Below are 57,226 nucleotides of genomic sequence, written 5' to 3'. Positions count from 1 at the left end.
CGGCCGTGGGGCGACGAGTGGGGCAACGGCCGACCGCAGGAGCCCTGGCAGCACGGCCGGCAGCAGGGACCCGGCCGCCCCTGGCACGACGGGCCATGGCAGGAGCCCTGGCACGACGGGCGGCAGCAGGCGCCCGGCCGACCCTGGGCCGACGGCCCCGTGCCGGCCGGGACGTACCCGGGCGGGGAGCCGGCGTACCTGGGCGACGGACCGGACCGGTATGCCCCGCAGCCGGCGGATCGGCCCCGGCGTTCCGGCGGGCGGGGCCGGACGGTCGCGGTGCTGGCCGTGCTGGTGCTGCTGGTGCTCGGCGGCGGCGCGGCCCTGTTCCAGCTCACGCGCGCCGACGAGGCCGACCCACCGCCGGTCACCGCGCCGTCCCCGGTCACGGCCACGCCGTCCGGGCCACCCGCCGGTCAGCCGGACGGAGCGGCGGACGTCTCGCCGAGCGCCCTGGCCCCCGAGTCGTCGGCCGACCCCCGCTTCGCGAAGGCGGGCCAGTGCGTCCGCAACGACGGTCCGGCGGGCGGCCGGCCGAAACTGCTGATCAGCACGTGCGCGCCGAAGACCTACGAGGTGCTGCGCCGGTTCGACGGGGCGACCAGCGGCGAGAAGGACGCCGAGGCGAAGTGCGCCGACGTGACCGGGTACACCGACTGGTACTTCTACAACAGCGAGCTGGACACCCTCGACTTCGTACTCTGCCTGAAGCTGCGCTGACCGTGCGGCTGGCCGGGTCACCGCCCGGACCCCGCTAACCGAAACTAGGGCTGTCTAGCGTGGACGCTAGACGGCCCTAGTTTCCACTCGACACCGTCCTCGGCGAGACACGCCGATGCCGTCCTCTACGTATCTCTAGCTGCGGCGCTAGACGGCCCGATACGGTGCGAGACGTGGATCCGGTCCGCAACCCGTACGCCCCGGGCGCCGGGCAGCGTCCCCCCGAGCTGGCCGGCCGGGGGCGGGAACTGGACGTCTTCGACATCGTGCTGGAGCGGATCGCCCGGGGCCGTCCGGAGCGGAGCCTGATGCTCACCGGCCTGCGCGGGGTGGGCAAGACCGTCCTGCTCAACACCCTGCGTTCGGCGGCCATCGGCCGGCTCTGGGGCACCGGCAAGATCGAGGCACGGCCGGACCAGTCGGTGCGCCGTCCGGTGGCGGCCGCCCTGCACATGGCGGTCCGGGAACTCGCGCCCCGGCACCGCGCCCCCGAACGGATCGACGCCTTCCTCGGCGTACTCAGGGCGTTCGCCCAGCGTGCTGCGGCCTCGACGGGCGGCAGGGCCGGCGCGCCGCGACTGCGGGACCGCTGGCAGCCGGGGATCGACGTGCCGGCCAGCAGCGGACGGGCCGACTCCGGGGACATCGAGATCGACCTGGTGGAGCTGCTCACCGACGCCGCGAGTGTGGCCGCCGACGTCGGCACCGGCATCGCGGTCTTCATCGACGAGATGCAGGACGTCGGCGCGGAGGACGTCAGCGCGCTCTGCGCCGCCTGCCACGAGCTGTCCCAGCTCGGCGCACCGCTGATCGTGGTCGGCGCCGGACTGCCGCACCTGCCGGCGGTGCTCAGCGCCGCGAAGTCCTACTCCGAACGGCTCTACCGCTACCAGCGCATCGACCGGCTCGACCGGATCGCCGCCGACCAGGCGCTCTGCGCCCCGGCCGCGCGGGAGGAGGTGGAGTACGAGCCGAAGGCGCTGGACCTGCTCTACGAGTCCTCCGGCGGCTACCCCTACTTCGTCCAGGCGTACGGGAAGGCCACCTGGGACCACGCGCCCCGATCGCCGATCACCGCCGCCGACGTCCGGGTGGCCGCGCCCGAGGCCGAGGCGGAGCTGGCGGTGGGCTTCTTCGGTTCCCGGTTCGAGCGGGCCACCCCGGCCGAGCGGGAGTACATGCGGGCGATGGCGACCCTGTCCCGGGTCGACGGCGACCCGGGCGAGGCCCGGGACGACATGGACGCGGCGGTGCCGACCGCCGAGATCGCCCGCGCCCTGGACCGGAAGCCGGCCAGCCTCTCCCCGGCCCGGGACGCGCTGATCAAGAAGGGGCTGATCTACTCCGGAGAGCGGGGCACGGTGGCGTTCACCGTCCCGCACTTCGGCCGTTACCTGCGGACCCAGCCGGGCTGACCGGCCACCACGGAGCGAGGCGGCACGGGCCACCGGCCGACGCGGCGCACGGGCCACCGGCCGACACGGCGCGGGAGACAGCCCGCCCCGGGCACGCGGTGGCTCAGACGCGGGACCAGGGGGGCGGGAAGACCACCTCGCCCCGGGGCACCCCGGCCGCGCCGCTGACGGTCGGCGGCAGCACCAGGGCCTGCCACGGTTCGCCCAGGCCGGACCAGGGGCTCGACAGCCCCAGCCGCTCCGCCCGGTCGAACCCGAACCGGCGGTAGTAGGCCGGGTCGCCGAGCACCACGACCAGCTGCTCGCCGAGTTCCGTGGCCGCCTCCAGGGCGGCCTGCACGACCGAGGCGCCGAGGCCGATCCGCTGCCGGTGCGGTGCCACCGCGACCGGCCCGAGCACCAGCGCCGGGAACTGGCCGGGATCGACGCGTACCCGGGTCAGCAGGGCGTAGCCGACCACCTCGCCGCCGTACTCGGCGACCATGGCCAGTTGGGGGAGCCAGGCATCGCTGTCGCGCAGCTCGTCGACCAGCCCCACCTCGGGCGGGACCGGTACGTCGGGGCGGGCGAAGGCGCCGGCGAGCACCCGGCGGACCGGGTCGACGTCGGCGGGGCCCTCGGGTCGCAGCCGCAGCGTGGTCACTCGGGGGACGTTACCCCTCCCGACCGGTCCATCCGGGACGGGCGCGTCGATCGGCGTGCCGGCGTCCGCCCCGGTGGCGGACGCGCCTCCGGGACGGGACATCGCGGCCAGATCGACCGTTGCAGCCATGATCCTGGCCGCCACGGGGTATGACTGAGCCATGAAACCCGTACGCTCCCTCGCCCGTGTCCTGCTGAGCGGCATCTTCCTGGCCAGCGGGGTCCAGCAGTTGCGCAACCCGGCCCAGTTCACCGCGCAGGCCAAGCCGGTCACCGACCGGCTCACCCCCCTGCTCGAGCAGACCGGCGGAAGCCTGCCCAGCGACGCCGAGACGCTGGTCCGGGCGAACGGCGCGGCGCAGATGGCCGGCGGGCTGATGCTCGCCACCGGGCACCTCACCCGGCCCGCCGCGCTGCTGTTGGCCGGCTCGCTGGTGCCGACCACGGTCGCCGGTCATCCCTTCTGGACCCACGACGACCCGGCCACGCGCACCAACCACCAGGTGCACTTCCTGAAGAACCTCGGGCTGCTCGGCGGGCTACTGCTCGCCGCGGCGGACACCCAGGGCCGGCCGAGTCTGCGCTGGCGTGCCGGGCACCGGATCGGCCACTCCCGACGCTCGGTGCAGCGCGCGGTGCGGACCGCCCGCCGGGAGACCCGGCTGGCCGTACGGACGGCGGCGGCGGCCCGTCGGCTCCCCGGCTGACAGACGCCACCCCGACCCACCCCGCGCGCGACGGGTCCACAGCCCGGCTGACCTGGCCGGGCACTCCCTCGTCCAAGGCCTCACCCCCCGCTAAGGCCGCTAATCACCTGAACCCCCCGCGAGGCGTTAACGCGGTGGAAATGTCAAAAACTGGTGTGGGATCGGACACGGTCGCATAACGCGGGAGGCATCAACGTGAGGCACCGTTCTAGGCTCCGTGCGGGACCTGGACGGACAGGACGAGGTTGGTACGGGGGTGGCCACACCATGCCGGCGACCGTCGGGAGACGGGCGGACCGACTCGCCCCCGTGCGCCGTGCAGCCCGTGGGTTCGACCGCCGCACGGCCGTCCGGCTGGGCATCGTGGCCGCCGCGGTCTACACGGCCTGGCTCGCCGTCGGCGCGTTCGGTCGGCCGTACAACTTCTTCGACATGAAGATCTACCACGGCGCGATGGTCTGGTGGGCCAACGGCAACGAGCTGTACGACTTCATCGCCCCCGACACCACCCTCGGCTTCACCTACCCGCCCTTCGGCGGACTGGTCATGCTGCCCATGGCGCACCTGCCGGTCGGGGCTGCGGGCTGGCTCAACGCGCTCGGCAGCACCGCGGCGCTGGCGGTCGTCCTGGCCGGTCTGCTCCGACCGGTCGTGGACCGGATCGGGCAGCCGCTCTGGTTCGTGGTCGCGGTCGCGGTGCCGCTCGCGGTCGCCATCGAGCCGGTCCGTGAGACGCTCGGCTACGGCCAGGTCAACCTGCTGCTCTTCGCGCTGGTCATGGCCGACCTGATCGGCCTGCGCTGGCGCGCCCGGCGGGGCACCCGGTACCGCCGGGACGACGGACCGCTGCGCCGGTTCGTGTTCAGCGGTGTCTGGGCCGGTGCGGGGATCGGGCTGGCCACCTCGATCAAGCTCACCCCGGCGCTGTTCATCGTGTACCTGCTGATCACCCGGCAGTGGCGGGCCGCGGCGACCGCGATCGCCACCGCGACCGGCGTCACGCTGGGCATGTTCACGCTGGCCGGTACGGAGTCGCGCGCGTACTTCGCCCGGGTGCTCTGGCAGACCGAGCGGGTCGGCGCGGCCGACATGACCCCCAATCAGTCCCTGGCCGGGCTGTTGGCCCGGCTCTACGACTCGATCGAGACGCCGGGACTGCTCTGGCTGGCCTTCGCGGTGCTGATGCTCGCGCTCGGTCTCTCCCGGGCGATGAACGCGCGCGCCGACGGCGACGAGCTGACCGCGTTCACCCTGGTCGGGCTCACCACCAACGTGATCAGCCCGATCTCCTGGACGCACCACCTGGTCTGGGTCATCCCGGCGATCGTCGTGCTGGCCGACGCCGCCCTGCGCCGGCGTGAGGCGATCCGGGGCCCGATGCAGCGGTCCGGGGCGGCGTCGTCGTACGGCGGCCCACCCGGGGTCAACGGCCTGCGCCCGCCGATCTGGTACCCGACCATGACCGGGTTCCGCCACGGGGCCGCCGCGGTCCTGCTCTACCTGATCTTCCTGGTCTCACCGATCTGGCCGTACGAGCACCAGCTCCCCGAGGTGTCGCACTACGCCGACGGCCTGTTCGGCGCGCTGATGGAGAACTCGCTGGCCCTGGCGCTGATCGTGCTGGTGGCAGCCCTGCCCTGGCGGCCCGGCGCCGAGCCGGCCTTCTACGCCGACCGGCTGGGTCGCCCCGACCTGGCCGTCCGCCGCTGACCGGCGGCGCCCCCACCGACCGACGCTCCGGCGCCTGATCCGCCGGCCCGCACCGGCCGCGCCTCCCCGTTCCCGACGGGTCGCCGGGGCCGCCCGGTCACGGGCAGTCGACCCACTCCTCGGTGCCGTCGGCGAAGACCTGCCGCTTCCAGATCGGCAACCGCGCCTTCACCTCGTCGACCAGGCGCGCGCAGGCGGCGAAGGCAGCGGCCCGGTGGGCCGTGCTGACCGCCGCGACCAGAGCGGCCTCCCCGATCTCCAGCGGTCCGATCCGGTGCGACACGGCGACCGCGTACACGTCCGGGTCGGCGGCCACCTCGGCGGCCACCGACCGGAGCACCTCGCCGGCGCTGGGATGTCCCTCGTACTCCAGCGCGCGCACCGACCGGCCGTGGTCGTGGTCGCGGACCACGCCCTGAAAGGCGACCACGGCACCGGCCCGCCGGTCGGCGACCGCCGCCTCGTGGGCGGCGACGTCCAGCGGCGCCGTGGTGACCTCGGCGATCACCGTACGGTCGGCGGTCGGCGGGACGGTCACGACGTACGCTCCCCGGGCAGCAGGGGCAGTGGCACGACCGGTACGCGTGCCCCGGCCTCACCGGTGGTGTCCGGCCGGATCACCGCGAAGCCGTCGGCGCCGGCCAGCCCGCGCAGCATCGCCGAGCCGACGTGGCGGACCGGATGGGCGGTGCCGGTCGCGGCGTCCAGCCGGACCAGGGCCAGATGGGTGTAGGAGCCCCGGCCCCGGACCGGCTCGGCCAGGGTGGCGTACGGCAGCGTCGGCATCGGCCGGCCCCGGAGCCCGGCGAGCAGCGGAGCCACCAACGAAACCAGCGCGACGATCGCCGACTGCGGGTTGCCGGGCAACCCGGCGACGAAGCGGGCCCGACCGTCGTCGCCGACCAGCCGGGCCAGCAACATCGGGAATCCGGGCCGGACCGCAACGGTGTTGACCACGTAGTCGGCGCCGAGGGCCCGGAGGGCGGGGTGCAGGTGGTCGACCGGCCCGTGCATCGTCCCGCCGGTGGTGCAGACCAGATCGGCCCTGGCCAGGGCCGTACGCAGGGCGGCCACGTGCGCCGGGAGCGTGTCGGCGACCGGGCCGACGACGTCGGAGGCGGGCACCTGGCAGCCGTACCGCCGCAGCCAGGCCGGCACGGCCGGGCCGAGCGCGTCGCGGACCCGGCCGGCACCGGGCGGGCCGGTGGTGAGCAGTTCGTCCCCGAACACGATCAGCGCGGCCCGGGGTGGCCGGCGGACCGTCAGCGAGTCGTGGCCGCAGGAGGCGGCCAGCCCGATCAGTCCCGGGTCGACCGGGGTGCCGGCGGGCAGGAGTTCCTCGCCGGCCCGCGCCTCCTCGCCCGTCGGTCGCCACTCGGGTGCCGACCGGGGCGTGCCGTCCACCCGATCGTCGGCGGTGCGCGTGGACTCCTCGATCCGGAGGATGGCGGAGGTGCCCTCGGGCACCATCGCGCCGGTCGCGATCTCGACCGTCGTACCGTCCTCGGTCAGGGCCTCCGGGGTGTTGCCGGCCAGCACCCGGCCGACGACGCGCCACGGTCCGGTGCCGCGCACCGCCCAGCCGTCCACGCTGGAGGTGGGGAAGGCGGGCAGGTCGGCCCGGGGGGTCAGCGGCTCGGCGAGGGTGTGCCCGTCGGCCTCGGCGAGCGGCCGGGTGACCACGGGGAGCACGGCGGCCAGGCCGACCGCGTAGACCCGGGCGCGGGCCTCCTCCCAGCCGGCCGGCGGGGGCGCGCCGCCCGGATCCCCGACGGTGGTGTCTCCGGTCAGCTCACTGCGCGCGCTCACGCGGACCACCCTATCGGGGCCCGGGGTTCCCGGCGGGCCTCCGCTGGGCCGCAGGCCCGCCGACGGGGCCGGCACGAGTCAGTGGTCGCCACCGCGCAGCTGGTCGACGGTGTGGGCGAGGATCGGGCCGAGCACGGCCAGTCCGTCCCGGGCCCCGCCGGTGGAGCCGGGAAGGTTCACCACCAGGGTCCGTCCGGCCACCCCGGCGAGGCCCCGGGAGAGCACCGAGGTGGGAACGGCGGCCCGGCTGTACGCGCGGACCGCCTCGGCGATGCCGGGAATCTCGTGGTCGAGGACCTCCCGGGTGACCTCCGGGGTCCGGTCGGTGGGGGTGACGCCGGTGCCGCCACTGGTCAGCACGACGTCCACGCCGTCGGCGACCGCGGCGCGCAGGGCCCGGCCGACCGGATCGCCGTCGGGCACCACCACCGGGTCGTCGACCGTGCATCCGAGGTCCCGGAGGCCGGCGACGAGGACAGGACCACTGGTGTCGGCGTACACCCCGGCGGCGGCGCGGTTGGACGCCACGATCACGCGGGCCCGGATCACGGCCGGTCCGCCGGCCGCTGCCAGTCGCCGCTCTTGCCGCCCTCCTTGCGCAGTACGCGTACCGCGTCGACGGAGGCCGCCGGGTCGACGGCCTTGACCATGTCGACCAGGGCGAGCCCGGCGGTGGCGACCGCGGTGAGCGCCTCCATCTCCACCCCGGTCCGGTCCGCGGTCCGCGCGGTCGCGGTGATCTCCACCGTCTCCTCGGTCAGCGCGAAGTCCACGGTCACCCCGTGCAGGGCGATCGGGTGGCAGAGCGGGATCAGGTCCGGTGTGCGCTTGGCGCCCATGATGCCGGCGAGACGACCCACGGCGAACGCGTCGCCCTTGGGCAGGCCGTCCCGCCGGAGCAGGCCGATCACCTCGGCCGTGGTGCGCAGCCGACCGGCGGCGACGGCCCGGCGGCCGGAGACCGGCTTGGCGGAGACATCGACCATGCGGGCCGCGCCCGCCGGGTCGAGATGCGTCAGCTGCGGGGGTTCGGTCACGCCCGTGAGCCTAACGCCGCCGGCCCGCCCGGTGCGTCACCGCGCCCGGCTGCGGGACGAGGGTGGAGTTGTTCACTCCGGGCGGGGTCCGCACCCACCAGGAACTGCCCGAAGATGCACACTAAAGGTGTCCACGCACCGCCGTCACCCACCGGACCCGACCACTCCACGATGACCGTGCCCCGATTACTCTCCGCTTGCCGGGCAATTCCGGAGGATCAGAGGTACCCCACAATGACCGTCATCGGCGAGTCGTGTCGGCCCTCTTCTCCACCCGTGGGTGACCGTCCGGTCACCCGGGTGCGCCGGACGAGGCCGGTCATCCCTCCGACTCGGCGGTGCGCATTCGGCAGCGTCACGCGACAGTTTGAATGCGGAGCGAAAGCGGGTCGCGCCGCTCCGCGTAGGCCGGATGAACGGAAAGTAACAAAAGGTCAGACTCTTAACTAATGTTGCATATAGCGACATTTATCGTACCTAACCTCCCTTATCCCTGCCTAAGCTACCGGTAGAGCAGGCAGGAACCGGCACCCCAGGCGGGCCGGAGGGCAGAAAGGGTCGGGCCATGCGCGGCAGCGAGTGGGAGTGAATTAGACCCGGGAAGCAAACATTCCCTGCGGTACGCTGCAGAGGCCAGCGAACCCCGGGGACGAACTGTGGCTGTTCTCAGGCGACACATGAATGAGACCGATCGGCAGCTTCGACTGCTTGTCGGTCTCGTCGTCGTGGTGGCCCTGGGCGTCGAACTGGCGGCGGTCTGCGTCGCCGTGCTCACCAGACTCCCGACCACCGCCAGTGACGTCGCGTTACTGGTGATGCTCACCCTCATGATCTTCGTCAGCGCGTCGACGAAGGCCCGAATTCGTATCCGGTCGACCACGCATTCGATCAGTTGGAACGAAACGGCAATCATCATCGGTATCGCTGTCGCCCCGACACCGTGGGTGATTCTCTGCACCGGCCTCGGCGTCGCCCTGGGCTCGCGCAAGCTGCCCGCCATCAAGATGGCCTTCGGCATCGGCAAGAACGTGCTGGTCGCCGGGACCGCCGGCCTCGTCCTCGTCGCGCTGGGCTGGTCGTGGCCGCCGGCCGGGATCACCGACCTCGTCGTACCCGTGGCCGTCGCCTACCTGGCCGCCGCCCTCGTCGACGACCTGCTGGCCATCCCGGTCATCGCGCTCGCCTCCCGCACCCGCGTCTCCCGCCAGTTCCGCAGCAACCTCGACCTGCGCCTCACCGGCTTCGCGGTGCGCTTCGTGGTCGCCCTCTGCACCCTGGTCATCCTCCAGGCCGACACCAAGCTGCTGCTGGCCGTACCGCCCCTCGTGCTCAGCCTGCACCTGGCCTACTCGCACCGCATCCAGACCCGCACCGAACAGCAGGCCTGGCAGCGGCTCGCCCGCACCACCGACGCGCTCAACTCGGTGGATCTCGACCGGGTGCTCGCCACCGCGGTCACCCAGGCCGCCGAGCTCTTCTCCGCCGACGAGGTCGAGGTCGAGCTGCACGACGGCCCGCGCAGGGTGCGCGGCAACAGCCACGCGATCACCTACGACGGCCCGGTGGCCGAACCCACCGCCGTGGGCGGCTCGGTCATCCCCATCCCGCTCGAAGGACACGACCGCACCCTCGACGTCGGCGTGCTACGCCTACGCTTCCGCGGCCCGGTACGCCTCAACGAACGCGAGCAGTACACCCTGCGGACCTTCGCCTCGGCCCTGTGCACGGCGGTCCGCAACGCCCAGGCGTACGCCGAGCTGGCCCGCGCCGCCGCCGACCACGCCTACGCCGCCACCCACGACGCCCTCACCGGCCTGGCCAACCGGCGACACCTGCTCGACCAGGGCAGCGCCCAACTCAACAGCCGCCACGCCGACGGCGTCACCGCTCTCGCACTGATCGACCTGAACCACTTCAAAGAGATCAACGACACCCTCGGGCACGCCGCCGGGGACCGGATCCTGGTGCAGGTCGCCGCCCGGCTGCGCGAGGCGACCAGGGAGGACGACCTGGTGGCCCGGCTCGGCGGCGACGAGTTCGCCGTCCTCCTGCGCGGGCTGCCCGCCCCGGCGATGGCCACCCACCGCACCGAGGCGCTGCTCAGCGCCCTGCACGAACCCTTCGACCTGGACGGCATGCGGATCAGCGTCGAGGCCAGCGGTGGCATCGCCGCCGCACCGGGCAGTGGCGGCATGGCCGAACTGCTCCGCCGCGCCGACGTCGCCATGTACCAGGCCAAGCGCAACGGCCAGCGGATCGCCAGCTACACCCCCGCCCGGGACACCGCCGACCTCGGCCGGCTGGCCCTCGGCGGCGACCTGCCCCGGGCCGTCGCCGACCACGAGTTCGCGGTCCACTTCCAGCCCATCGTGGATCTCGCCAGCGGCGAGGTGGTGGGCGCCGAGGCCCTCGCCCGCTGGCACCACCCCACCAACGGCACCGTCGACCCGGCCCGCTTCCTGGAGGCCGTGGAACGCTCCGGTCACCTCCCCGCCTTCGCCGAGGCCGTCCTCGACCAGGCCCTTCTCGCCCTCGTCGACTGGCGGGAGGCCGGATTCGACATCCCGGTCGCGGTCAACGTCTCCCCGCGCAGCCTGCTCGACGCCCGCTTCCCCGGCTCGGTCCTCGCCCGGCTGCGCGCCCACGAACTCCCCCCCGACCGGCTGATGCTGGAGCTGACCGAGAACCTCACGCTCAGCCAGCTCGACATCGTCGACCGGGTCCTCGGCCGGCTCCGCGACGAGGGCGTCCGGCTCGCCCTGGACGACTTCGGCACCGGCTACTCCTCGCTCTCGCTGCTCTCCCGCATCCCGGTGCACGAGATCAAGATCGACCGGACCTTCGTCACCGACATGGAGAGTTCCGCCGAGGCGACCGCCGTCATCCGCTCCACCCTCGACCTCGGGCGCAGCCTCGACCTCACCGTCGTCGCCGAGGGCGTGGAGAGCGAACCGCAGCGCCGCGCACTCTGGGAACTCGGCTGTGTCGCCGGCCAGGGCCACCTCTTCGCCCGCCCGATGCCCGCCAGCCGGTTCCTCGCCGCCCTCCACCGGGGAGCCGGCGGCCGGCCCGGCACCCTGGCCCCACCCCTGCACGACGCGGGCGCGGTGATCCGCCTCGCCCCGGGCCGCCGACCGAACGGACGGAACCGGACGGACCGTCTGCCACACTCTCCCGCGTGACCAGTCGGCCCACGCCCCACAGCAGCTCCACACCCCCGGGGCAGCGCACCCCGGCCAGCTCCCGCGCCCGCCGGAGCTGGCAGGCGATCGACGGCGCGGCCGGCGGACTCCCCCTCGACCTCGGCCTCTACGCCGCCTCGGCCGCCTTCGCCGGGATCACCGCCGTCACCTCCACCCTGCCGCCCCACCGGGCGTGGGGTGCGGTCGCCGGGATCGGCTACCTGGTCGCCGCCCTCCTCGCCACCGGACAGCTCCTCACCCACCGACGTCGCCCCGACAGCCCACTGGCCGGCACCACCGCCCGCGCGGCGGTCACCGCCCTGGCCTGGACCACCACCGCTCTGCTTCCGATCGGCTGGCAGGCCGCGCAACGGTCCGCCGGGCGCACCGACCGGGCCCAGGAGGAGGTCGTCGTCGTCGAGCATTCCGGCGCACGGCTGCTCCAGGACGGCACCCCCTATCTCGGTCACGACGCCATCGCCGCCCTGCCGCCGGGGGAACAACTGCTCGGCTACACGCCGTACCAACCCGGCATGGCCCTGTTCGGCCTGCCCCGGGCCGCCCTCGACGCCTGGTGGACCGACGCGCGCGTCTGGTTCGCCCTGGCCACCGCGCTCACCCTCGCCCTCGCCGTCCGCGCGCTGCGCGACCGCACCGCCAACGGCGTCCTGCTCCGCGCCGTCCAGGCCGCCACCGTCCTGCCGGTCTGCGCGCTCACCCTCGCCACCGGCGGCGACGACCTGCCCGTCCTCGCGCTCTGCCTGCTCGCCCTCGCCCACGCCGCCGCCGGTCACCCCGGCCGCGCCGGAATCGCCGTCGGCCTCGCCGGGGCGCTCAAGCTGTTCGCCTGGCCGATCGCCCTCGTCCTGCTCTTCTGGGCCGTCACCCGCCGCGCCGGGGGACGCTTCGCCGTCGGCGCGTTCGGTCTGCCCGCCGCCGCCCTCCTACCCGCCCTCCTCGTCGACCACGACGCCCTGGTCGAGAACGTCCTGCGCTTCCCGCTCGGCCAGGGCCTCGTCACCAGTCCCGCCCAGTCCCCGTTCCCCGGCCACCTGATCGCCACCGGCCTGCCCGCCGGCCGGGCCGTCGCCGCCGGCCTCCTGGTCGCGGCCGGACTGGCGATCGCCGTCCACCTGCTGCGCCACCCGCCCCGCACCGCCGCCGCCAGTGCCCTCGTCTGCGGGTACGGACTGCTCGCCGCGATCGCCCTGATGCCGACCACCCGCTTCGGGTACCTGCTCTACCCGCTGGCCCTCCTGGTCTGGGCCCCCGCCCTCCGACCCGCCGAACCCGAGAACCCCTCTTCGGTCGACTCTGCTGCGGGACCAGCCGACAGGGCGTAGACCTGAGGCATGACCACCTACCGCAACCGCGCCGAAGCCGGCGGAGCGATCGCCGACCGGATCGACGGGCTCGCCGGTCAGCCGGACGTCGTCGTCCTCGGGCTCGTCCGGGGCGGTGTCCCGGTCGCCCGGGTGGTCGCCGACCGGCTCGACGCGCCCCTCGACGTCCTGGTGGTCCGCAAACTCGGTATGCCCTGGGCACCCGAGGTGGCATTCGGCGCGCTCGGCCCCGCCGACGTGCGGGTCCTCAACGACGCGGTGGCCAGCCGGATCAGCCCCGACGAGGTCGCCGAGGTCGTCCGCCGCGAACAGGCCGAACTGGAGCGCCGCGAAGAGCTCTACCGGACCGGCCGTCCACCGCTGGACCTGACCGGCCGGACCGCCGTCCTCGTCGACGACGGCCTCGCCACCGGTGCCACCGCCCGCGCCGCCGTCCAGGTGGCCCGTCACCTCGGTGCCCGCCGCGTCGTGGTCGCCGTGCCGGTCGGCTCCCAGGAGGCGTGCGACATGCTCGCCGCCGAGGCCGACCAGGTCGTCTGCGTCCAGACACCCGCCGACTTCGGCGCGGTCAGCCGCTACTACGACGACTTCCACGAGGTCTCCGACCAGGAGGTCACCGCGGCGCTCGCCGCGTCGTCCTGACGTCGAACGGCTCCCTGACCAGCGGTGCCCCGCCGGCCGGACGGGGTGGACACCCGGCAGCGGCGACACCCGGCACAGCGCAGATGCCCCCGACACCGGGTACCGTCGAGAAATGCAGCTCACCTGTCCCAAGTGCCAAGGAGACATGCGCCAGTACGAGCGCAGCGGAGTCGTCGTCGACCAGTGCGGCGATTGCCGGGGAATCTTCCTCGATCGCGGCGAACTCGAGAAGTTGTTCGAGGCGGAGGCGAACTGGAACAAGCAGAACCCCGCCATCCCGGGCGCGCCGCCGCCCCCCGGCCAGGCACCGGGGCGCGGCCCCGGCCAGCCGGGCGGATACGCTCCCCCACCGCCCCCGCCGCCCGGTGCCGCGCCGCACCAGCCCGGGTACGGCGCCGTGCCGCCGCCCCCACCCCCGCCGGGCTACCCGGCCGCCCCCGCACCCGCCTACAGCGGCCACGGCCAGCAGCACTACGGCTACCACGGGCACTACCGCCGCAAGAAGCAGCACGGCTTCCTCGGCGACTTCTTCGGCTGATCCACGCGGCGCCCCTGCACCGACCCGCCCGGCACACCCCGGGTGGCCGGGTACGGTGAAGGCTGTCAGCGGCCGGCCCGACAGTTCTCCGGGCTGACCCGCCCCGTGGCCCTACGGCTGATCCGGGCCGGGGCGACCGGACCAGATCCACGGTCCGGTCGCCCCGGCCCGACTGGTTCCCGCCGCGCGAGACGGCAGGCTGCCGGCGGGGGCGGTCCCGGCCGGCGCGGCTGAGCCGGGACCGCCCCACCGGGCGAGTACACTGTGGAGCGGGCCGTTACTGGCGTTGAGGTGGAGCACCACCGGGGAGCGGCCCGACGACCGTCGATGCCGTACGCCTGGGCGACCCTCCACGAGGTTCAGGAGTGCCCCATGGCCCAGACGCCCCCGGCCCGACTGATGGACGGCCGTGACCTCGCCCGGCGCATCGTCGACACCAGTTCCGCCACCGCCGCCGACCTGCGGCGACGCACCGGCGTCGCCCCCTGCCTGGCCACCGTGCTGGTCGGCGAGGACCCGGCCTCCGTCACCTACGTACGGATGAAGCGCAACCGCTGCGAGCAGGCCGGCATCAGATCCCGCCACGTCGCCCTGCCCGCCTCGACCACCACCGACGACCTCGTCGAGGCGATCACCGCCCTGTCCCGGGACCCCGACGTGCACGGCATCCTGCTCCAGCACCCGGTCGGGGCGCACATCGACGAACGCGCCGCCTTCGAGGCCATCGCTCCCGAGAAGGACGTCGACGGCGTCACCATGCACTCCTTCGCCGCGATGGGGTTCGGGCTGCCCGGCTTCGTCTCCTGCACCCCCGGCGGCATCCTGCGCCTGCTCGACGAGTACCGGGTCGACCTGGCCGGCAAGCACGCGGTGGTGGTGGGGCGCAGCCCCATCCTGGGCAGACCGGCCGGGCTGCTCCTGCTCGGGCGGGACGCCACGGTCACCTACTGCCACTCCCGGACGACCGACCTCTCCGCCATCACCCGGGAGGCCGACGTCCTGGTCGCCGCCGTCGGCCGACCGCGCCTCCTCACCGGCGCGGACATCAAGCCCGGCGCGGTGGTGGTCGACGCCGGGTACAACCCGGGCAACGTCGGTGACGTCGACTTCGCGTCCGCCCGTGAGCGGGCCAGTCTGATCACCCCGGTTCCGGGTGGGGTCGGACCGATGACCATCGCGGTCCTGCTGGCGCAGACCGTGGAGGCGGCGACGCGTCAGCTCGACGCCGACTGACCCGGGATCGCGGGACGGGAACGGACCGTCAGACGATCGCCATGTCGACGAACCGCGACAGGTGGAGTTGCGCGGCCACGGTCACGGTGTCGGTCGGTCCATTCCGATGCTTGGCAACGATGAAATCCGCCTCCCCGGCCCGGGGCGACTCCTTGTCGTAGTAGTCGTCCCGGTGCAGCAGGATTACCACGTCTGCATCTTGCTCAATTGACCCAGACTCTCGCAAATCCGACAATTGAGGGCGCTTGTCGGTGCGCTGCTCGGGACCACGGTTCAGCTGGCTCACCGCGATGACCGGGCACTCGACCTCCTTCGCGAGCAGCTTGAGCCCTCGGGACAGGTCGGCGACCTCCTGCTGCCGGCTCTCCGTACGCTTCGGCGAGGTCATGAGCTGGAGATAGTCCACCACGATCATCTTCAGGTCGTGGCGCTGCTTGAGCCGCCGCGCCTTCGACCTGATCTCCATCAGGTTCATGCTCGGGGTGTCGTCGACGAAGAGCGGCGCCTCGCTGATCTCACCCATGCAGCGGGCCAGCTTGGTCCAGTCGTCGTCGGAGAGCTGCCCGCTCCGCAGTACGTGCAGTGGTACCCGCGCCTCCGCCGAGAGAAGTCGCATGACGATCTCGACCTTGCTCATCTCCAGCGAGAAGATGGCGGCGGCCTGGTTGGCCCGAATCGCCGCATTGCGCGCGAAGTCCATCGAGGCTGTGCTGTTGTGGGTCGGGATCATCGAACGCCCCGCCAGGTACAGGTGATCGTCGTTGTCCACGGACACGCACCGCACCGGCACGCTGGGGACCGGCCGGACGTCGACGATGTACCGCGAGCCGGTGCCGGCCGGTCCGGCTGCGACCGTACGCCGTTCCTTGTGCGCGATGCGCTTACGCTCCACGCGGAACACGTCGTCGTCGGTGGTGAACTCCACGACATGCGCCACCGACGGGTCCGGGTGCCGGCCCGTCACCTCGCTGGTGGTCGTGCTGCACCGGTAGCCGAGGCTGACGACCAGTTCACACGCGTCCTCCGCGAGCTGCCGCGAGGTGGCGTGGAACTGCACCGAGCCGGTGGGGGTCACCGTCCCGTCGGTGTCGAGCAGGCCGGCGAGGAGCTGGCGGCGCTGCTGCTCGGACGCGCGCAGGTACGCCACCGGAATGTGCCGGTCATCGAGGACGCCGACGGTGCGCAGGCGACCGGTGAACGACCCGTGCTCCCGGTCGGCCAGCGGGGCCGGCGGAAGCAACCCGATCGAGTACCGCATCGTGGCCGCCAGCGGCCGGACCACGAAGCCGTCGGCCTCGACGTAGGCGACCACCTCCGGGTCGGCCGTGGTGAACGCGGCGGCGGCGGAGGTGCCGCCCCCCAGCCACGCCCCCAACGTGTACGGAGGAACGAGCAGATCGTCACGGTGCGGAAGCGCCAGTGGTCGCGCGTTCTCCACGGCGTGGTTGAGCCGGTTCTCCGCACCTGTTCGCAACGTCGCGGCGATCTGCGCGGTCGTCACCACGCCCGCGTGGTCGGTCTTCCACAGGTGTTCGGCATCGGCCACGATGGTCGACCCGTCGGAGAACTCGACCTCGTGACACGGGCGGTCGTGTCTGATGTCGAAGGCGGCCGTGACAGTGGTCGGCGTACCGTCGGCGCCGAGCAACTGGTCCCCAACCTCGACCTCGCCCATGGTCGTCCACCCCTGGGGGGTGGGCAGCGGGGTGTCGAGGGCGAGCGCCTTACCCAGACCGGGCCTTCCGGCGACGATGATGAGCTGCCCCGGGTGCAGGCCGTTGAGGAGGCGGTCCAGGTCGCTGAAGCCGGTCGGCACGCCGGTCATCACGCCACCCTGCGCGCCCACCGCCTCGATCTCGTCGAGGGTGGGCTGGAGCATGTCGGCGAGGACCGCGAAGTCCTCGGTGACCCGCTTCTCGGTGACATCGTAGATGGCCTGCTGGGCGAGGTCGACGACGTCGTCCACGTCGCGGCTGCCGCCGGCGGCGGTGCCGTAGCCGAGCTGGACGATCCTGGTGCCGGCCTCGACCACCCGACGGAGCACGGCCCGCTCGGCGACGATCCGGGCGTAGTAGGCGGCGTTCGCCGCCGTCGGCACGCTCGCGATCACGCTGTGCAGGTAGGGCGCGCCGCCGATGCGGACCAGGTCGCCGGAGTCGGCCAGCGCCGCCGCCACGGTGATCGGGTCGGCCGGCTCGCCCCGGCCGTAGATCTCCAGGATGGTGTCGAAGATGGTCGCGTGGATGGGCCGGTAGAAGTCGTGCGTCTTGAGGATCTCGACGACGTCGGCGATGGCGTCCTTGGACAGCAGCATCCCGCCGAGTACGCACTGCTCGGCGGCGACGTCCTGGGGCGGGGTCTTGTCGAAGTGCCCGTCCCGCTGGGCCGGAGGGGGGGATGACTGCCCGTTGGCCCGTGACTCTGTTCGCATGTCGTCGGTGACCGACACCGGCTCCCCCTCCGCTGCGTCGGATCGCGTCCGGCCGGCCACCGGCGTGGCGGCTCGCCGACGACCGGTCCGGCGATCGGGGGCCATCGTGGGCCGGTCGGGGGCCAACCATACGGAACCCGAGGTGGGGGGCTCAAGCAACCCGGTGGATGAGCCTCGGGACAACCTGTGGACAGGACGCGTCTGGGTGTGTGCAGCTTGTGCACAAGCTGTGGATAACTCACGGGCCATTCAGGGCACATGAGGCTTGAGCTGCAAGAACTCTACCCACAGCCTGTGGAGGAATATTTTCTGGGCCGATCGGGCCGGGCATCGTCCCGTACTATCTCGGACATCGGCTCCACCTGGGGGAGCGGATTGCACTTCGGTTGAGAAGGGTCACGCTCCGGCCGTGAGTAACCGGGACTGGGCGCACGAGGTCAGCTCGCGTGAGCGTGCGCCGATGTCCCCGTGGAATGCACCGGCCGAGCCGTATCAGTCCGCCCCCACCGCTCCGGGGTCGAGCAGCCGACGCCGTGCCGCGGAGCGCGGCCAGCCGCAGCCGGCCGACCATGTGCCCCGGTGGGCACGGGACGGGAGCGTGCCGGATCCGGGTGGTGGCGGCGGCCGGCACCGGCACGACAGGGCGGACGACGACCACGTCCCGCGCCGGGCCGACCTCGGCTGGCAGAGCGACGGGCACCGGCGCACCGGGACGACGAGCTGGTGGGAGCCGACGGGAGCGGAGCTGCCGGCCTCGGGCACCGGCTGGTCGACCCACACCGGTGGGTGGCGGCCCGCCGACCGGTCCGGCACGTCCGGGTACGTCGGGAGCCGCCGGGCGGAGGATGATCCTGTTCCCGGTCCGGCACCCGGCCCGCACCGCCGCACGCCGTCGCCCCGGTCGGGCCTGGGGCCGTCCGGGGCAGGGCCGTCCGGGGCAGGGCCTTCCAGAGCGGGACCACCGGGGGTGGGCACGTCCGGGCCGGGGCCATCGGGGGTGGGCACGTCCGGGCCGGGATCGCCCAGGCCGGGATCGTTCGGGGTGGATGATCCGATCCGGCCGGCGGGACCATCGGGGTCCCCCTGGCCGGTACCGCGCAGCCGAGAGGCGCCGGGCGGGTCCCGGTCCCCGGAGGTCGGTCCGGCGTTCCCGGCCCGGGGGCACGGTGCCTGGCACCGGCCGACCGGGGAACCCGGCCCGTCGCCGTACGTCGCCGATGCCTGGGACACCTCGGGGGTCCACGTCTGGGACCGTCCGACGCCGCCGGGGCGGGGCGGGTGGTCGGACGGGCGCGACCGGTGGGCGGAGTTCACCGACACCGGGCAGTGGGAGCACCCGGCCGTGGTGACCGGACGTCGCCCCGTACCGGTGTCCGCCGGTGGCCCGGTGCCGCCGTACGCTCCGACCCCGACGACGTCTCCCGTTCCGGCGGCCGGGCCGGCGGGTCGTCCTGCTGCCGTGTCGCGTCGTCCGGGCGGGGACGGGAGCGTGCCCCGGGCCACCCGGATCGAGGAGGACCTGCTCGATCCGGATCCGGCCGACGGGCTCCGGTCGCTGCTCTACACGGTCGGCTGCTACGTGCTGCCGGCGCTGGCGGTCTTCGTCTGGCTGCTCACGATGAACGGTCAGGTACCGGCCGGCTGCGTCACGGATCTCGCCGGTGGTGGTTGCGACTCACCACGGGCGCACGCGATCGACTCGTTCGTCGGCGGGGGGCCACGGTTCGGGCTGGCGCTGGTGACGAGCCTGCTGGTGGCGGTGCTGCTCCGGCGGATCGGGACCACCTGGCGGACGGCGACGCTGGCGATGGCGTCGTCGGTGGTGGGCGGGGGCCTGTCCACGGTGCTGATCAGCGCGGTGACCGGCGAGCCGATCGGTTGAACTGTCCTACCCGGAGTTGATCCGTCCCGTACGGAGCGGACTGCCTGGATGCCGAGAGGCCCGCACCGGTCGGTGCGGGCCTCTCGCGGGTGGTGCCGTGGCTACTTGCTCTGGACCACGTTCAGGTCGAACTTGGCCGTGACCTCCGGGTGCAGCTTGATCCGCACCGGGTACGAGCCGAGGGACTTGATGTGACCCGGCAGCTCCAGCCGACGCCGGTCGAGGGTCGGTCCGCCGGCCGCCTTGACGGCGTCGACGATCTCGGCCGGGGTGACCGAGCCGAAGAGCCGCCCGCCGTCACCGGCGCGGGCCTTCAGGTTGACCTTGAGGCCCTCGAGCTGCGTCTTGACCTCGCTGGCGTGGCCGAGGTCGCGGATCTCGCGGGCCGAGCGGGCCCGCTTGATCACCGTGACCTGCTTCTCCGCACCCTTGGTCCAGGCGATCGCGAAGCCCTGCGGAAGCAGGTAGTTCCGGCCGTAGCCGTCCTTGACCTCGATGATGTCGCCCGGGGCACCGAGACCGGACACCTCCTGCGTCAGGATGATCTTCATTTCGGTGCCTCCTCTCAGCGGGTGGTGGCCGTGTACGGCAGAAGCGCCATCTCACGGGCGTTCTTGACCGCACGGGCGATCTGGCGCTGCTGCTGCGAGGTGACGCCGGTCACCCGCCGAGCGCGGATCTTGCCGCGGTCGGAGATGAACTTGCGCAGCAGCGCGGTGTCCTTGTAGTCGATGTAGGTGATCCCGTCCTTGTCGAGCGGGTTCACCTTCTTCTTCGGCTTGCGAAGTGCCGCAGCCTTAGCCATTGCTCGGGCTCCTGGTTTGCGATCGCGGGCGCTCGGCGCCATTAGAACGGGGGCTCCTCATCGAAGTTTCCGCCGCCCGAACCGCCGCGGGAGGGGGCCGGCGCAGCCGAGGACCAGGGGTCGTCGAAGTTGCCTCCGCCGCCCTGGCCCCCGCCACCACCACCACCGAAGCCACCGCCTCCGCCACCGGAGCGGGACATCTTCTGCACCTTCGCCGTGGCGTAGCGCAGCGACGGGCCGATCTCGTCGACCTCGAGCTCGATGACGGTGCGCTTCTCGCCCTCGCGGGTCTCGTACGACCGCTGCTTCAGTCGCCCGGACACGATCACCCGACTGCCCCGCTGGAGCGACTCGGCGACGTGTTCGGCGACCTGACGCCAGACGGTGCACGGAAGGAACAACGGCTCGCCGTCCTTCCACTCGCCGGAGGCCTTGTCCAGGAACCGGGGCGTGGAAGCGACCCGGAACTTGGCGACCGCCGCACCCGAGGGGGTGAAACGCAGCTCAGGATCATCGGTCAGATTACCGATGACCGTGATGGTGGTGTCTCCTGCCATGACCTTCTCCTCGCACACTCGTCAGCCGCTGTACAGGCTCGCAGAGCCGTATGACAGCGCCGACGAGTTCGATCCGGGCGAACCGGGGGGGTGGACGCTTAGCGCATCTCCGGCCGGATGACCTTGGTGCGCAGCACGGACTCGTTAAGCCGCAGCTGACGGTCCAGCTCGGCCACCGCTGCCGGGGTCGCCTGGAGGTCGATGACGGCGTAGATGCCCTCGGTCTTCTTGTTGATCTCGTACGCGAGGCGCCGGCGGCCCCAGACGTCGGTCTTCTCGACCGAGCCACCCGCGGTCCGGATCACGTTCAGGTACGTGTCGAGCGACGGGGCGACGGTGCGCTCCTCGAGGCTGGAGTCGAGGATCACCATGATTTCGTAATGACGCAAGACGTGCTCACCTCCTGTGGGCTAGGCGGCCACGGTCCTTCCGTGGCAGGAGGTCGTGCGTCGTGCCCGTTCCGGCTTGGGGGAACCCAGCCGATGGCGAGCAACCGGGCAAGGATACCTGGTCTCGACGATCATGCCCGCGACGGTCGGGCCCGCCGCGTGGCGGACCGGCACGACAGCCGGAGGACCGGTGGTGCCGGTTCGGCAGAGGGCCCAGGGATCGGGCCGACCACGGAATCAGGGCCCTCTTCCGCTCGTCGCACACGACGGAAGAGGGCCCTGATCCACTGGGCCGCGAGGCGCCCCGTCCGCATTCCTTGGGTGGGACCTGGGGAGGAACGACCACACCGATGAGGTTGGACGGGAAGCGCCCCGCGGAGCTATATCGTGTTGTTACCTGACGCTACATCAGACCTTGTCGCCTGTTGACTTAATTGCCCTAATTTCTGGGTACGGATCCCGATCGACGGGTCGGCTTCCCGGGCGACGCGTGGGCGCACCCTCCGCCCCAACGCCGACGCGGGGTGCAGGGGGCGCCCCGGTTGACGCGGATCGTCGGCTCCCCCCAGACCAACGATCACTCCGGGCCGGGGTGACGCGGGTCGGAACGGTCCCCGGGACGGCGCGACGCAGGCTCCGCGACGCCCTTGCCGTCACCCGACGGCGGCGGCTGCCACGTAGGCTCGCCTGCATGCGTATCGGAGCCCACGTCGACTCGGCCGACCCGCTCGCGGAGGCGGCGTCCCGAGCCGCCGACGCCGTGCAGTTCTTCCTCTCCGACCCGCAGGGCTGGAAGGCACCGAAGCCGAGGGAGGACGCCGACCGCCTGCGCGCCGCGGAGGTCGACGTCTACGTCCACGCGCCGTACGTCATCAACGTCGCCACGACCAACAACCGGATCCGGATCCCGAGCCGCAAGCTCCTGCTCGGCCACGCCTCCGCCGCCGCCGCGATCGGCGCGAAAGGGCTGATCGTGCACGGTGGACACGTCAACGCCGGGGACGACATCGCGGTCGGCTTCGACAACTGGCGCAAGACCTTCGCGTACGCCGCCGAGAACGGCGGGTTCGGCGTACCGGTCCTGATCGAGAACACCGCCGGCGGGGAGAACGCCTGTGCCCGGCGGCTGGACGCCCTGGCCCGGCTCTGGGACGCGGTGGGCGGCTACGACGTCGGGTTCTGTCTGGACACCTGCCATGCCCATGCCGGCGGGGAGGACCTGCTCGACCTGGTGGACCGGGTGAAGGCGGTGACGGGCCGGATCGACCTGATCCACGCCAACAACTCCAAGGACGGCTTCGGGTCCGGCCGGGACCGGCACGACAATCTGGCCGGCGGCACCATCGACCCGGAGCTGGTGGTGGCGGTCATCCGGGCGGCCGACGCCCCGGTGATCGTGGAGACGCCGGGCGGGGCCGACGGGCAGGGCACCGACATCGCGTTCCTCCGGGAGCACCTGGGCGGGACGCCGGCATGAGCAGCGGGACGTCCGACACGACCCGGACCAGCCCCGGGCTGGGAACCGGCGGCGACCCGGCCACGACGGGAGCGACCGTGCCGGGTGCGGAGGCCACCGGCCCGGCCCCGAACGACAATCCGCCGCCGAAGGACACCCCGGCCCCGAAGGACGCTCCCAGCCCGGAAGACTCCCCGACGGCGAAGGAGACTCCGGGCCCGAAGGACACCCCGACCGCGAAGGACGATCCCGACGACGGGCAGACCGACGACGGCGAACAGGCCGAGGGCAGCAAGGGCGGCAAGGCCGAAGGCGACAAGAGCAAGGGCGACAAGGCCGAAGGCGGCAAGGTCAAGGGCGGCAGGGACCGCAGGGCGAAGGAGAGCAGCGCACAGGACAGCGGGACGAAGGACGGCAAGGACGGCACCCAGGGCACCGACGGTGAGCCGTCGGACCCCTGGCAGGCGTTCGGACCGGCCCCGGAAACCGTGCCGAGCCGGCTCCGGCGGGCGGCCCGTGCGGTCGGCCGGTTCCTGGTCCACGAGTGGACCCTGGCGACGCTCGGCTCGGTGGTGCTGGCCGTCCTGCTGACCTGGCCGACGCTGCGCTACCCGCTCCACACGATCCCGCAGGACTTCTACGACCCGGCTCTCCAGGCCTGGCAGGTCGCCTGGTCGGGGCACATCCTGCTGACCGATCCGGCCCAGTTATGGCAGGCGAACACCTTCTACCCGGAGTCGTGGAGCTTCGCCTTCTCCGACACCCTGCTCGGGTACGCCCCGGCCGGCATGATCGGCACCGGCCCCGAGGCCGCCGTACTGCGCTACAACATCCTCTTCGTGCTCGCGCACGCGCTGGCCACGTTGGGGGCGTACGCGCTGGCCCGGCAGCTCGGCGCGGGCCGGATCGGCGCGGCGGCGGCCGGGGTGGGCTACGCGTACGCGCCGTGGCTGCTGGCACAGGCCGGTCACCTGCACGTCATCTCCAACGGCGGCATCCCGCTGGCGCTGGCGATGCTGGCCCGGGGGCACGGCTGGTCGCTGCGGTACGGCTACCGCCCGAAGCGGCGGCACGCCGGGTGGGCGCTGGCCGGCTGGCTGGTCGCCGCCTGGCAGCTCAGTCTCGGCTTCGGCATCGGTCTGCCGTTCGCGTACGTGCTGGCCGGGATCGTGCTCGTCGCCACGCTCACCTGGTACCTGCGGCGGTACTGGATCCGGCCGGTCCGGCACCCGTTCGGTGCCCGGCTGCTGATCACCGACGTGGTCGGCGGTCTGGTCTTCGCCGCGACCGGCGCGCTGCTGTCCATTCCGTACTTCACCGTGGCGGAACAGCACCCGAACGCGCGGCGCAGCATCGCCGACATCGACATCTACTCGCCGCCGGCCCACGGCTTCCTGACCGCGCCGGCCGAGTCGCGGATCTGGGGAGGCCTGCACGAAGGGGCGCGGGCGGCACTGCCGTGGCATCCGGAGATGACCCTGCTGCCGGGCTTCGTGCTCTACGCGCTCGCCCTCGGTGGACTGTTCTTCTCGGTGTGGCGGCTGCGCCATCGGCTGCTGCTGCTCGCCGGGGTACTGGTCAGCATGGTGCTGGCGATGGGCACCCGGTTCTTCGGCGGCACCTTCACCTATGTCCCGCTCGTGGAGCACCTGCCCGGTTGGGACGGTATCCGGACGCCGGGTCGACTGATGCTCTGGACCACCCTGCTGCTCGGCCTGCTCGCCGCGGGTACGCTCACCGCCTTCGCCATGCGGGTACGCGAGATCGCCGCGCAGCGGATCCCGCCGTGGCCCGGACCCTGGCTGCGGACGGCGACCCTGCTGCCGCTGCTGTTGGTCGTCGTGGAGGGGCTGAACGCCACGCCGCATCCGGTGGTGCCGCCCCAACCGGCGGCGATGCGGACCGTGCCGGGGCCGGTGCTGGTGCTGCCGAGCGGGCAGAACCTCGACCAGCCGGTGATGCTCTGGACGACCACCCGGTTCCAGGACGTGGTCAACGGTGGCAGCGGGTTCACCCCGGTGAAGCTGGCCGAGACGCGGGAGGCGACCCGGACCTTCCCCGACCCGGCCAGTGTCGACTACCTGCGGCGGCTCGGGGTACGGACCGTGGTCGTCCCGCACGGGCAGGCGGCCGGCACCCCGTTCGAGACCGCCGTCGCGCTGCCGGTCGACGCGCTCGGCATCCGCCGGGAGGAGATCGGCGACGCGGTGGTCTTCCACCTCTGAGTACGGTCCGCGCACCGCTCCGGCGGGGCGCGGTGCCCCGCCCGGGAGTCAGCTCGCGGCGGGGCCGACCGGTTCCGCCCCGAGGTCAGCTCGCGGCGGCGCCGACCGGTTCCGGATCCGGTGCCGCCGATCGCTGCCGCCAGCGGGTGTACCAGGGCGCGTCCGGTGCCCCGTCGAGCATCCCGCCGTCCGGGTCGTCGGGGTAGGTGGCGCGGACCGGGTCGCGTTCGGGGTGCAGGACGTCCCGCACGATCAGCACGCAGAGCACCGCCACCGTGGCCAGTCGGAGCGTCGAGGCCAGCACGAACACGCCCTCCGGGAAGACCGGCCGGCTGGTCGCCGAGCCGAGCAGTTCCCCGTAGAACGCGGCGAAGTAGCAGACCTCGGCGACCTGCCAGGCCAGGAACGCCCCCCAGCGCGGTCGGGCCAGCACCGCCAGGGGCAGCAGCCAGAGCACGAACTGCTGGGACCAGACCTTGCTGAAGATCAGGAAGGCGGCCACCACGAGGAAGGCGAGTTGGGCCAGCCGGGGCCGGCGCGGGGCCAGCAGCGCCAGTCCGGCCACGCCGAGGCAGGCCAGCCCGAAGAGGGCGTACGAGAGATAGTTGAGCATGGGGATGTTGGCGTTCAACCACTCGAACGGCCCCTGTTCGGTCGGGCTGCCCGGGTTGATCTTCCCGTCCAGGTACCGGCCGATGTACCAGAGCGTGCCCCAGTCGATCGGTCGGGTGCTGTTCAGCTCGAAGAACCGGTCCCAGTTCTCCCGGTACGGCACGGCCACCGGCAGGTTCACCGCGACCACGGTGAGGGCCGCCGTACCGAGGGCGGTGAGTGCGGCCCGCACCTTGCCGGCGCGGAGGGCGAGGACCAGGATCGGGCCGAGGACGAAGAGCGGCCACAGTTTGGCCGCACCGGCCAGGCCGAGCAGCACCCCGGCCAGCGCCGGCCGGCTCCGGGCCCAGGCCAGCAGGCCCAGCGCGCCGAGGCCGATGGCGAGCAGGTCCCAGTTGACGGTGGCGGTGAGCAGCAGCGCCGGGGCGAGGGCGAAGAGCGCGGCGTCCCACGGTCGTCGGCGGCGCAGGGCGAGGATGACGGCGACCGTGACGACCGCGAGCGCGCCGAGTACCAGCACGTTCAGGTTGTAGAACCACATGCCCTGGTTGATGTCCGGGTTGTCGACCCCGAGGGCGTGCACCGGCAGGCCGAGCACCCCCATGAAGTACCCGGTCAGCACCGGGTACTCGACCGGGTGGTCGCGGTAGGGGACCTTGCCCTCGTTGAGGCCCTCGGCGTAGTAGAGGGCGAGCACGTCGGTGTAGCAGAACCGGGTGTACTGGATGTTGTTCTGCCAGGCCCCGTCCTGGCAGGGCGACTTCTGCACCCAGTGCAGGGCCAGGGTGAGGCAGGTCAGGGCGAGCACGATCCGCACCGCGGTCCAGAACCGCCGCTCCGACCCGGCCGGCCGGTCCAGGGCAGCCGCGTGATCACCGAGCGGGCCGCCGATGAACTGGGACGTGCCCCGGACGAACCCGTCGGACCGGGACGGATGATCGCTACGCTCGACATCGTCGATGCCAGCGGTCGGCTGCGTGCTCATGAGAAGCATCCTGCACTACGTCGATGCCGGATCGCGCCCCCTTCACAGTCCGTGAGGAATTCGGCCCTGCCCGGGTGCGGGTCGTCCGGTTCGGGGACTCCCGGTTCGCGGCGCGGGCCGTTCATCCGACCGTCGGTGCGCCTGGTGGAGGGCGTCGCAGACGTCCGTCACCCGTGGCGTCCTGCTCGTCCGCCCGCGCTGCCCCGCCCCGTTCGAGTGCACTTCGGCACTTCCCGAATGCGTCCGGGAGAATAGTCCGCCACTTCGACCCGGACCGCCGGTCGACTTCTACTCGACCACCATTTCGGCCACCATTGTCGAGCATTCGAACACCCTTGACACACATCGAGGATCGGCTATCATGTCGGCAGTAGGTCTTCAATGATCTCACGGGGGATAAATGCAATACTATTTCTTGGGTACAGTTTCTGTCGAGGAGAACGGGGCTCCGGTGCTGGTTTCCGGCTCCCGGAACCGCAACCTCCTGGCAGCACTACTACTCGACGCCAACAAGACCGTCTCCGTCGAGAGGCTGATCGACGCGGTCTGGCACCAGCAACCACCCGACACGGCGCGCCAGCAGATCCAGAATCGACTGGGTCGAATCCGTCGCCATTTCACACCGACGACCGAACAGCGGATCGTGCGGGTCGGCGGGGGATACCGCCTCGAAATCGACGAGAACAGAATTGACGGATATCGGTTCAGAGCACTCTGGGTGAAAGCCGTCCGAGCTCGCGACTCGGATCAACTCGACCACTCGGCAGAACTCTTGCGTGACGGTCTGGGCCTGTGGCGGGGATCGGCTCTCGAAGACGTCGAGTCCCCCACCCTCAGAGGCGAGGCGGTCCGTTGGAACGAGGACCGCATCAAGGTCATCGAGAGTCTCGTCGAACTGGAGTTCGCGCGCTCTCGCCACCATGCCGTGATCGCCGATCTCCGAGCCTGGATCCACGGCTATCCCTACCACGAGACCCTGCACTGCCGGCTGGCCGAGGCGCTCCACGCGACCGGCCGCACCGCCGAGGCACTGGAGGTGCTCCGGCAGTTGATCACCAGAATGGCCACGGACCTCGGTATCAACGCGGGCTCGGGAGTGAAGGAACTGCACCGTCACCTTCTCGCGTCGCCCCACGAGAAGGGGCGCCCCATCGAGTTGGCCCCGCAGGTCACGGCCGCCATCCACCAGGCGCTGGTGGAGACCAGCCGCGCTCTCACGTTGCTCAACTCCGCGATTCTCAACAGGTAGCCGCAGCCTCGACAGGTGAACCGGTGGCGCGGGACAGGCCCGGTCCGGGGCTGTCCCGCGCCACTCCGCGCCGTACCGCTGCGCGAGAGTCGTCCGTGACGAACGGCGCCGGTGGCCGGAGCAGTGCTCCGGTCACCGGCGCCGTTCTCGCACAGCCCTGGGTCGCCGTGGGAGGGCTCAGGAAAGGTCGCCCCTGTCGGCGACGACCCTCCCGGTCACCTCGTTGTCACCACCGATTCAGTCCCGGTTGGTGATCCGGGGTGACGGTGTGATCGCACCGTCACCACCACCGCCACCACCCGGACCGCCCGGCCCACCCGGACCGCCCGGCGGAGTGCCCGGGTTGGGCGGGGTGCCCGGCCCGCCGGGGGTCCCGCCCCCGCCGTCCCGGCAGAGGATGTTCAGCGGGTCGAAGCAGGGCGTGTTCGGGTTCTGACCGGGCGTCGGAGTGGTCGGTGGTGGCGGCGGAGGCTCGACGCCGTTGCCGGCGTTCACATCGCCCCTACCCGTGATGTCCGGGAGGTCGATCTTCTTCTCTCCCTTGAGCGCCGTCTCCATGTAGCGTTCCCAGACGTCCGCGGGCAGACCTCCACCGCCGATGTCGTTCTTGTTCTTGTCGAGGATCTGCGGCTTCTTCGGATCCTTGCTACCGATCCAGACGGCAGTGGCGAGTTGTGGGGTGTAGCCCACCATCCAGGCGTCCGCGTTGTTCTTGGTGTTTCCGTACTGCCAGGTGCCGGTCTTGCCGGCGGCCTGCCGGCCCTCGAGGCCGTTGTCGATGGTGCCGGGGATCTTCTTCAACACGGCGGTCACCTCACGGGCGACCTCGCGCGGGATCCGCTGCTGCCCGCGGAGCTTCGAACCGGTGCCGGGGACCTTCTCCCACTTGCCGGTTTCCTTGTTCTGCTGCTCGACCTTGAGCACGAAGTGCGCCTTGTTGTAGATGCCCTCGTTGGCCAGGGTCGCCAGGCCGTTGGCGTGGTCCAGGACGGTGATCGGGAACTGGCCGTAGGCGATGACCTCGTCGAACTTCGAGGGGGAGAGCTCGTCCGGCTCGGTCTTCATCAGGTTGTAGGCCTTCACCGGCTCCCGGGTCCACATGGTGGTCACGCCGGCCTGTCGGGCCATCGTGAGCACCTTGGCCGGCTTGATCTTGTGGGCCACGTGGTAGAAGGGCACGTTGTACGACTCGACGGTCGACTCCTCCAGCGTGCACCACCGGTTGCAGCGGCCGTTGGCGCTGACGTCCCGGCCCGCGTTGCCGATCTCGTCGGCGAAGCCCTCCGGCTTGAACGGCTTGGCGTCCCAGTGGGAATTCACCGAGATGCCCTCGTTGATCGCCGCGGCGAGGGTGTAGACCTTGAACGTCGAGCCCGGCGGGTGGCCGCCGGACAGTTCGCCGTTGGAGTCGGTGTTGAAGCCGGCGTAGTCGATGTGCGTACCGTTGTCGCCCCCGTAGTAGGCGAGCACCCGGCCGGTCTTCGGATCGATCGAGACCACCGCCGCCATCAGGTTCTTCGGCTGGTCGTAGAGCTCGGAGCCCTTCGCCGCCTGTCGCGCGGTGGCTTCCGCCGCGGCCTGCATCTTCGGGTCGAGGGTGGTGGTGATCCGGTAGCCGCCGGTACGGAGCGCGTCGACGCAGCTCACCTTCCCGGCCGCGCCCGACTCGGAGCAGACACCCCACTGCTCCAACTCCTTGCGGACGTAGTTGATGACGTTGCCGCGCGGGGAGTCCACGCCGAAGCCGTTCGACTTCTCGGCATTCATCTTCGGGAACTGGGTCGGCCGCTCGGCGGCCTTCAGCCAGCCTTCCTCCACCATGCCGCCGAGGACGTAGTTCCACCGGTCCTGGGCGGCCTTGGCTGCCTCCGGGCCCTTGGTCGGGTCGTACCCGGGGTGGGTCCCACTGGCCACCGGCTGCTTGATCACTCCGGCGAGGGCTGCGGCCTGCGCCACGTCGAGGTCCTTCGCCGACTTCCCGAAGTACGCCTTCGCCGCCGCTTCGACGCCGAACGCTCCCCGACCGAAGTAGATCGTGTTCAGGTAGTGCTGCATGATCTGGTCTTTGGAGTACTGGTCGTTCAGCTTGGAGGCGAGGATCGCCTCCTTCACCTTCCGCGCGTACGTGTCGTCCTTCATGTTCTCGTAGGCGTTCCGCGCGTACTGCTGGGTGATCGTCGAGGCGCCCTGCTTGGTGCCGCCGGTGAAGTTGTTCCAGGCGGCGCGGGCGATGCCCTTGTAGTCGACCCCGGAGTGCTCGTAGAAGTTCCGGTCCTCGGCGGCGGCCACCGCGCGCTGGACGTAGGGCGGGATGTCCTTGATCGTGACGAACTCGCGGTTCTCACTGCCCAGCTTGGCGACGAGGCCCTTCCCGTCCTTCATGAGGACGGTCGTCGCCAACGGCATCGGCACCTCGTTGGGGAGAACCACGTTGGTCGAGTAGTAGGTGAAACCCACCACGCCACCACCGACGAGCATGGTGAGGACCGCGAGGCTGGCGATCAGGATGTTCACCCGCTTGCGCCGCTTCGCCCGCCGCCGGGCGTCCGGGTCCTGACCGCCCCTGCGGCTGCGTCGGCCGGGGCCGGTCGGACCGGCGGGACCGCCGGCGTCCGGATCGGGGCCGCCGGGGGGTGAGACGCTGGCGCGGGCGACGGTCGCCCGGCCCGCCATCCCGCCGGAGGCCGCGCCGCCCACGGCGGCGGAGCCGACCGAGGCCCGACCGCTGGAGCCGCCCACCGACGCCCGCCCCGCCGAGGCGGGGCTGACCGGACGCGCCGCTCCCACGGAGGCCCGGCCGCTGGAGCCGTTGCCCACCGACGCCCGACCGGCCGGGGCACCGCCGGCTGCCGGTGGGACCGGCACCGACGCCCGGCCGGCACCGGCCCGGCCGACCGAGGCCGAGCCGGACGGGGGCGGGCTGATCGGCGGGGCCATGCCATGACGCGGAACCGAGGCACCGCCCCGGGCCACCGAGGCCGAGCCGGACACCGACGCGGAACCGGACACCGAGGCGCGTCCACTCGACCCGGCCGCCCGCGGTGTCGGGGTGGCCCGGCCGGTGGGTGTCGCCCCGTCGTGCCCGGAAGACCATCCGGTTCCCCGGTCCTCCACGCCGGGACGGCGGTACACGTCGTCCGCCCCCGACCCGGGGTCGCCGTTCGGGCCCGGAATCCGCGCCCGCCCATGCGGGGAACTGGGATCGCCGTACGAGTTCATTCCTCACACCCTGCCGGTCGCGGTGGGACGCACACGCGCCACCACCGGTTTGCCGTGAGCTGTGCCACGCGGTCTCCCCGCCCGAGTCCTCGGGACGGGAGCCGCGGTATCTGCGCCGACCGGAGGGATCCGGCCGGTTGGCTGCCGCTCGCCCCGCTCGTCGTCGTGGTCGGCAGCCGCCGAGGCGCGGAGTTCACCGTTGCGCCTCTCGCCTCCGTCGCGCGGTCGGACCACCGACCGCGTCCTGTTCCTGCCCGTCGTCCCCGCCCCCGACCAGCCCGTCCCGACCGAGCAGGAACTGCTCGACGAGGTGGTTCCAGTCACAACCGAGGCACACCTCCACCACGAAGACCTGGAACTCACGCAGAGTCATTGCCAGGACGGGTAGTTCGGCCGAGGTCCGGGCCTGGCCGGCGGACTGCTTCAGTTCGTCCCCGTAAATGTAGTGGACGAGGGTGAGGTTCTCCCGTCGGCAGATCGGACACCGTTGGTCGGTCGGATCGCCATGGAACCGGGCCGCGTTCTTCAGGTACGGCGACGCGTCACAGACGTCGTACGTACCGACCCGGCCGGAGAGAACCTCACGCAGCACCGCCCGCTTCTGGAGCGAGTAGTCCACCACCTGGCGCTGCGTACGCATGCGGCAAAGGGTACGCGCTCCGGCCTCAGGGAGCGACAATGCTCACGTTCGGTGACGACACGAATCCGCTAGCGAGTTTGCCCCGGTGCGGGTGAGCCGCTAAGTTGCGATGTATCGGTCCGATACATCGCGTCGACCACCCGGTCCGCGGCCACGGGGAGAGAGAGGATGGTCCGTGCTCGAGCTCGCCATCCTCGGCCTGCTCCAGGAGTCCCCGATGCACGGCTACGAACTCCGCAAGGAGCTCGCCGCCAAGCTGGGCGCGATCCGGGCGGCCATCAGCTACGGCTCGCTCTACCCCACGCTGCGCCGGCTCCAGGCGGCGGGGTGGATCACCGAGGCCGACGAGGCGCCGGCAACCGCCGAGGAGGTTCCCGCGCTGACCAGCCGACGTGGTCGGGTGGTCTACAAGATCACCGCCGAGGGCAAGGAACGGTTCGCCCAGCTGATCGCCCAGGCCGGTCCGGAGACCTACGACGACACCGGCTTCGGCGTGCACTTCGCGTTCTTCGCCCGCACCGACCAGGCCACCCGCCTGCGGATCCTGGAAGGCCGGCGGCGCAAGATCGAGGAGCGCCGCGAGGGGCTGCGCGACGTGCTGGCCCGGGCGGCCGAGCGCCTCGACGCGTACACCCTGGAACTTCAGCGCCACGGCCTGGACGCCTGTGAACGCGAGGTCCGCTGGCTGGAGGAGCTCATCGCCAACGAGCGCTCCGGCCGGGCCCCGACCGCCCCCGGCAGTGGGACGGCCGACGGCCGACGAGAAGACACCAACCCGCCTCCACCTGGAGAGTCCAGGAAAGAAGAGCGGCCGTGATGAGGAAGAAGGAGGCAGACGCTATGGGCTCCGTCCGCGTCGCCATCGTCGGTGTGGGTAACTGCGCCTCGTCCCTCGTACAGGGCGTGGAGTACTACCGCAACGCCGACCCGAACGATCGCGTCCCGGGTCTCATGCACGTCACCTTCGGCGACTACCACGTCTCGGACGTGCAGTTCGTCGCGGCGTTCGACGTGGACGCCAAGAAGGTGGGCATGGACCTCGCCGAGGCGATCGTGGCCAGCGAGAACAACACCATCAAGCTCTGCGACGTGCCGCCGACCGGCGTCACCGTGCAGCGCGGCCCGACCTTCGACGGTCTGGGCCAGTACTACCGCGAGATCGTCGAGGAGTCCGACGCCACCCCGGTCGACGTGGCGCAGGCGCTGCGCGACGCGCAGGTCGACGTCGTCGTCTCCTACCTGCCGGTCGGTTCCGAGCAGGCCGACAAGTTCTACGCCCAGGCGGCCATCGACGCCGGCTGCGCGTTCGTGAACGCCCTGCCGGTCTTCATCGCCTCCGACCCCGAGTGGGCCAAGAAGTTCGAGGACGCGGGCCTGCCGATCGTCGGTGACGACATCAAGAGCCAGGTCGGCGCGACCATCGTGCACCGGGCGCTGGCGAAGCTCTTCGAGGACCGGGGTGTCGAGCTGCTGCGCACGTACCAGCTCAACTTCGGCGGCAACATGGACTTCATGAACATGCTGGAGCGCAACCGGCTGGTCTCGAAGAAGATCTCGAAGACCCAGTCGGTCACCTCCCAGGTGCCGCACGAGATGGCCAAGAGCGACGTGCACATCGGCCCGTCCGACCACGTGCCGTGGCTCGACGACCGCAAGTGGGCGTACATCCGCCTGGAGGGCCGCTCCTTCGGTGACACCCCGCTCAACGCCGAGCTGAAGCTCGAGGTGTGGGACTCGCCGAACTCCGCCGGTGTCATCATCGACGCCGTCCGGGCTGCCAAGATCGCGCTGGACCGGAAGATCGGCGGCCCGATCCTGTCGGCCTCGTCGTACTTCATGAAGTCCCCGCCGGTGCAGTACGCCGACCACGACGCGCACGTCGCCGTCGAGGCGTTCATCGCCGGCGAGGTCGAGCGCTGACGCGCTGACCACCGCACACCGTCGAGGGCCGGGTCCAGAGGGACCCGGCCCTCGGGTCTGTCCGTCGCTCAGGCCTGCGGTGACGGGCCGAAGAGCAGGTCGAGGTGGGCATCCAACACGTTCATGGCCTGCTCGGTGCGGTAGTGCCCGCCCAGCAGGTAGATGCCCAACCCCTCCATGAGCGCCAACAGGCCGGCAGCGGCTTCGGTGGCGTTCGGGCGGGCAAGGACACCGGCCAGGAAGTCGAGCAGTTGCGCGGTGTCCTCGCGCAGGCTGGCCGCGGCCGACGGGCGTACCGCGGTGTAGGCGAGGAACGCCAGCGCGACCCGGCCGTCGTCGCGCGTCTGCTCGTCGAGGGGCAGCAGCGCCGCGATCATCGTCCGCAGCAGCAGCCGTGGGGGCGGGTCGTCGCCGAGCCGGGCGAGAGCGGCGTTGACCCGGATCTGGTTACGCTCCCGCACGACGTCCAGCGCGAACGCCATCATCTCGTCCTTGGTGCGGAAGTAGTGCTGCACCATCCCCGCCGAGACACCCGCCTCGGCCGCCACGTGACGCAGGCTCACCGCCTCCAGGCCACGATCTGCGGCGACCCGCATCAACGCGTCCGCGATCAGCGATCGTCGCTCCTGGTGGTCGACCTTCCTGGGCACGTCACCGATGGTTCCACAGCGCGGGCGCGCCGACGTGCGCGGACCGGCCCGGCGCCGGCCCCGCCGCTGACCGGTGCCCCGGCGTTCCCCTCACTCGACGGTGACCGTTCCGGCCGCGCCGTCGACCGTGACGATCTGCCCGGTGGAGATCCGCCGGGTGGCACCGGGTACGCAGATGACGGCGGGAATGCCGTACTCACGCGCCACGGTCGGGCCGTGGGCCATGACCGCGCCGGTTTCGCTGACCAGTGCGCCGGCGGTGAGGAAGAGCGGGGTCCAGCCGGGGTCGGTGGTCGCGGTGACCAGGATCTCGCCCGGTTCGACATGCGCGGTCCCCGGGTCGTGGACGACCCGGGCCGGGCCCGTCACCCGACCCGCCGCCGCTCCCACGCCGGTGAGCGCGCCCTCCGTCGGGGGTGCCGGCAGGACGGCCTCGACGTCGGTGCCGTCGGAGAGCAGGGCCACCGGTACGTGCCGGCGGGCCAGCTCCCTCCGGTGCACCGCCCGGCGGACGACGACCGTGGCCCGGTGGTCCTCGTCGCGGTGGACGGCACCGTGCACCTCGTCGAGGGTCAGGAACATGACGTCGTCCGGCTGGTCCAGCAGGCCGGCGCCGGTCAGGTCGGCGCCGACGAGCAGCAGTTGACGCCGCATCTCCCGTAGCTGGTACAGGCCGGCGAACTTGCCCGCCTCGCGCAGACCGGCCAGCGACCGCGCCCGACGGAGCAGGAATCCGGCGATCCGGCCGCGCACCGGCCGGCGGCGACGGGCCCGGGTGACGAGTTCGCGCAGGGTTTCCTCGGCGATCGCGGCGGCGCGGTCGAAACGACGGTCGGGCGCCTGCTCCGGGTCGGTGACCCGCAGGTAGTTGGCGATCATGGCGAAGACGGGTGCGGGGTCCTCGTCCCAGCGCGGCACGCCGAGGTCCACCTCGGCCACCCCGCGGTGACCGTAGGTGTCGAGGAACGCCGCCAGGCCGATCTCCGGGAGCGTGCCGCGCAGGTACCGCTCGGCCAGGTCGTCCGGCGGGGTGTCGAGCAGGAGTTGGCGGTGCTCGTCGGCGCGTCGGGCAAGTTGCCAGAGCGCCAGGTTCATCTCGATGGTGACGTTGTGCGGCATCCCACCCATCACCGCGTGGATCTCGCCGGGACCGGCGACGCCCTTGAGCAGGTGGGCCGGCAACGCGGCGGCGAGCATGCCGGCAGCGATCGGCCAGACGAGGTCGTCCGGGCTCTCGTCCGCCTCCTGCGCCCGCACGAAACGCAGCCGCTCGGCGGCGGTGGTCAGCCCGACGGGCGCGACCGCGTCGAGCCGCAGCCGCTCGACGGCGTCGAACAACCGGATCCGCGCCGCGTCCGGTCGGACCAGGGTCCCGACGATCCCGGTCACCGCCCGCACGGCCGTCCGCAGCGGTGCGGCGCCCGCTGCGCGGGCGCGGTCCTCGGCTGCCCTGCGCGGGGCGAAGCGCGGATCCGTCAGCACGTGCCGCATGACCGCCTGGGCCCGGGGACCGAAGTCCACCGCCAGCAGTCTGACCAGTTGTCTCCGGCCGGCCCTGCTGACGGCCATGTCCGTCAGGTCGCCGTAGAGGCGTCCGCCGATGTCGACGATCTCGGCCCGGACGCCGAGCGGGGCGAGCATCGCCGCCACCAGCGACTTCAGGGTGGACATCCCCATCGGGGTGACCGGCTGCCGCATCCCCTGCACGTGACCGAACTCCAGGTAGACCCGGGGCAGGGGCCCGCCGGTGGCCGGGGGCAGCGGGAACAGCGTGGTGATCGGCCGGGACTGGAGCAGCCACCGGACCCCTTGCCGGTCGTACGCCCACTCCACGTCCTGTGGGCAGCCGAACCGGTCCTGGAGCCGCTGGCCGGTGTCCCACAGCTCCGCCAGCCGCGCCGCTGTCAGGCACCCCTGTCCCTGCTGGTCCGGGCCGTCGAGCACGTAGTGGTCCACCGCGCCGGTACCGTCCACCACGGCCGGGCCGGGACCGGGGGCGGCGTCGACCACCATCTCGGTGCGGCAGCCGGTCACCGGGTTGGCGGTGAACAACACCCCCGCCACCTCGGCGGTGACCATCCGTTGCACGATGACGGCCATCCGTACCGTCCCGCCGTCGACGTCGCGGGCGTCGCGGTAGGCGGTCGCCCGGTCGCCGTGCAACGAGCCCCAGCACCGGGCGATCGCGGCGATCAGGTCGGTGGCGCCCGTGACGTCGAGGACGGTGTCGTACTGGCCGGCGAAGCTCGCCTCCGGCAGGTCCTCCGCGGTCGCGCTGGAGCGCACCGCCACCGGTCCCGCACCGAGCCGCTGGTACGCGTCGACGATCTCCGTTTCCGGGATGACGCCGAGCCGGTGCGCCTCGGTGGTGACGCAGAACCCGTCCGGAACCCGTTCGCCCTGCCGGATCAGCTCACCCAGACCGACCGCCTTGCCGCCCACCAACCCGGCGAGGTCGACGGTCACCTCCGACAACGCGATCACCTGCACGTTCGACCCCCGACTTTTACAATACGACTGCATCGTGACAACCGTAGCCGGTTGGCAAGACGACTGCAATGCAAAAGGGATCCGCTGTCCGGACGGGTCGACCGACAAGCGCCAGGACCAGGCGCGTCGGAGTGTCAGCCGGGCCTCCGACGCCGGCAGCACCACCGGGCGGCGGGCCGGTGGGTTCGTCGAATCCCGCGTACGACCACGCGACTCACGCGTTGTCGACCAGCGAACCCGCCCGCTCGGTGCGTTGGTACAACACATGGCGGCCGTCCTGGTGCCGGCTGACCAGCCGGGCACGGCGCAGAGCACTCAGGTGGTAGGAGATGGTGCTGGCCGCCACCCCGTGCCGGGTGGCCAGTTCCTTGGTCGACCGGGCGATCGCGAGGTCGGACAGGAGGACCGTACGCATGGCGCCGATCACCTCGGGGAGCCCCGCAGGATCGCGGCGGTCGACGGTGCCGAGGCGGTTCGTCGGGTAGTACACCGTCGTTTGGGGCACGCGATCCACCTGGAACATGAGGGTCGGCCAGCTCAGCGCGGTGGCGGCCAACACGAAGTCATGATCGGACAGGTCGACCACATGATCGTGGTGGGTGTCGATCGTCAGGGAATCGCCGATCCAGTGCACTGACGGGTGCAGTCCGTCGAACACCCGGCCGACGCCGTGCCGGGCCGCCGCCCTCGACCGCTCGGCGATGTCCCGGTCCAGGACGGTGTGCAACGAGGGCCAGTCGTCGTGGAGCGTCTCGCGCCAGAATCTCGCGATGCCGGCGGCGAGCCGCCGTGGCAGTCCTCCCGACTCGGCGAGCCGGCGGATCCGCGTAGGGAGCGGACGGCCCGCGTGCGCCTCGACAGTGCCGAGGACCTGGGCTTCGACGTCGTTCTGTCCGGTGGCCTCGATCTCGGCGAGCTGTGTGTCCAGGATCCTCTCCGCCGGCCCGGTGCGCGGCTGCGGTGTCAACAGATCCGGCATGTAGGAGGTGGTGCCCGCCGTCAACAGGTCGACGAGCAGTTCCACATCAGGATGCCGGAGGGCACCCCTGGCACCGGGGCCGGGGGCGCCGAACACCGGATGCCGCCGGGCGGTCGCCGCCAACTTCAGCCACTCCACCGCCTCGATCGCCGGCGAGACCGACAGCCGGGTACGGCTCAAGGTCTGCACCCCGAACACCAGCCGGATCATGGCTGTGATTATACGTCGATTGCTCTCGATTCGAATCAGCTCGAATCCTTCGCTGTCCAACGGATCTTAATGCATCGTTTGACGTGTCCGGCGGAACTACCGCCGGGCATACCGGGATCCACCGCGCCACGTCGGCAACCATCGCGTCCGTTGCCGACACCCGAACCATTTTCCACGACCGCGAGGAGGACCGCGATGCCGGCGGCTGCACTGCACCGAACACAAAGTCGGCCCGCGGACCAACAAGGAGGAGAACGACCATGAAGAAGAAGAGAATCAGTCGGCTTCTCGCCGCAGGACTGATGTCCGCGCTGATGGCGCTGGTCGCCCTTCCCCAGGCCGCACTCGCCTCCGTCGGTTTCGGACCGATCGAGGCCAGTGGGGGCGGGATGAGCGTCACCTGGTGGGGCGTCTGGGAGAACAGCAACCGCATGAACGACATCGACATCACGCTCTGCGATACTGCCCCCGACAACTCGAACGAGGCGACCGCGGCGCTCATGGTGGCCCTGCGGAATCCGAGCACCGGCGCGATCAGCTATCAGACCCCGGGCGCGAGACTGAAAGTCCCCCAGTACGGCGGCCCCTGTGTCATCAACGATCCGGTCTGGAGTCTGGGTTACTCCCCGCAACAGATCTGGGCGGTGTCCGTGCAGTTCTGGGGAGACGGGGCACCCAGCAACGTCTGGAGCACACGCTGGGTCTACAACCCCTACCTCTGATCACGAAAGCGCGGCTGCCCGGTAAGTCACATCCGCCCGGAGTGCTACTACTCAGCGGGCCGGGGCGCTGCGAGCCCACGGGGGCCCGTAGCGCCCCGGTCGGCGCGTCGGGACAGGACCGCCGACTGCGGGGCGAGAAGCCGGTGTCCGCTGCCGGGGAGGGGCGGCCGACAGGCGTCAGGACCAGGCGCGTTGCAGTGCCACCCGGGCCTCCAGTTCCAGCAGGTGCACCTTGCGGGGCAGACCGCCACCGAAGCCGACCAGCTTGCCGCCCGCTCCGACGATCCGGTGGCACGGCACGATCACCGGGACCGGGTTCCGGTTGCAGGCCACCCCGACCGCACGGGCCGCGCCGGGGTCGCCGAGCACCTTGGCCACCGCGCCGTAGGTGACCGTCTCCCCGTACGGGATGCGGGTCATCTCCCGCCAGACCGCCCGCTCGAACTCCGAGCCCCGGCGCGCGGCCACCGGCACGCCGAACTCCACCAGCTCCCCCGCGAAGTACGCGTCCATCTCCGCGACCGCCCGCCGGGACAGCTCGTCGCGAGCCGGGCCGGCCGACTCCACCCGCCCGAAGTGCACGCCGCAGACCGCCGTGTCGTCCACGGCCACGGAAAGGTCCCCGATCGGGGTGTCCAGCACGGTCCAGCGCATGCCCCGATTGTCCCGCCCGCGAAGGCCGGCAGACCTCCGGCACCCCCGCGCCTCGCGAGGGGCCGGCCGTCCCCGCAACCCCTCGACGGAGGAAACCCCGCCATCGCCGGTGGTCAGCCGTCGTCCGACCGGTGGTTCCGGGCGGTTGCCCCGGGTAACTACCGTGCAGGTCGTGGCCACCGGAACGCTCGTCTTCCTCGTCATCGGCGCGGTGAGCGTCGTGGTGCTGGCGATCGCCCTGCTCGGCGGCGAGCTGCTGCACCTCGGTCACCCCGAGGTCGGCGGCCCGACATCCCTGGAGGTGGTCGCCGGTTTCACCGGCGCCCTCGGTTTCGGCGGGGCCATCGCCAACGAACTGATCGGCGGCGACAGCCCTGCCATGGTCGCCGGGGCGGCCGGCGTGGGCGCCCTGGCGGCCGTACCCGCCGCGTGGTTCGCCGCCCGGCTCGGCCGCGCCGCCCGGACCATGCCCACCGACCCCACCCCCACCCGCGACCATCTCGTCGGCGCGCTCGGCGTGGTCGTCACCCCGATCCCCACCACCGGGTACGGCGAGGTCCGGGTGCGCCTCGCCGGGCAGCCGGTGAAGCTCAACGCCCGCGCCGACCGGCCGCTGGCGGTCGGCGCCGAGGTCTTCGTGGTGGAGAGCCTCAGCGAGACCAGCGTGCACGTCGAGCCGTACTGAACCTTCCCGCAGAGAGACGGATCCCCTACATGCCACTCCTCATCGCCATCGGCGGAGCGGTACTGCTCCTCCTCGTCCTCGTCATGTTCGTGCTGTCCCGGATCAAGGTGGCCGGACCGAACGAGGCGTTCATCGTCACCGGCCGGAAGGGCCGCACCACCCAGACCGCCGACGGTGGCCGGCTGACCGACAACTCCGGACAGAAGGTCGTCCTCGGCGCGTCCGTCTTCGTCCTGCCCGTGGTGCAGAAGCTCCAGTCCCTCGACCTGTCCAGCCGGCGGATCGACGTCGGCATCAAGGGCGCGGTGAGCAAGCAGGGCATCCGCACCGACCTGCACGGCGTCGCCATCGTCAAGGTGGGTGGCACCGAGGACGCGATCCGCGCCGCTGCCCAGCGGTTCCTGCACCAGCAGGACGAGATCGAGGACTTCACCCGCGAGGTGCTGGCCGGCGCACTGCGCTCGATCGTCGGCCGACTCACCGTCGAGGAGGTGATCCGGGACCGGGCGGCCTTCGCCAGCGCGGTCGCCGAGGAGGCCGAGCACTCGATGACCAACCAGGGTCTGGTGCTAGACACCTTCCAGCTCCAGGACATCCTCGCCGAGGGGTCGTACCTTCAGGACCTGGGCCGGCCGGAGGCGGCGCGGGTGCTCAAGGACGCGGCCATCGCCGAGGCACGGGCCCGGCAGCAGGCCGAGCAGGAGCGGTTGCTCGCCGAGGAGGCGATCGCCGAGGCGAACCGGAACCTGTCGTTGAAGCAGGCCGGCATCCAGGCCGAGATCGACGCGGCGAAGGCGAAGTCGGCGGCGGCCGGTCCGCTCGCCCAGGCCGAGCGGGACCAGGCGATCCTGACCGAGCAGCAGAAGGTCGCCGAGCGCAACGCCGAGCTGAAGCAGCGCCAGCTCGACACCGAGGTCCGCAAGCCGGCCGACGCGGCCCGGTACAAGGTCGAGCAGGAGGCCGAGGCGGCGCGCAACGCGGCGGTGCTGGAGGCCGACGCGCGACGGCAGGCCACCATCGCCGCCGCCCAGGCGTCCGCCGAGCAGGCCCGGCTGACCGGTGAGGGTGAGCGGGCCCGCCGGGCCGCGCTGGCCGAGGCGAACGCGATCGAGGGCGCCAAGGAGGGCGAGGCCGAGCAGCGCCGCCGGAGCGCGATCGCCGAGGCGGTCGAGCGGGAGGGCCGCGCCGAGGCCGAGGCCATCCTGGCCAAGGGACAGGCCGAGGCCGAGGCGATGGCCCGCAAGGCCGAGGCGTTCGCCGCGTACGGCGAGGCGGCCGTGCTGGACCTGCTGGTCCGGGTGCTGCCGCAGGTGGTCGAGGCGGCCAGCGCCCCGATCGGCGCGATCGACAAGATGACCGTCATCTCCACCGACGGCGCGTCGTCACTGACGAAGTCGGTGGCGGGCAACGTGGCCCAGGGGCTCCAGCTCGGCACCGACCTGACCGGCATCGACCTGGCCGGCCTGCTCTCCCGGCTCGGCGCGGCCCGGACCGACGGGCCGGCCCCGGTGACGACCACGGCCGTCGAGACGAAGTAGCGGGGCACCGCGGCCGACGTCCACGCGTCCAAGGCCCCGCCCGCTTGTCGGGCGGGGCCTTGTCACATCCATCTGGTACCCATCGCAGCATGGACTCTGTCGTGTCGTTCCCGTCGCCCGCCGTGGTCAGCCTGCCGATCGCCGACCGCCGGGAGTCGTTCCGCTTCTACCGCGAGGCCCTCGGGTTGACGGCCGTCGGCGAACCGGCTTCGGACGGCGTCCCCGAGCCGTTGCAGTTCGTCGTCAACGAGGGCCTACGTCTCATGCTGGTGCCCAGCGGTGGCTTCGGCTGGGTGATCGGCCCCCACGAGGTTGCCCCCCGTGGGCAGAGCGAGTGCGTCCTCAGCCTGGGCCTCGCCTCGGCCGAGGCGGTCGACCGGGTCGTCGAGCGGCCCGGGGCGCGGGTGCCGAGATCGTCACCGAGCCCGCAGCGCAGCCCTGGGGATACACCGGCACCTTCGCCGACCCGGACGGGCACCTCTGGATGCTGACCGTTCCCCCCGCCGGCTGACCCCGACCACCTGCGGCCCGGCCGGGTCGTCACGCGCGTCGAGCAGAGCCGCGTCACGCCTCGACCAGTGACGAGAGCAGGGCCGCCGTCTCGGCCGGGCGGACCAGCACGGCGGCGTGGCTGACGTCGAGCGACCGGACGTCGAACCGGTTGTCCGGCGTCAGCGCGTCGGCCTCGGCGATGAACCGGTCCTGGAGGGCGAGCGGGAGCGACCGGTCGGCGGTGAGCCGTACGTAGGTGCGGGGGATCGTCCCCCAGCTGGCCGGGTCAACCCGCTCCTCGCCGGGGTCCAGACTCTCGTCCGGCTCCAGGGTGTTCAGGTAGCCGTGGAACTCGTCGTCCGTGCCGTCGGCCAGGCATGCCTTGCGGAGCGTGGCGAGCAGCGTCGGATCGGCGGTACGCCAGTTGAAGCGCAGCGCGCCGAGCTCCGCCGGGTCCGCGGCGATCAGGCCGGCGACGTCGTGCAGGGCACTCGACGCGTTCTCCGCCGAGGTCTGGTAGCCGGCGGGGGTGTCGTCCACGCAGCACCACGCCGAGATGTAGACCAGCCGGTCGACCAGCTCCGGCGCGGCGTTGCCGACCCCGGTCAGGGTGATCCCGCCACGGCTGTGCCCGACCAGGATCACCGGTCCGTGTGCGCGCACCCGCCGCAGCACCTCCAGCACGTGCGCCACGTTGTCCGCGTGGCCGATGCCGGCCATCGCGCTCGGCGTGGTCGCCAGCGCGGCGAGATCCTGCGGTGCCTGGTACGCCGCCGGGAACGTCGCGCCGAATCCGTGCCCGGGTAGGTCGACGGCGAGCGAGCGGTGGCCGTGCAGGGCCAGCTCGCGCTGCATGGGCGCCCAGGTGAACGAGTTGCTGCCGGCACCGTGGACGAAGACGAAGGTCGGTGCCATCAGTCGACGATGCCCTCGGCGCGGGCCCAGCGCAGCAGTTCCGCCTCGGCGGCGTCCCGGTCGAGCGGGCCCTTCTCCAGACGGACGTCCTTGAGGTGCTTCCAGGCCTGCCCGACGACCGGCCCCGGCGGTACGCCGAGCAGCTCCATGATCGCGTTACCGTCCAGGTCGGGGCGGACCCGGGCCAGGTCCTCGTCGGCGGCGATCCGCGCGATCCGCTCCTCCAGCGCGTCGTAGTCCGAGGCGAGCTGGGCGGCCTTGCGCCGGTTACGGGTGGTGCAGTCCGAGCGGGTGAGCTTGTGCAGCCGGGGCAACAGGTCACCGGCGTCGGTGACGTACCGGCGGACGGCCGAGTCGGTCCACTCCCCGCGGCCGTACCCGTAGAAGCGGAGGTGCAGGCCCACCAGCTTGGTGACCTGGACGGTGACGTCCTTCGGGTAGCGCATGGCCTTCATCCGGGCCTTGGTCAGCCGCGCACCGACCACCTCGTGATGGTGGAAGCTGACCCGACCGTCCGGGCCGACCGCCTTGGTGGCCGGCTTGCCCACGTCGTGCATGAGCGCGGCCATCCGGAGGACGAAGTCGGGACCGTCGTCCTCCAGCGCCACCGCGTTGCCGACCACGGTGAGCGTGTGCTCGTAGACGTCCTTGTGCTGGGCGTGCTCGTCGATCTCCAGCTTCAGTCCGGTCAGTTCGGGCAGGAACCGCTCGGCCAGCCCGGTGTCGACCAGCAGCCGCAGACCGGTGATCGGGTCGGCGCCGCAGAGCAGCTTGGTGAACTCGTCCCGGATCCGTTCGGCGGTGATCCGGTCCAGGTCTTCCGCCATCCGGCTCATCGCCACGCGGACGTCCGGGTGCACGGCGAAGCGGAGCTGCGCGGCGAACCGCGCCGCCCGCAGCATCCGCAGCGGGTCGTCACCGAAGGACTCGCGGGGCGTGCCCGGGGTACGGATCACCTTCGCGGCCAGGTCGTCCAGGCCGCCGTACGGATCGGTGAACCGGTGGTCCGGCAGGCTCACCGCCATCGCGTTGACGGTGAAGTCGCGCCGCTTCAGGTCGTCGGTCAGGTTCGTCCCGTACGCCACCACCGGGTTGCGGCTGACCTGGTCGTACGACTCGGCGCGGAAGGTGGTGATCTCCAGCCGGAGGCCGCCGCGCTGCGCGCCGATGGTGCCGAAGTCCCGTCCGGTCTCCCAGATCGACTCGGCCCAGCCCTTGAGCACCTTCAGCGTCTGGTCGGGGTGGGCGTCGGTGCAGAAGTCGAGATCCTCGCCGAGCCGTCCGAGCAGGGCGTCCCGTACCGAACCGCCCACCAGGTGCAGTTCGTGGCCGGCACGGGCGAACCGGCGGCCCAGTTCGTCGGCGACCGGGGAGACGCGGAGCAGTTCGGCGACGGCGTTGCGCTGCACGGCGGTGAGCTGGCGACGGTCGACGGCGTGGGGTACGGAGGCTTCGGACATCGGAGCGCCAGCCTAGCGGTCCGGGGGGTGTACTGGTCCGCCGGGCGCGGCCGGTATGGACGTTGACTAAAGTCGTGGTCGTGTGCGGGCCCGTGCCCGGCCATCTCGTACCCCTTGGGAGGCTCGATGAGCGGCGGGCTCTACCGCAGCGCGAACGCCGGCTGGGGGGACGAGCGCCGGTCGGACGGTGCCACCTACATCGCCGCAGAGCCGCTGAACCAGCCCGCGCTGGAGTCGACCGCGCCGCCGCCGGAACAGGTCGGCGAGACCAGCGCCGCGACGAACAGCGCGGTGATGGCGATCGGCAGCCTGGTCAGCCGGGGCACCGGCTTCCTGCGCACGCTGGCGCTGACCGCCGCGCTCGGCGGTGCGCTGGTCGGTGACGCGTACACCACCGCGCAGATCCTCCCCGGGATGGTCTACGAGTTCCTGCTCGGCGGCATCCTGACCAGCGTCCTGATCCCGGTGCTGGTCCGCCGCCGCAAGGCCGACGCCGACGGCGGCCAGGCGTACGCCCAGCGGCTGCTCACCCTGGCGGTGCTCGCGCTCGGGGTCGCCGTGCTGCTGGCGTTGCTCGGCGCTCCGGTGCTCACCGCGCTCTACGGCAGCGACCAGTCGAGCGACGGCTACCAGGGTCTGGTCACCGCGCTGTCGTACCTGATGCTGCCGATGATCTTTTTCACCGGCCTGAGCGCGTTGATCAGCGCGGTGCTCAACACCCGGGGGCACTTCGCCGCCCCGATGTGGGCCCCGATCCTGAACAACCTGGTGGTGATCACCACCGCCGGGCTCTACATCGCCATCTTCGGCGCGGAGATCATCAAGCCGGAGGAGATGACCACCGGCCGGGTCCTGCTGATCGGCGGCGGCACCCTGCTCGGTGTGGCGATCCAGTCGATCGGGCTGCTCCCGGCGCTGCGCAAGGTCGGCTTCCGGTGGAAGCTCCGCTTCGACTTCCGGGCCCTGGGCCTGGCCGAGCTGGGCCGGCTCGGCGGGTGGATGTTCTGCTACGTGGCGGTCAGCCAGATCGGCCTGATCGTGCTCTTCAACCTGCTCAACCGCGCCGGACGGGAGAACGCCGCCGGCCCGCTGATCTACAACAACGTCTTCCTGCTGCTGATGATGGCGCACGGGATCATCGCCGTGTCGATCATCACGGCGCTGATGCCCCGGATGAGCGCCGCCGCCGCCGACGGCCGGTACGCCGACCTCGCCGCCGACCTGTCCCGGGGCACCCGGACCGTCTCCGCGGTGCTCGCCCCGATCGCGGTCTGCTACGCGGTGCTGGCCACCCCGCTGTCGAACACCCTGTTCCGGTACGGCGCGTTCAGCGCGGCGAACGCCGAGTCCACCTCCCTGGTGCTGCTGGTCGCCGCCGTCGCGCTGGTCCCGTTCGCGGTCAGCCAACTCTTCACCTTCGCCTTCTACGCGCTGCCGGACACCCGGACCCCGGCCCTGATCAACATCCCGGTGGTGGCGCTACGGATCGGCGTGCAGATCGTGCTCTTCGCCGCGTTCTCGGCGAGCTTCGCCGCCGCCGGCATGATGATCGGCAACGCGGTGTCGTACCTGGCCGCCGCGATCGCCTCGGCCTGGCTGCTGCGACCCCGGGTCGGCCGGATCGGGCTCGGCGCCATCGTCCGCACCCTGGGCAAGGTCGCGGTCGCCGCCGCCGGGGCCGCGCTGGTCGGCTTCCTGGTGATCTGGCTGCTGCCGGGCGGCGACACGCCGAGCCGGCTGGCGGCCGTCGTCCAGCTTCTGATCGGCGGAGCGGTCATCGCCGGCACGTACCTCGGACTGGCCATGCTGCTGCGGATCGGCGAGATCACCGAGGTGGTCGCCATGGTCCGCCGCCGGCTCGGCCGGTGATCCGCAGAGCCGGTGGACGGTGCGTGACGGTGGATCACCACCCTGGGGACGCACCTGTGGATAACTCAGCGAGCCACCGCTCATCCACCGTTCAGCCCTGTGGATAACCGGCCGTACGGATGAGCATGACCGGCCGATCGGGGGGAACCCGTCGGCGGTCGACCCGGTCGCCGGGTTTCGGCGGGCCCCTCCGGTCAGCGTTTGCGGTCAGCCTCTAGATTGGCACGTACATGTGCCAGCAACGTGGCCGACAACGGTCGCAACCGGACACGCCACTCGTAACCGGCACCGGTGCGGCTACGGCGGCAAGATGACATGTCGGGGAGACACGCAACCCAGGTAAGGTCGCTCTCGACGGGTACGGCCGCCGGCGGCGCTCCGCGTCGACGACACGAGCCGGTTCCTTGACGAGGCAGAGCGGGAAGCCACATGCCCAGCAGTTCGGGTCCATCGATCGACACGATCACCGAGGGAGGACGGGTGACCCAGGTCGGCGAGGGTCAGGAGGCGGAGGAGAGCGCTCCGTCCGTCATGACCTTCGGTGCTCCCACGGTCGGTGAGATCCTTGCCGAACGGTACGAACTGGTCGAGCACATCAACGACGACAGTGCGGGTCGACAGGTCTGGCGCGGGGTCGACGTCATCCTGCGTCGTCCGGTCGCGGTCGTGCTGCGGCACCCCGGTGGCGACTCGGCCACCGAGATGCTCCAGGCGGCGGTCGCCGCCAGCCGGGTGATCCACCCCAACCTGGTCGGCGTCTACGACGCCATCGACGAGGCGGAGCGGGCGTACGTCGTCCGCGAATGGGTGGACGGCCGCTCACTGCGCGAACTGGCCGCCGACGGTCCGTTGGACCCGGCGCGGGCCACCAGCATCGGGCACTCCGTGGCCAGCGCCCTGGCCGCGGTGCACGCCACCGGCATGGTGCACGGCAACGTGCACCCGGGCACCGTCATGATCAGTGACGAGGGCCGGGTGGTCCTCGCCGACGCGCGGACCGACGGCGCGGACAGCCAGGAGAACGACATCCGGGCGGTCGGCGGCGTCCTCTACTTCGCGCTCACCGGGCACTGGCCGCACGGCGAGGCCCCGTTGCTCGGCGCCACCGCCGGGCACGGTCGGGCCGCCATCCCGGACGCCGTCCGGGACGCCAACGGCGTCCTCGCCGCCCCCCGGCAGATTCGCGCCGGTGTGCCGGCGTACCTCGACGACCTGACCATGGACCTGCTCGACCGGCAGATCACGCCGGCCTCGTCGGACGTGCTCGCCGCCGAGCTGAGCCGGCTGGAGGTGCCCGCCGACGAGCAGTACCTCGAACAGGCCGGCCCGCTCCGGTTCACCTCCGACGGCGAGGACGAGCGCACCCCGCTCTCCCCGGCCGGTGGCCGCAAGGTGGTGCTCGGCATCGCCGGCCTGCTCGTGGTCGCCCTGGTCGGCCTGCTCATCGGTGTCACCACCCTGGGCGGCGGCGATGACGACCCCGGCGGTCAGGCCGCAGGCCCGACCAGCCCGGCGGCCAGCGGCGACGCCCCCGCTCCCGCCCCGGCGGCCATCCGGACCCTGAAGCTCGGCCCCGACCAGGTACGCGTGATCGACCCGGACAGCAAGGCCCGGGACGAGTTCGACGGGATCCAGAAGGTCGTCGACGGCGACCAGGACGAGGCGTGGCAGACGGACAGCTACTACAACGCCAAGTTCAGCAACCTGAAGGCCGGCATGGGGATCCTGATCGACCTCAAGCAGCCGCAGACGGTGAAGTCGGTGCAAGCGTCGTTGTCCGACCGGGGTGCCACCGGGCAGCTCTTCGTCGGCACGGCCGACCAACCGTCCACCTCGGCCGGCGACGAGGCCCTCGTCAAGGCGTACAAGAGCAACCAGATCGGTCCGACGCTGACGAACCACGGCGCACAGATGGTCTTCGACGGCTTCGAGGCCGACCAGAAGTACCAGTACCTCCTCTTCTGGGTCACCGACCTGCCGGAGGTCGATGCCGGCAAGTTCAAGCTCATCGTCCAGGAGATCACGGTCCAGGTGCAGTGAACCGGCGGTCACGGCGATCCGACCACCCCGCGCACGGGACGTGGCGATGACCGGGCGTGGTCCGGACGCGGGTGGCGGGCCGGTCGGTCCGCCACCCCTGATCGCCGCCGACACCCCGGCCACCGACGTCGAACTGCTCTCCGCCCACGTCGCCGGGGACCGGGACGCCTTCACCGAGCTGTTCCGACGGCACCGTGACCGGCTCTGGGCGGTGGCGGTGCGCACCATCGGCGACCGGGAGGAGGCGGCCGACGCCCTCCAGGACGCCCTGCTCTCCGCACACCGCGCGGCGGCCCGCTTCCGGGGCGACGCGGCGGTCACCACCTGGCTGCACCGGATCGTGGTCAACGCCTGCCTGGACCGGATGCGGCGCCGGCAGGCGCACCCCACCGTGCCGCTGCCCGACGGCAACCGTTCCGACGACCCCACGGCCGTCGGTGGCGTCGAACCGGCCGCCCCCGCCCCGGACCACGACACCGCGCTGGTGGTCCGACAGGCACTCGGGCAGCTCCCCCCCGAGCAGCGGGCCGCCCTGGTTCTGGTCGACGTGCAGGGCTATCCGGTGGCCGAGGTGGCCCGCATCCTCGACGTGGCCGAGGGCACGGTGAAGAGCCGGTGCGCCCGGGGTCGGGCCCGGCTGGCCGTCCTGCTCGGGCATCTGCGGACCGGCACGGACGGGCCGACCGAGAGCGCCGGTGGCCCCCGGACGGGCCGGTCGAACGTGCCGGGCGTCACCAGTGGGAACCCACGAGCACCCGAGGGCGTCGGATCAGGGCCGGGGCGACCCCGGAAACCCACCGACCAGAGGGAGAACACGTGACGGCCGGCCGGTTCGGGGAGGTCGACCTCGACCTGCTCGCCGACTACGTCGGTGGCGCGCTGAACGGCACGCCCGACGAGCCCACGGTCGCCCGGCTGGTGGCGGAGGACCCGGCCTGGGCACGGGCGCACGACGAACTCGCCGCCGCGACGGCCCGGGTCGGCACCGCGCTGGCCGCCTGGGGCGCGTCGACGCCCGCCATGCCGGAGACGGTGGCGGAGCGCCTCACCGCCGTGCTCGCCGGCGCCGGCCCGGCAGCCCCGGCAACCGTGCCCGTCCAGGCGTCGCCGTCGACCGCCGTCCTCGACAGCGCCTCCGCCGGCGGATCGAGCCGGACGGTGGCCGTGGTCGGCGCGTCCCCCCGCCCCGACGGTCCGGGGCGAAACCGGCGCCGCTGGTCCCGGCGGACGGCCCCGGTGCTGGTCGCCGCAGCGGCGATGGTCGCGGTCGGCTTCGGTGTCACCCAGCTCGTGGTGGCCGGGGCCGGGCAGCGGGACGCGGGCTCGGCCCAGGAGAACGCGGCGGCGGGTGACGCTCCCCCCGGCGGGTTCCGGCTCACCACCGCCCCGACCCGCACCGGCACCAGCTACACCCCGGACACCGTCGGTAAGACCTCCGTCGGACCGGGATTGCTCTCCACCGACGGCGCCAGCCCGACGGGCCAGCGCGACCCCGAGTCGGAACCGCGTCGCTCGGCAACCGACACCGGCCTCGACCGGCTCACCGCCCGAGCCGCGCTCGACACCTGCCTCACTGCGGTCGGCGCGGCACACGGCCGAGGGCGGATCACCGTGGACCGCGTCGAGTACGCCGCGTTCCAGGGCGCACCCGCGCTGGTGGTCGGCTTGCTGGACGCCGGGGGTGAGCGCTGGGTCGTGGTGACCGGACCGGAGTGCGGGGTGCCGGGATCCGGCGCCGACACCCGGTACCGGGCGCGGGTAGGGTGAGGTCGCGGTCAGCGGACACCCGACCCTCCACGTGACATCACCCACCGGAGCACCGGGCCGGGAATCCCCACTTCGTACGATGACGTTCTGGATGTCAGTCGCCGACGATGCCAGGCGTCGGTACTCGGATCGACATCGGTGCGCGCGCCGGTGCCGAACACACACACTCGGGAGACGGCAGTGGACGAGGTCCGCAACCTGATCATCATCGGCTCAGGGCCCACCGGATACACGGCGGCGGTCTACGCGGCGCGCGCGAACCTCAAGCCGTTGGTCATCGAGGGCGTGCAGTCCGGCGGCGCGCTGATGACGACCACCGAGGTGGAGAACTTCCCCGGGTTCGCCGACGGCATCCTCGGTCCCGAGCTGATGGACAACATGCGCAAGCAGGCCGAGCGGTTCGGTGCGGAGTTCCTCACCGACGACGTGACCCGGGTGGAGCTGGTCGACACCGGCACGCCGGGTTCCGGGGCGACGAGCACCGTCTGGGTCGGCGAGACCGCGTACCGCGCCCGCGCCGTCATCCTGGCCACCGGTTCGGCGTGGCGTCCGCTCGGTGTCCCCGGCGAGCAGGAGTACCTCGGTCACGGCGTGTCGTCCTGCGCCACCTGTGACGGCTTCTTCTTCCGCAACCAGCACATCGTGGTGGTCGGCGGCGGCGACTCCGCGATGGAGGAGGCGAGCTTCCTCACCCGGTTCGCCGAGTCGGTCACCATCGTGCACCGGCGCGACTCGTTCCGGGCCAGCAAGATCATGGCCGAGCGGGCACTGACCAACGAGAAGATCAAGGTCGAGTGGAACACCACCGTCGAGGAGATCCTCGGCGCGGACAACAAGGTGACCGGTGTGCGGTTGCGTAACGTGCACACCGGCGAGGCGAAGGTGCTCGACGTCACCGGCGTGTTCATCGCGATCGGGCACGACCCGCGCAGTGAACTCTTCCGGGGTCAGGTCGACCTCGACGACGAGGGTTACGTCAAGGTCGAGGCACCGAGCACCCGCACCAACATCCCCGGTGTCTTCGCCGCCGGCGACCTGGTCGACCACACGTACCGCCAGGCGATCACCGCCGCCGGCACCGGCTGTGCCGCCGCGCTCGACGCCGAGCGGTTCATCGCCACCCTGAGCTGACAAGCCCGTAGACAGTCCCGGAGGAGGGTCATAGTGGGAACAACGACGGCGGTCACCGACGCCAACTTCGCCACTGACGTACTGAAGTCCGACAAGCCGGTGCTGGTGGACTTCTGGGCGGAGTGGTGCGTGCCGTGCCGCAAGGTCGCGCCGCTGCTGGAGGAGATCGCCAACGAGATGGGCGACCAGGTCCGGATCGTCAAGCTCAACATCGACGAGAACCCGGAGACCGCTCGGGCCTACCGGGTCATGTCGGTGCCGACCCTCACCGTGTTCAAGAACGGCGAGCCGGTGCAGTCGATCGCCGGTGCCAAGCCCAAGGGCGAACTGGTCAAGCTGATCCAGGCCGCGCTCTGACCGACGCACTCCGGAGCCCCGTACCCGTCCCGGGTGCGGGGCTCCGGCCTTCCCCGGGCTGCTTCGGGCAACCGGGAACACGGCGTCGCCGGCCACGGTACGCTCCGTAAGCGTCCTCGACGACGAGAGCCCCTCCGTACGACCGCGGTGGGTGGCGAGTGGTCAGCAGCCGCTAAGGGGGTCGTCCGTGCGTCCGATCCGCCCCGGTGACCGGGGACCCGCCGTACGTGAGATCCGCCGGGTCCTGACCGACCTCGACCTTCTGCCCCCCGCGCAGGAACCGGTCGTCAACGCGTTCGACGCGGCCACCGAACGGGCCGTCCGGGCGTTCCAGCAGTCCCGTGGGCTGAGCGTCGACGGGCGGGTCGGGGCGGAGACCTGGCGGGCGCTGGACGCGGCCCGCTGGCGGCTCGGCGCCCGTACCCTCTACCACTCCGTGCCCGAGCCGATCACCGGCGAGGACGTGCGGTCGTTGCAGGAACGCCTCCTGGAGATGGGGTACGACAGCGGTCGCGCCGACGCCGTCTACGGCGCGCGCACCGCCCGCGCGCTCGCCCAGTTCCAGCGGGAGGTCGGGCTGACCCCGGACGGTTCCTGCGGCCCGCACACGCTGGACGCGCTGCGCCGGCTCGGTCGCAAGGTGGTCGGTGGCCGTCCGCAGTGGCTGCGCGAGTCCGACGCGATCCGCCAGTCCGGGCCGACGCTGGTCGGCCGGACGGTGGTCATCGACCCCGGCCACGGCGGCACCGACCCCGGTGCGGTGGTGCACGACGGGCCGCTGCGCTGGACCGAGGCGGACCTGGTGCACGACCTGGCCAGCCGACTGGAGGGGCGGCTCGCCGCAGCGGGCGTACGGGTGCAGCTCACCCGGGGACCGTCGCCGGGCCGGTGCCTGCCGGACACCGACCGGGCCGAACTGGCGAACTCCCTCGGCGCGGACGTGTTCATCTCCCTGCACACCGACGAGCACCACAACCCGGATGCCGAGGGGGTGGCCACCTACCACTACGGGACGGACAACGGCGTCACCTCGGCGACCGGCGAACGGCTGGCCGGGCTGGTGCAACGGGAGATCGTCGCCCGGACCGGGCTACGGGACTGCCGTACCCACGCCAAGTCCTGGGATCTGCTCCGGCTGACCCGGATGCCGGCGGTCCGGGTCGAGGTCGGCTACCTCAGCTCGCCCGCTGACCGTCACCGGCTGGTCGACCCCCGCTTCCGCGACCGGGTCGTCGAGGCGATCGTCGCCGCGGTGCAGCGGATGTACTTCCCGGTCGAACGGGACGTACCGACCGGCTCGATCGACGTCAGCGAACTGCGCGCCGTGGTGGCCGCCGGGCGCACGCCGGAGTGACCCGGCAACCGGCCGCGGCGGGCCCTCCCGGAGCGTCAGCCGGCGGTGGTGCTGGTGGCCGGGCGGACCGGCCGGAGCAGGGTCTCCGGGCTCATCGAGCCGAGCAGCTTCTCCAGGGCGTACTCGACGTCGGACTTCCAGGAGAGCGCGGTGCGCAGTTCCAGCCGCAGGCGCGGATAGCGGGGGTGCGGGCGGACCGTCTTGAAGCCGACGGAGAGGAAGTAGTCGGCGGGCGCGACGCAGCCGCCGGAGGTCAGGTCGTCGACGTCGCCGAACTTCGCGTCCCCGAACGCCTCGATCGCCTTGATGCCACGCTTGGTGAGGTCCCGGGCGACCCCCTGGAGCAGCATCCGGCCGAGTCCGCCCCCGGCGAACGCCGGGACCACGTGCGCGGTCATCAGCAGCGCGGCGTCGGCGGAGACCGGCGAGGTGGGGAAGGCCATCGAGCGGGGCACGTACGCGGGTGGGGCGAACATCGCGAACCCGGCCGGCATACCGTCGACGTAGACGAGCTTGCCGCAGGAACCCCACTCCAGCAGTGTCTGCGAGACCCACGCCTCCTTCTCCAGCCCCGGGTCGCCGGCGGCACAGGCACGGTCGGCGGAGACCGGGTCCAGCTCCCAGAAGACGCACTCCCGGCACGGTCGGGGCAGGTCTTCCAGGGTGTCGAGGGTCAGGCTGACCAGACGTCGCGACATTGGCGCATCCCCACAATAGGCTTGGCGGTAACGACGCCGCCGCATTTGTCCCCGACGAGCGATCGTACGCCGCAACCCGCCGTGGTGGGAGGGGACGCGCGAACACCACCGGGGAGAGGCTCGTCGGCCGGGTCCGGGATGTGGACGTGTCCTCACGTTCCATCCCCGTCCCGACCAGCACGGACTAGGATCGACCAACCGGTGTCCCGTGTCGCCACGGGCCGTCCGGCGGGGACAGGGGCGTCGCCGCGGCGGTCCGCAGCGTGGGCGGGAGCCACCCGAGGGAAGCCGATGGGGTGATGTCATGACCGGCACGACGCTCGACGACTACACCGACCGGTACGCACGGCGCGTGCGCGGCATGACCGCGTCGGAGATCCGCGCGCTCTTCGCCGTCGCCAGCCGCCCGGAGGTGGTGTCGCTCGCCGGGGGCGCGCCCTACATCGCCGCGTTGCCGCTGGACGCGGTGGGCGAGATGCTCGGCCGGCTCGGCGCCGAACACGGGACCACCACCCTCCAGTACGGCATCGGCCAGGGCCTGCCGGAGCTGCGCGAGCGGATCTGCGAGGTGATGGCCCTCTCCGGCATCGACGCCTCGTGCGGCGCGTCCCCGGAGGACGTGGTGGTGACCGTCGGCGGGCAACAGGCCCTCGACCTGGTCGCCCGGCTCTTCCTCGACCCCGGCGACGTGGTGCTCGCCGAGGGACCCACCTACGTCGGCGCGCTCGGGGTCTTCCAGTCCGCCCAGGCCCAGGTGGTGCACGTCCCGATGGACGACGACGGCCTGATCCCGGAGGCGCTGGAGGCGGCCGTCGCCGACTGCGCCCGCGCCGGACGGCGGGTCAAGTTCCTCTACACCATCCCCACCTACCAGAACCCGGCCGGCGTGACGCTCAGCGAAGAGCGGCGGGAACGGGTCCTCGACATCTGCGAGCGGGCCGGTCTCCTGGTGGTCGAGGACGACCCGTACGGGCAGCTCGGCTTCGAGTCGGAGGCCCCCCGCCCGCTGCGCGCCCGCCGCCGCGACGGCGTCTTCTACCTCAGCACCTTCTCGAAGACCTTCGCCCCCGGACTGCGGGTCGGCTGGATTCTCGCCCCCCACGCGGTCCGCGACAAGCTGGTCATCGCCAGCGAGGCGCAGATTCTCTGCCCCAGCGGGTACGCCCAGGCCGCCGTCTCCAGCTACCTGGGCACGATGCCCTGGCGGGAGCAGCTGAAGGTCTACCAGGAGGTCTACCGGGAACGGCGGGACGCGATGCTCGACGCCCTGGCCGACCTGATGCCCGACGGCACCACCTGGACCCGGCCGGCCGGCGGCCTCTTCGTCTGGGCGACCCTGCCCGAGGGGCTCGACTCCAAGGCGATGATGCCGAGGGCGATCGCCGCCCGGGTGGCGTACGTGCCCGGCACCGGCTTCTACGCCGACGGCTCCGGCGCGGGCCACATGCGGCTGAACTTCTCGTTCCCCGCCCCGGAGCGGATCCGGGAGGGCGTCCGGCGGCTGGCCGGCGTCATGGAGCAGGACATCGCCATGCGGCGGGTCTTCGGCCAGGTCGGCCAGCAGGGACGACGTGGACAGGCCGGTGCGGACGCGCCCGGACCCGACTTGGCATGATCTCGACATGTCTGCCAGCCTGACCGACCACTCCGGCTCCGCCAGCTCCCCGTCGCCCGCCCCGGCCGCCGGGGAGCTGCGGGTCCTCGTCCTCGCCGGAGGCCTGTCGTACGAACGCGAGGTCTCGCTGAAGTCCGGCCGCCGGGTGCTCGACGCGCTCCGCGCAGCCGGCGTGGAGGCGGACCTCCGGGACGCTGACGTCGCGCTGCTGCCCGCGCTGACGGCCGACCCGCCGGACGCGGTGGTGATCGCTCTGCACGGTGCGACCGGTGAGGACGGCTCGCTCCGCGGTGTGCTGGACCTCTGCGGGGTCCCGTACGTCGGCTGCGACGCCCGCTCCGCGCGCCTGGCCTGGGACAAACCCTCTGCCAAGACGGTGCTCCGCGAGGCGGGCATCCCCACTCCCGACTGGGTTGCCCTGCCGCACGACCGGTTCTCGGAACTGGGCGCGGTGGCCGTGCTGGACCGGATCGTCGACCGGATCGGTCTGCCGGTCATGGTGAAGCCGGCGCAGGGCGGTTCCGGGCTGGGTGCCGCCGTCGTCCGGGACGCCGCCGCGCTGCCCGCCGCGATGGTCGGCTGCTTCGCGTACGGCTCGACCGCGCTGGTGGAGCGGTACGTCCCCGGAATGGACGTGGCGGTGACCGTGATCGACCTCGGGGACGGCCCCCGACCCCTGCCGGCGGTGGAGATTGTGCCCCGCAACGGCGTGTACGACTACGCGGCCCGGTACACCGCCGGCCGGACCACCTGGCACGCCCCGGCGCGGCTGGCGGACGGGACGGCGGCCCGGGTGGCCGAGGTGGCCATCGCCGCGCACACCGCACTCGGGTTACGCGACCTCTCCCGGGTCGACCTCATCGTGGACGACGCCGGAGAGCCGCACGTGCTGGAGGTCAACGTCTCGCCGGGCATGACCGAGACGTCATTGCTGCCGCTGGCGGTCCAGGCCGCCGGGCTCGACTTCGGACGCGCGCTGGAGTCGCTGGTGGTGCAGGCCGCCACCCGCCGTCCGTAGCGCCCCACCGACGTGATCGCCTCCCGGACCCCGAGTGGTCAGGGGGTTGCTTCCGACCGTTCCGTCTCCTGGCCGTCGGGCCGGCCCTCCCCGGCAGGCTGGTCCGGGTCGGTCCGCGGAGCGGGAATCCGGGCGACCGCGTCATCGGTTTCCCCGGCCGCCTCGATCACCGAGCCGGCGTCGCTCTCCGCCGGGGCCTTCTCCTCGCGGTAGGAGTCGCTGAAGCTCGCCGGCGCCTGCCACTGGATGCGGGACGGCTCGGCCAGCGGCCGTCCGCCGAACTCACCGAGCCAGGCCGCCACCAGGGCCAGGTTCTCCCGCCACTGTTCCTCGGAGATCGGCGGAAGAATCGAGTCCCACAGCGAGAGGAACGTACCGCGCAGTTGCAGCCGGCCGTACGGGCGGGCCAGGAACCAGAGGTGCAGGTGCGAGGAGCCGTCACCCCACCGGTTGACGTGCACCCGGGCCACCCCGTCCAGCGACCGGATCGCCCGCTCCAGGCGCACCGTCATCACGCCCAACTCGGCCGCGAGCAGGTTCGGCAGATCCCCCAGGTCGAGGTGGGAGCGGGACTCCAGGATCAGCACCATCGGCAGACCCGTCGGTCGGTCCATCGCCCGGACCCGCCAGCGTTCTCCCACCCAGATGTACGCCTCGTCCGGCGCCACGCACGCGGTGCACTCCCGATCCGCCTCGCCCTTGCGAGGGGGCTCGACCGGAACCGGATCGTCGAGCTGCTTGATGCGGAGGTCGCCCTCGAAGGGGAAGGAGGGCCATTGGGTGAAGTCCGGGACAGCGGGAGGGGTGTGGGGCACGAGGCTGACCCTAACCGAAGTCCGTGAGCCCTGTCCGCACCCGAATGCGTGGCCCTGTCGACACTCGTCGTCAGGACCCCGAACGTCGATCATCGACTCGCGGCCGGCGCCCGACCGGACCCGGCGGCCGGCGCTCCGCTGGTCGCCCTGACGCCTACTTCCCGGCAATCGAGGCGCACATCACACCCTTCATCCACAGGCTCCGACGTGGTTTCACGCGCTGTTTCACGTGAAACGAGCCTCCCTGTGGATAACTCCTGTGGATAACTATCGACCGCCGATGGGGCTGTGGACAACGGCCACTCTCACTCCGGACCGACGGCCCGGCGCTCTCCTCCGGTTCCCGAAGTCAGCCGACTTCTGCGGCCCGGCAGGACTCCGATGGCACCGCCTCCGCCGTCCGGGGTTTCACGTGAAAC

49 protein-coding genes and 1 riboswitch (1 of these 50 cut by a window edge) are annotated in these 57,226 nt (G+C 72.1%); of the genes, 28 read left to right on the top strand and 21 right to left on the bottom strand.

Annotated elements, in window-relative coordinates; all coding sequences use genetic code 11:
- Nucleotides 1–720 carry the 3' portion of a flagellar basal body protein FliL gene (locus AB0F58_RS05790; protein WP_357138388.1) on the top strand. Its footprint begins 192 nt before the window's first position, so the window shows 720 of its 912 coding nt (coding positions 193–912); the start codon falls outside the window, past its left edge; its stop codon occupies nucleotides 718–720.
- A gap of 173 nt (nucleotides 721–893) precedes the next feature.
- Nucleotides 894–2,135 (top strand): ATP-binding protein, encoded by a 1,242-nt coding sequence (locus tag AB0F58_RS05785; RefSeq protein WP_357138384.1) that lies wholly within the window; start codon nucleotides 894–896, stop codon nucleotides 2,133–2,135.
- A 103-nt stretch (nucleotides 2,136–2,238) separates the two neighbouring features.
- Here the strand turns inward: AB0F58_RS05785 and AB0F58_RS05780 are convergent, their stop codons facing one another.
- Nucleotides 2,239–2,778 carry an N-acetyltransferase gene (locus tag AB0F58_RS05780; protein ID WP_357138382.1) on the bottom strand — a complete coding sequence of 180 codons (540 nt, stop codon included), beginning with the start codon at nucleotides 2,776–2,778 and terminating at the stop codon, nucleotides 2,239–2,241.
- 160 nt (nucleotides 2,779–2,938) lie between these two features.
- On the opposite strand from AB0F58_RS05780, the gene AB0F58_RS05775 reads away from it, so the two are divergent.
- Nucleotides 2,939–3,484 carry a DoxX family protein gene (locus AB0F58_RS05775; protein ID WP_357138379.1) on the top strand — a complete coding sequence of 182 codons (546 nt, stop codon included), beginning with the start codon at nucleotides 2,939–2,941 and terminating at the stop codon, nucleotides 3,482–3,484.
- 267 nt (nucleotides 3,485–3,751) lie between these two features.
- Nucleotides 3,752–5,194 carry a glycosyltransferase 87 family protein gene (locus AB0F58_RS05770; protein WP_357138376.1) on the top strand — a complete coding sequence of 481 codons (1,443 nt, stop codon included), beginning with the start codon at nucleotides 3,752–3,754 and terminating at the stop codon, nucleotides 5,192–5,194.
- 97 nt (nucleotides 5,195–5,291) lie between these two features.
- Here AB0F58_RS05770 and AB0F58_RS05765 read toward each other — a convergent pair whose 3' ends face one another.
- From AB0F58_RS05765 to moaC, 4 genes are all read right to left on the bottom strand, one after another.
- A complete protein-coding gene (locus tag AB0F58_RS05765) occupies nucleotides 5,292–5,732 on the bottom strand; it encodes a molybdenum cofactor biosynthesis protein MoaE (protein ID WP_357138373.1) in 441 nt (146 codons plus the stop codon).
- On the bottom strand, nucleotides 5,729–6,985 hold the full coding sequence (locus AB0F58_RS05760) for a molybdopterin molybdotransferase MoeA (protein ID WP_357138757.1): 1,257 nt from the start codon (nucleotides 6,983–6,985) through the stop codon (nucleotides 5,729–5,731). The genes AB0F58_RS05765 and AB0F58_RS05760 overlap by 4 nt, the downstream gene beginning before the upstream one ends.
- Before the next feature lie 96 nt (nucleotides 6,986–7,081).
- Nucleotides 7,082–7,552: a MogA/MoaB family molybdenum cofactor biosynthesis protein gene (locus AB0F58_RS05755; RefSeq protein WP_357138370.1), complete on the bottom strand. Its 471-nt coding sequence runs from the start codon at nucleotides 7,550–7,552 to the stop codon at nucleotides 7,082–7,084.
- Nucleotides 7,549–8,040 carry a cyclic pyranopterin monophosphate synthase MoaC gene (moaC, locus tag AB0F58_RS05750; RefSeq protein WP_357138367.1) on the bottom strand — a complete coding sequence of 164 codons (492 nt, stop codon included), beginning with the start codon at nucleotides 8,038–8,040 and terminating at the stop codon, nucleotides 7,549–7,551. Before moaC ends, AB0F58_RS05755 begins: the two co-directional genes overlap by 4 nt.
- Nucleotides 8,041–8,717: 677 nt before the next feature.
- Here moaC and AB0F58_RS05745 point away from each other — a divergent pair.
- From AB0F58_RS05745 to AB0F58_RS05725, 5 genes are all read left to right on the top strand, one after another.
- A complete protein-coding gene (locus AB0F58_RS05745) occupies nucleotides 8,718–11,222 on the top strand; it encodes a bifunctional diguanylate cyclase/phosphodiesterase (protein ID WP_357138361.1) in 2,505 nt (834 codons plus the stop codon).
- Nucleotides 11,223–11,308: 86 nt separating this feature from the next.
- Complete coding sequence (locus AB0F58_RS05740) at nucleotides 11,309–12,565, top strand: glycosyltransferase 87 family protein (RefSeq protein ID WP_357138755.1); 1,257 nt, start codon at nucleotides 11,309–11,311, stop codon at nucleotides 12,563–12,565.
- A 9-nt stretch (nucleotides 12,566–12,574) separates the two neighbouring features.
- Entirely contained in the window at nucleotides 12,575–13,207 is a 633-nt protein-coding gene (locus tag AB0F58_RS05735; RefSeq protein WP_357138359.1) for a phosphoribosyltransferase family protein, read from the top strand.
- Nucleotides 13,208–13,319: 112 nt separating this feature from the next.
- On the top strand, nucleotides 13,320–13,745 hold the full coding sequence (locus AB0F58_RS05730) for a zf-TFIIB domain-containing protein (protein ID WP_357138356.1): 426 nt from the start codon (nucleotides 13,320–13,322) through the stop codon (nucleotides 13,743–13,745).
- A gap of 266 nt (nucleotides 13,746–14,011) precedes the next feature.
- A riboswitch (ZMP/ZTP riboswitch) is annotated at nucleotides 14,012–14,096 on the top strand.
- Between the two features lie 21 nt (nucleotides 14,097–14,117).
- Entirely contained in the window at nucleotides 14,118–14,978 is an 861-nt protein-coding gene (locus tag AB0F58_RS05725; protein ID WP_357138353.1) for a bifunctional 5,10-methylenetetrahydrofolate dehydrogenase/5,10-methenyltetrahydrofolate cyclohydrolase, read from the top strand.
- 28 nt (nucleotides 14,979–15,006) lie between these two features.
- Here the strand turns inward: AB0F58_RS05725 and dnaB are convergent, their stop codons facing one another.
- On the bottom strand, nucleotides 15,007–17,409 hold the full coding sequence (dnaB, locus tag AB0F58_RS05720) for a replicative DNA helicase (RefSeq protein ID WP_357138350.1): 2,403 nt from the start codon (nucleotides 17,407–17,409) through the stop codon (nucleotides 15,007–15,009).
- Between the two features lie 1,489 nt (nucleotides 17,410–18,898).
- Between dnaB and AB0F58_RS05715 the strand changes: the two genes are divergently transcribed.
- The gene (locus tag AB0F58_RS05715; protein WP_357138347.1) at nucleotides 18,899–19,291 is read left to right on the top strand and encodes a hypothetical protein; all 393 of its coding nucleotides are present in this window, start codon (nucleotides 18,899–18,901) and stop codon (nucleotides 19,289–19,291) included.
- A gap of 101 nt (nucleotides 19,292–19,392) precedes the next feature.
- Here AB0F58_RS05715 and rplI read toward each other — a convergent pair whose 3' ends face one another.
- From rplI to rpsF, 4 genes are all read right to left on the bottom strand, one after another.
- Entirely contained in the window at nucleotides 19,393–19,842 is a 450-nt protein-coding gene (rplI, locus tag AB0F58_RS05710; RefSeq protein ID WP_357138344.1) for a 50S ribosomal protein L9, read from the bottom strand.
- A gap of 14 nt (nucleotides 19,843–19,856) precedes the next feature.
- Complete coding sequence (rpsR, locus tag AB0F58_RS05705) at nucleotides 19,857–20,096, bottom strand: 30S ribosomal protein S18 (protein ID WP_013289355.1); 240 nt, start codon at nucleotides 20,094–20,096, stop codon at nucleotides 19,857–19,859.
- A 41-nt stretch (nucleotides 20,097–20,137) separates the two neighbouring features.
- The gene (locus AB0F58_RS05700; protein WP_357138340.1) at nucleotides 20,138–20,671 is read right to left on the bottom strand and encodes a single-stranded DNA-binding protein; all 534 of its coding nucleotides are present in this window, start codon (nucleotides 20,669–20,671) and stop codon (nucleotides 20,138–20,140) included.
- A gap of 80 nt (nucleotides 20,672–20,751) precedes the next feature.
- Complete coding sequence (rpsF, locus tag AB0F58_RS05695; RefSeq protein WP_091453967.1) at nucleotides 20,752–21,042, bottom strand: 30S ribosomal protein S6; 291 nt, start codon at nucleotides 21,040–21,042, stop codon at nucleotides 20,752–20,754.
- A 691-nt stretch (nucleotides 21,043–21,733) separates the two neighbouring features.
- Here rpsF and AB0F58_RS05690 point away from each other — a divergent pair.
- Together AB0F58_RS05690 and AB0F58_RS05685 are read left to right on the top strand one after the other, a co-directional pair.
- Nucleotides 21,734–22,519 carry a deoxyribonuclease IV gene (locus AB0F58_RS05690; RefSeq protein ID WP_357138336.1) on the top strand — a complete coding sequence of 262 codons (786 nt, stop codon included), beginning with the start codon at nucleotides 21,734–21,736 and terminating at the stop codon, nucleotides 22,517–22,519.
- Nucleotides 22,516–24,723, top strand: a complete 2,208-nt coding sequence (locus AB0F58_RS05685) for a hypothetical protein (protein WP_357138333.1) — start codon at nucleotides 22,516–22,518, stop codon at nucleotides 24,721–24,723. Before AB0F58_RS05690 ends, AB0F58_RS05685 begins: the two co-directional genes overlap by 4 nt.
- An 85-nt stretch (nucleotides 24,724–24,808) precedes the next feature.
- On the opposite strand, the gene AB0F58_RS05680 is transcribed toward AB0F58_RS05685, so the two are convergent.
- Entirely contained in the window at nucleotides 24,809–26,320 is a 1,512-nt protein-coding gene (locus AB0F58_RS05680) for a glycosyltransferase 87 family protein (protein ID WP_357138330.1), read from the bottom strand.
- Between the two features lie 400 nt (nucleotides 26,321–26,720).
- Here AB0F58_RS05680 and AB0F58_RS05675 point away from each other — a divergent pair, with 400 nt between their 5' ends.
- Nucleotides 26,721–27,569: an AfsR/SARP family transcriptional regulator gene (locus AB0F58_RS05675; RefSeq protein ID WP_357138326.1), complete on the top strand. Its 849-nt coding sequence runs from the start codon at nucleotides 26,721–26,723 to the stop codon at nucleotides 27,567–27,569.
- A 237-nt stretch (nucleotides 27,570–27,806) separates the two neighbouring features.
- On the opposite strand, the gene AB0F58_RS05670 is transcribed toward AB0F58_RS05675, so the two are convergent.
- Together AB0F58_RS05670 and AB0F58_RS05665 are read right to left on the bottom strand one after the other, a co-directional pair.
- Nucleotides 27,807–30,788 (bottom strand): transglycosylase domain-containing protein, encoded by a 2,982-nt coding sequence (locus tag AB0F58_RS05670; protein WP_357138323.1) that lies wholly within the window; start codon nucleotides 30,786–30,788, stop codon nucleotides 27,807–27,809.
- A 193-nt stretch (nucleotides 30,789–30,981) separates the two neighbouring features.
- Nucleotides 30,982–31,428, bottom strand: a complete 447-nt coding sequence (locus AB0F58_RS05665) for a DUF5318 domain-containing protein (protein ID WP_357138321.1) — start codon at nucleotides 31,426–31,428, stop codon at nucleotides 30,982–30,984.
- Nucleotides 31,429–31,603: 175 nt separating this feature from the next.
- Between AB0F58_RS05665 and AB0F58_RS05660 the strand changes: the two genes are divergently transcribed.
- Nucleotides 31,604–32,245 (top strand): PadR family transcriptional regulator, encoded by a 642-nt coding sequence (locus AB0F58_RS05660; RefSeq protein ID WP_357138318.1) that lies wholly within the window; start codon nucleotides 31,604–31,606, stop codon nucleotides 32,243–32,245.
- Nucleotides 32,246–32,268: 23 nt separating this feature from the next.
- Nucleotides 32,269–33,348: an inositol-3-phosphate synthase gene (locus AB0F58_RS05655; RefSeq protein ID WP_357138315.1), complete on the top strand. Its 1,080-nt coding sequence runs from the start codon at nucleotides 32,269–32,271 to the stop codon at nucleotides 33,346–33,348.
- A gap of 68 nt (nucleotides 33,349–33,416) precedes the next feature.
- Here AB0F58_RS05655 and AB0F58_RS05650 read toward each other — a convergent pair whose 3' ends face one another.
- The 3 genes from AB0F58_RS05650 to AB0F58_RS05640 all read right to left on the bottom strand — a co-directional run bounded on the left by AB0F58_RS05650 (nucleotide 33,417) and on the right by AB0F58_RS05640 (nucleotide 37,737).
- Nucleotides 33,417–33,998, bottom strand: coding sequence for a TetR family transcriptional regulator C-terminal domain-containing protein (locus tag AB0F58_RS05650; protein WP_357138313.1), 582 nt, complete (start codon nucleotides 33,996–33,998; stop codon nucleotides 33,417–33,419).
- Between the two features lie 90 nt (nucleotides 33,999–34,088).
- Entirely contained in the window at nucleotides 34,089–36,482 is a 2,394-nt protein-coding gene (locus tag AB0F58_RS05645) for a PEP/pyruvate-binding domain-containing protein (RefSeq protein WP_357138310.1), read from the bottom strand.
- Nucleotides 36,483–36,702: 220 nt separating this feature from the next.
- On the bottom strand, nucleotides 36,703–37,737 hold the full coding sequence (locus AB0F58_RS05640; protein ID WP_357138307.1) for a winged helix-turn-helix domain-containing protein: 1,035 nt from the start codon (nucleotides 37,735–37,737) through the stop codon (nucleotides 36,703–36,705).
- Nucleotides 37,738–37,937: 200 nt separating this feature from the next.
- Between AB0F58_RS05640 and AB0F58_RS05635 the strand changes: the two genes are divergently transcribed.
- Nucleotides 37,938–38,399, top strand: a complete 462-nt coding sequence (locus tag AB0F58_RS05635; RefSeq protein ID WP_357138305.1) for a hypothetical protein — start codon at nucleotides 37,938–37,940, stop codon at nucleotides 38,397–38,399.
- A gap of 177 nt (nucleotides 38,400–38,576) precedes the next feature.
- Here the strand turns inward: AB0F58_RS05635 and AB0F58_RS05630 are convergent, their stop codons facing one another.
- Nucleotides 38,577–39,053 carry a methylated-DNA--[protein]-cysteine S-methyltransferase gene (locus AB0F58_RS05630; RefSeq protein WP_357138303.1) on the bottom strand — a complete coding sequence of 159 codons (477 nt, stop codon included), beginning with the start codon at nucleotides 39,051–39,053 and terminating at the stop codon, nucleotides 38,577–38,579.
- A 163-nt stretch (nucleotides 39,054–39,216) separates the two neighbouring features.
- On the opposite strand from AB0F58_RS05630, the gene AB0F58_RS05625 reads away from it, so the two are divergent.
- The 3 genes from AB0F58_RS05625 (at nucleotide 39,217) to AB0F58_RS05615 (ending at nucleotide 41,767) form a co-directional block, all read left to right on the top strand.
- Nucleotides 39,217–39,738, top strand: coding sequence for a hypothetical protein (locus AB0F58_RS05625; RefSeq protein WP_357138300.1), 522 nt, complete (start codon nucleotides 39,217–39,219; stop codon nucleotides 39,736–39,738).
- Between the two features lie 29 nt (nucleotides 39,739–39,767).
- Nucleotides 39,768–41,276, top strand: coding sequence for an SPFH domain-containing protein (locus tag AB0F58_RS05620; RefSeq protein ID WP_357138297.1), 1,509 nt, complete (start codon nucleotides 39,768–39,770; stop codon nucleotides 41,274–41,276).
- Nucleotides 41,277–41,365: 89 nt separating this feature from the next.
- A complete protein-coding gene (locus tag AB0F58_RS05615) occupies nucleotides 41,366–41,767 on the top strand; it encodes a VOC family protein (RefSeq protein ID WP_357138296.1) in 402 nt (133 codons plus the stop codon).
- 73 nt (nucleotides 41,768–41,840) lie between these two features.
- On the opposite strand, the gene AB0F58_RS05610 is transcribed toward AB0F58_RS05615, so the two are convergent.
- Both AB0F58_RS05610 and AB0F58_RS05605 read right to left on the bottom strand, forming a co-directional pair.
- A complete protein-coding gene (locus AB0F58_RS05610) occupies nucleotides 41,841–42,683 on the bottom strand; it encodes an alpha/beta fold hydrolase (RefSeq protein WP_357138293.1) in 843 nt (280 codons plus the stop codon).
- Complete coding sequence (locus AB0F58_RS05605; RefSeq protein ID WP_357138290.1) at nucleotides 42,683–44,143, bottom strand: CCA tRNA nucleotidyltransferase; 1,461 nt, start codon at nucleotides 44,141–44,143, stop codon at nucleotides 42,683–42,685. The genes AB0F58_RS05610 and AB0F58_RS05605 overlap by 1 nt, the downstream gene beginning before the upstream one ends.
- Nucleotides 44,144–44,269: 126 nt before the next feature.
- Between AB0F58_RS05605 and murJ the strand changes: the two genes are divergently transcribed.
- The 7 genes from murJ to AB0F58_RS05570 all read left to right on the top strand — a co-directional run bounded on the left by murJ (nucleotide 44,270) and on the right by AB0F58_RS05570 (nucleotide 52,661).
- Nucleotides 44,270–46,012, top strand: a complete 1,743-nt coding sequence (murJ, locus tag AB0F58_RS05600) for a murein biosynthesis integral membrane protein MurJ (protein ID WP_357138287.1) — start codon at nucleotides 44,270–44,272, stop codon at nucleotides 46,010–46,012.
- A gap of 429 nt (nucleotides 46,013–46,441) precedes the next feature.
- Nucleotides 46,442–48,052 (top strand): protein kinase family protein, encoded by a 1,611-nt coding sequence (locus tag AB0F58_RS05595; protein ID WP_357138285.1) that lies wholly within the window; start codon nucleotides 46,442–46,444, stop codon nucleotides 48,050–48,052.
- 46 nt (nucleotides 48,053–48,098) lie between these two features.
- A complete protein-coding gene (gene sigM / locus AB0F58_RS05590; protein WP_357138282.1) occupies nucleotides 48,099–48,872 on the top strand; it encodes an RNA polymerase sigma factor SigM in 774 nt (257 codons plus the stop codon).
- Complete coding sequence (locus tag AB0F58_RS05585; RefSeq protein ID WP_357138279.1) at nucleotides 48,869–49,819, top strand: hypothetical protein; 951 nt, start codon at nucleotides 48,869–48,871, stop codon at nucleotides 49,817–49,819. The genes sigM and AB0F58_RS05585 overlap by 4 nt, the downstream gene beginning before the upstream one ends.
- Before the next feature lie 180 nt (nucleotides 49,820–49,999).
- On the top strand, nucleotides 50,000–50,950 hold the full coding sequence (gene trxB / locus AB0F58_RS05580; protein ID WP_357138276.1) for a thioredoxin-disulfide reductase: 951 nt from the start codon (nucleotides 50,000–50,002) through the stop codon (nucleotides 50,948–50,950).
- Between the two features lie 33 nt (nucleotides 50,951–50,983).
- Nucleotides 50,984–51,307 (top strand): thioredoxin, encoded by a 324-nt coding sequence (gene trxA / locus AB0F58_RS05575; protein WP_091454056.1) that lies wholly within the window; start codon nucleotides 50,984–50,986, stop codon nucleotides 51,305–51,307.
- A 187-nt stretch (nucleotides 51,308–51,494) separates the two neighbouring features.
- Nucleotides 51,495–52,661, top strand: a complete 1,167-nt coding sequence (locus tag AB0F58_RS05570; protein ID WP_357138273.1) for an N-acetylmuramoyl-L-alanine amidase — start codon at nucleotides 51,495–51,497, stop codon at nucleotides 52,659–52,661.
- A gap of 35 nt (nucleotides 52,662–52,696) precedes the next feature.
- On the opposite strand, the gene AB0F58_RS05565 is transcribed toward AB0F58_RS05570, so the two are convergent.
- Nucleotides 52,697–53,359: a GNAT family N-acetyltransferase gene (locus tag AB0F58_RS05565; RefSeq protein ID WP_357138271.1), complete on the bottom strand. Its 663-nt coding sequence runs from the start codon at nucleotides 53,357–53,359 to the stop codon at nucleotides 52,697–52,699.
- A 304-nt stretch (nucleotides 53,360–53,663) separates the two neighbouring features.
- Between AB0F58_RS05565 and AB0F58_RS05560 the strand changes: the two genes are divergently transcribed.
- Nucleotides 53,664–54,974, top strand: coding sequence for a PLP-dependent aminotransferase family protein (locus tag AB0F58_RS05560; RefSeq protein WP_357138268.1), 1,311 nt, complete (start codon nucleotides 53,664–53,666; stop codon nucleotides 54,972–54,974).
- A gap of 7 nt (nucleotides 54,975–54,981) precedes the next feature.
- The gene (locus AB0F58_RS05555) at nucleotides 54,982–55,992 is read left to right on the top strand and encodes a D-alanine--D-alanine ligase (protein ID WP_357138265.1); all 1,011 of its coding nucleotides are present in this window, start codon (nucleotides 54,982–54,984) and stop codon (nucleotides 55,990–55,992) included.
- A gap of 38 nt (nucleotides 55,993–56,030) precedes the next feature.
- On the opposite strand, the gene AB0F58_RS05550 is transcribed toward AB0F58_RS05555, so the two are convergent.
- Nucleotides 56,031–56,807 (bottom strand): hypothetical protein, encoded by a 777-nt coding sequence (locus AB0F58_RS05550; RefSeq protein ID WP_357138263.1) that lies wholly within the window; start codon nucleotides 56,805–56,807, stop codon nucleotides 56,031–56,033.
- Nucleotides 56,808–57,226: the final 419 nt, after the last annotated feature.

The organism is Micromonospora sp. NPDC023956, assembly GCF_040639195.1.
Lineage (GTDB): Bacteria > Actinomycetota > Actinomycetes > Mycobacteriales > Micromonosporaceae > Micromonospora.
This window is presented reverse-complemented; position numbering and strand designations above follow the sequence as displayed.

What these genes read in the sequence shown, in the direction of transcription:
- AB0F58_RS05675 (WP_357138326.1), top strand. Translation starts at nt 26,721, where the DNA reads ATGCAATACTATTTCTTGGGTACAGTTTCTGTCGAGGAGAACGGGGCT.
- AB0F58_RS05730 (WP_357138356.1), top strand. Translation starts at nt 13,320, where the DNA reads ATGCAGCTCACCTGTCCCAAGTGCCAAGGAGACATGCGCCAGTACGAG.
- dnaB (WP_357138350.1), bottom strand. Translation starts at nt 17,409, where the DNA reads ATGCGAACAGAGTCACGGGCCAACGGGCAGTCATCCCCCCCTCCGGCC.
- sigM (WP_357138282.1), top strand. Translation starts at nt 48,099, where the DNA reads ATGACCGGGCGTGGTCCGGACGCGGGTGGCGGGCCGGTCGGTCCGCCA.
- rpsR (WP_013289355.1), bottom strand. Translation starts at nt 20,096, where the DNA reads ATGGCTAAGGCTGCGGCACTTCGCAAGCCGAAGAAGAAGGTGAACCCG.
- AB0F58_RS05775 (WP_357138379.1), top strand. Translation starts at nt 2,939, where the DNA reads ATGAAACCCGTACGCTCCCTCGCCCGTGTCCTGCTGAGCGGCATCTTC.
- AB0F58_RS05560 (WP_357138268.1), top strand. Translation starts at nt 53,664, where the DNA reads ATGACCGGCACGACGCTCGACGACTACACCGACCGGTACGCACGGCGC.
- AB0F58_RS05685 (WP_357138333.1), top strand. Translation starts at nt 22,516, where the DNA reads ATGAGCAGCGGGACGTCCGACACGACCCGGACCAGCCCCGGGCTGGGA.
- AB0F58_RS05690 (WP_357138336.1), top strand. Translation starts at nt 21,734, where the DNA reads ATGCGTATCGGAGCCCACGTCGACTCGGCCGACCCGCTCGCGGAGGCG.
- AB0F58_RS05680 (WP_357138330.1), bottom strand. Translation starts at nt 26,320, where the DNA reads ATGAGCACGCAGCCGACCGCTGGCATCGACGATGTCGAGCGTAGCGAT.
- AB0F58_RS05725 (WP_357138353.1), top strand. Translation starts at nt 14,118, where the DNA reads ATGGCCCAGACGCCCCCGGCCCGACTGATGGACGGCCGTGACCTCGCC.
- AB0F58_RS05555 (WP_357138265.1), top strand. Translation starts at nt 54,982, where the DNA reads ATGTCTGCCAGCCTGACCGACCACTCCGGCTCCGCCAGCTCCCCGTCG.
- AB0F58_RS05770 (WP_357138376.1), top strand. Translation starts at nt 3,752, where the DNA reads ATGCCGGCGACCGTCGGGAGACGGGCGGACCGACTCGCCCCCGTGCGC.
- AB0F58_RS05745 (WP_357138361.1), top strand. Translation starts at nt 8,718, where the DNA reads ATGAATGAGACCGATCGGCAGCTTCGACTGCTTGTCGGTCTCGTCGTC.
- AB0F58_RS05605 (WP_357138290.1), bottom strand. Translation starts at nt 44,143, where the DNA reads ATGTCCGAAGCCTCCGTACCCCACGCCGTCGACCGTCGCCAGCTCACC.
- AB0F58_RS05620 (WP_357138297.1), top strand. Translation starts at nt 39,768, where the DNA reads ATGCCACTCCTCATCGCCATCGGCGGAGCGGTACTGCTCCTCCTCGTC.
- AB0F58_RS05635 (WP_357138305.1), top strand. Translation starts at nt 37,938, where the DNA reads ATGAAGAAGAAGAGAATCAGTCGGCTTCTCGCCGCAGGACTGATGTCC.
- AB0F58_RS05595 (WP_357138285.1), top strand. Translation starts at nt 46,442, where the DNA reads ATGCCCAGCAGTTCGGGTCCATCGATCGACACGATCACCGAGGGAGGA.
- AB0F58_RS05665 (WP_357138321.1), bottom strand. Translation starts at nt 31,428, where the DNA reads ATGCGTACGCAGCGCCAGGTGGTGGACTACTCGCTCCAGAAGCGGGCG.
- AB0F58_RS05615 (WP_357138296.1), top strand. Translation starts at nt 41,366, where the DNA reads ATGGACTCTGTCGTGTCGTTCCCGTCGCCCGCCGTGGTCAGCCTGCCG.
- AB0F58_RS05630 (WP_357138303.1), bottom strand. Translation starts at nt 39,053, where the DNA reads ATGCGCTGGACCGTGCTGGACACCCCGATCGGGGACCTTTCCGTGGCC.
- rplI (WP_357138344.1), bottom strand. Translation starts at nt 19,842, where the DNA reads ATGAAGATCATCCTGACGCAGGAGGTGTCCGGTCTCGGTGCCCCGGGC.
- AB0F58_RS05565 (WP_357138271.1), bottom strand. Translation starts at nt 53,359, where the DNA reads ATGTCGCGACGTCTGGTCAGCCTGACCCTCGACACCCTGGAAGACCTG.
- AB0F58_RS05610 (WP_357138293.1), bottom strand. Translation starts at nt 42,683, where the DNA reads ATGGCACCGACCTTCGTCTTCGTCCACGGTGCCGGCAGCAACTCGTTC.
- AB0F58_RS05655 (WP_357138315.1), top strand. Translation starts at nt 32,269, where the DNA reads ATGGGCTCCGTCCGCGTCGCCATCGTCGGTGTGGGTAACTGCGCCTCG.
- murJ (WP_357138287.1), top strand. Translation starts at nt 44,270, where the DNA reads ATGAGCGGCGGGCTCTACCGCAGCGCGAACGCCGGCTGGGGGGACGAG.
- AB0F58_RS05735 (WP_357138359.1), top strand. Translation starts at nt 12,575, where the DNA reads ATGACCACCTACCGCAACCGCGCCGAAGCCGGCGGAGCGATCGCCGAC.
- AB0F58_RS05670 (WP_357138323.1), bottom strand. Translation starts at nt 30,788, where the DNA reads ATGAACTCGTACGGCGATCCCAGTTCCCCGCATGGGCGGGCGCGGATT.